The organism is Massilia sp. 01N417, assembly GCF_056399645.1.
On record NZ_JBFTRS010000003.1, the window covers coordinates 280,810 to 330,484 of the forward strand.

62 protein-coding genes and 1 tRNA gene (1 of these 63 cut by a window edge) are annotated in these 49,675 nt (G+C 64.2%); 12 read left to right on the forward strand and 51 right to left on the reverse strand.

Annotated elements, in window-relative coordinates; genetic code table 11:
- The 3 genes in view from AC1DOQ_RS05070 to AC1DOQ_RS05080 are tightly spaced (each overlapping or abutting the next) and all read right to left on the reverse strand, a layout consistent with a single transcriptional unit that may run on beyond the window.
- Positions 1-196, reverse strand: the beginning of a protein-coding gene (locus AC1DOQ_RS05070) for a type IV pilus inner membrane component PilO (protein ID WP_477360892.1). Its footprint begins 467 nt before the window's first position; the window shows 196 of its 663 coding nt (coding positions 1-196); it begins with the start codon at positions 194-196; the stop codon falls past the left edge of the window.
- Positions 193-801 carry a PilN domain-containing protein gene (locus AC1DOQ_RS05075; protein WP_477360894.1) on the reverse strand — a complete coding sequence of 203 codons (609 nt, stop codon included), beginning with the start codon at positions 799-801 and terminating at the stop codon, positions 193-195. Before AC1DOQ_RS05075 ends, AC1DOQ_RS05070 begins: the two co-directional genes overlap by 4 nt.
- Complete coding sequence (locus tag AC1DOQ_RS05080) at positions 801-1,877, reverse strand: pilus assembly protein PilM (RefSeq protein WP_477360896.1); 1,077 nt, start codon at positions 1,875-1,877, stop codon at positions 801-803. Before AC1DOQ_RS05080 ends, AC1DOQ_RS05075 begins: the two co-directional genes overlap by 1 nt.
- 339 nt (positions 1,878-2,216) lie before the next feature.
- Between AC1DOQ_RS05080 and AC1DOQ_RS05085 the strand changes: the two genes are divergently transcribed.
- From AC1DOQ_RS05085 to AC1DOQ_RS05095, 3 genes are all read left to right on the forward strand, one after another.
- Entirely contained in the window at positions 2,217-4,568 is a 2,352-nt protein-coding gene (locus AC1DOQ_RS05085; protein WP_477360898.1) for a penicillin-binding protein 1A, read from the forward strand.
- Positions 4,569-4,666: 98 nt separating this feature from the next.
- Positions 4,667-6,169 (forward strand): ATPase domain-containing protein, encoded by a 1,503-nt coding sequence (locus tag AC1DOQ_RS05090; protein WP_477360900.1) that lies wholly within the window; start codon positions 4,667-4,669, stop codon positions 6,167-6,169.
- Complete coding sequence (locus AC1DOQ_RS05095) at positions 6,169-7,683, forward strand: hybrid sensor histidine kinase/response regulator (RefSeq protein WP_477360902.1); 1,515 nt, start codon at positions 6,169-6,171, stop codon at positions 7,681-7,683. The genes AC1DOQ_RS05090 and AC1DOQ_RS05095 overlap by 1 nt, the downstream gene beginning before the upstream one ends.
- Here the strand turns inward: AC1DOQ_RS05095 and cyaY are convergent.
- Complete coding sequence (cyaY, locus tag AC1DOQ_RS05100) at positions 7,670-7,999, reverse strand: iron donor protein CyaY (RefSeq protein WP_441934870.1); 330 nt, start codon at positions 7,997-7,999, stop codon at positions 7,670-7,672. The genes AC1DOQ_RS05095 and cyaY overlap by 14 nt on opposite strands.
- Before the next feature lie 41 nt (positions 8,000-8,040).
- Between cyaY and lptM the strand changes: the two genes are divergently transcribed.
- Entirely contained in the window at positions 8,041-8,292 is a 252-nt protein-coding gene (lptM, locus tag AC1DOQ_RS05105; protein ID WP_477360904.1) for an LPS translocon maturation chaperone LptM, read from the forward strand.
- Positions 8,293-8,294: 2 nt separating this feature from the next.
- Complete coding sequence (lysA, locus tag AC1DOQ_RS05110; protein ID WP_477360906.1) at positions 8,295-9,569, forward strand: diaminopimelate decarboxylase; 1,275 nt, start codon at positions 8,295-8,297, stop codon at positions 9,567-9,569.
- A gap of 3 nt (positions 9,570-9,572) precedes the next feature.
- Here the strand turns inward: lysA and AC1DOQ_RS05115 are convergent, their stop codons facing one another.
- Positions 9,573-10,523 (reverse strand): helix-turn-helix transcriptional regulator, encoded by a 951-nt coding sequence (locus tag AC1DOQ_RS05115; RefSeq protein WP_477360908.1) that lies wholly within the window; start codon positions 10,521-10,523, stop codon positions 9,573-9,575.
- A gap of 57 nt (positions 10,524-10,580) precedes the next feature.
- On the opposite strand from AC1DOQ_RS05115, the gene AC1DOQ_RS05120 reads away from it, so the two are divergent.
- Complete coding sequence (locus tag AC1DOQ_RS05120; protein ID WP_477360910.1) at positions 10,581-11,204, forward strand: LysE family translocator; 624 nt, start codon at positions 10,581-10,583, stop codon at positions 11,202-11,204.
- Positions 11,201-11,992 (forward strand): NIPSNAP family protein, encoded by a 792-nt coding sequence (locus AC1DOQ_RS05125; protein WP_477360912.1) that lies wholly within the window; start codon positions 11,201-11,203, stop codon positions 11,990-11,992. The genes AC1DOQ_RS05120 and AC1DOQ_RS05125 overlap by 4 nt, the downstream gene beginning before the upstream one ends.
- A gap of 4 nt (positions 11,993-11,996) precedes the next feature.
- Here the strand turns inward: AC1DOQ_RS05125 and AC1DOQ_RS05130 are convergent, their stop codons facing one another.
- The 7 genes from AC1DOQ_RS05130 to AC1DOQ_RS05160 all read right to left on the reverse strand — a co-directional run bounded on the left by AC1DOQ_RS05130 (position 11,997) and on the right by AC1DOQ_RS05160 (position 18,432).
- The gene (locus tag AC1DOQ_RS05130) at positions 11,997-12,302 is read right to left on the reverse strand and encodes a hypothetical protein (RefSeq protein WP_477360914.1); all 306 of its coding nucleotides are present in this window, start codon (positions 12,300-12,302) and stop codon (positions 11,997-11,999) included.
- 70 nt (positions 12,303-12,372) lie between these two features.
- Entirely contained in the window at positions 12,373-12,558 is a 186-nt protein-coding gene (locus AC1DOQ_RS05135) for a hypothetical protein (protein WP_441934863.1), read from the reverse strand.
- Positions 12,559-12,562: 4 nt separating this feature from the next.
- Positions 12,563-13,237 (reverse strand): protein-methionine-sulfoxide reductase heme-binding subunit MsrQ, encoded by a 675-nt coding sequence (locus AC1DOQ_RS05140; RefSeq protein WP_477360915.1) that lies wholly within the window; start codon positions 13,235-13,237, stop codon positions 12,563-12,565.
- A 10-nt stretch (positions 13,238-13,247) separates the two neighbouring features.
- A complete protein-coding gene (msrP, locus tag AC1DOQ_RS05145) occupies positions 13,248-14,228 on the reverse strand; it encodes a protein-methionine-sulfoxide reductase catalytic subunit MsrP (protein ID WP_477360917.1) in 981 nt (326 codons plus the stop codon).
- A gap of 121 nt (positions 14,229-14,349) precedes the next feature.
- Positions 14,350-15,534: a c-type cytochrome biogenesis protein CcsB gene (ccsB, locus tag AC1DOQ_RS05150; protein WP_477360919.1), complete on the reverse strand. Its 1,185-nt coding sequence runs from the start codon at positions 15,532-15,534 to the stop codon at positions 14,350-14,352.
- A 27-nt stretch (positions 15,535-15,561) separates the two neighbouring features.
- Positions 15,562-17,688 carry a cytochrome c biogenesis protein ResB gene (locus AC1DOQ_RS05155; protein WP_477360921.1) on the reverse strand — a complete coding sequence of 709 codons (2,127 nt, stop codon included), beginning with the start codon at positions 17,686-17,688 and terminating at the stop codon, positions 15,562-15,564.
- A 63-nt stretch (positions 17,689-17,751) separates the two neighbouring features.
- Positions 17,752-18,432: a c-type cytochrome gene (locus AC1DOQ_RS05160; protein ID WP_477360923.1), complete on the reverse strand. Its 681-nt coding sequence runs from the start codon at positions 18,430-18,432 to the stop codon at positions 17,752-17,754.
- Positions 18,433-18,619: 187 nt separating this feature from the next.
- On the opposite strand from AC1DOQ_RS05160, the gene yihA reads away from it, so the two are divergent.
- Entirely contained in the window at positions 18,620-19,327 is a 708-nt protein-coding gene (gene yihA / locus AC1DOQ_RS05165; RefSeq protein WP_477360925.1) for a ribosome biogenesis GTP-binding protein YihA/YsxC, read from the forward strand.
- 18 nt (positions 19,328-19,345) lie between these two features.
- Positions 19,346-20,359 (forward strand): porphobilinogen synthase, encoded by a 1,014-nt coding sequence (gene hemB / locus AC1DOQ_RS05170; RefSeq protein ID WP_477360927.1) that lies wholly within the window; start codon positions 19,346-19,348, stop codon positions 20,357-20,359.
- A 57-nt stretch (positions 20,360-20,416) separates the two neighbouring features.
- Here hemB and AC1DOQ_RS05175 read toward each other — a convergent pair whose 3' ends face one another.
- The 5 genes from AC1DOQ_RS05175 to AC1DOQ_RS05195 all read right to left on the reverse strand — a co-directional run bounded on the left by AC1DOQ_RS05175 (position 20,417) and on the right by AC1DOQ_RS05195 (position 28,106).
- A complete protein-coding gene (locus AC1DOQ_RS05175; protein ID WP_477360929.1) occupies positions 20,417-21,247 on the reverse strand; it encodes a hypothetical protein in 831 nt (276 codons plus the stop codon).
- A 297-nt stretch (positions 21,248-21,544) separates the two neighbouring features.
- Complete coding sequence (locus AC1DOQ_RS05180) at positions 21,545-24,673, reverse strand: efflux RND transporter permease subunit (protein WP_477360931.1); 3,129 nt, start codon at positions 24,671-24,673, stop codon at positions 21,545-21,547.
- Positions 24,670-25,878, reverse strand: a complete 1,209-nt coding sequence (locus AC1DOQ_RS05185) for an efflux RND transporter periplasmic adaptor subunit (RefSeq protein WP_477360933.1) — start codon at positions 25,876-25,878, stop codon at positions 24,670-24,672. The genes AC1DOQ_RS05180 and AC1DOQ_RS05185 overlap by 4 nt, the downstream gene beginning before the upstream one ends.
- 120 nt (positions 25,879-25,998) lie before the next feature.
- Positions 25,999-27,381 carry an ATP-binding protein gene (locus AC1DOQ_RS05190; protein ID WP_477360935.1) on the reverse strand — a complete coding sequence of 461 codons (1,383 nt, stop codon included), beginning with the start codon at positions 27,379-27,381 and terminating at the stop codon, positions 25,999-26,001.
- A complete protein-coding gene (locus AC1DOQ_RS05195; protein WP_477360937.1) occupies positions 27,378-28,106 on the reverse strand; it encodes a response regulator in 729 nt (242 codons plus the stop codon). The genes AC1DOQ_RS05190 and AC1DOQ_RS05195 overlap by 4 nt, the downstream gene beginning before the upstream one ends.
- A 249-nt stretch (positions 28,107-28,355) precedes the next feature.
- Between AC1DOQ_RS05195 and AC1DOQ_RS05200 the strand changes: the two genes are divergently transcribed.
- Positions 28,356-28,886, forward strand: coding sequence for a Spy/CpxP family protein refolding chaperone (locus AC1DOQ_RS05200; RefSeq protein ID WP_477360939.1), 531 nt, complete (start codon positions 28,356-28,358; stop codon positions 28,884-28,886).
- Positions 28,887-28,932: 46 nt separating this feature from the next.
- Here the strand turns inward: AC1DOQ_RS05200 and dsbD are convergent, their stop codons facing one another.
- From dsbD to AC1DOQ_RS05350, 30 genes are all read right to left on the reverse strand, one after another.
- Positions 28,933-30,852 (reverse strand): protein-disulfide reductase DsbD, encoded by a 1,920-nt coding sequence (gene dsbD / locus AC1DOQ_RS05205; RefSeq protein WP_477360940.1) that lies wholly within the window; start codon positions 30,850-30,852, stop codon positions 28,933-28,935.
- Positions 30,853-30,963: 111 nt separating this feature from the next.
- A complete protein-coding gene (gene rplQ / locus AC1DOQ_RS05210) occupies positions 30,964-31,359 on the reverse strand; it encodes a 50S ribosomal protein L17 (RefSeq protein WP_047826107.1) in 396 nt (131 codons plus the stop codon).
- Positions 31,360-31,488: 129 nt separating this feature from the next.
- Complete coding sequence (locus tag AC1DOQ_RS05215; protein ID WP_296953178.1) at positions 31,489-32,466, reverse strand: DNA-directed RNA polymerase subunit alpha; 978 nt, start codon at positions 32,464-32,466, stop codon at positions 31,489-31,491.
- Positions 32,467-32,685: 219 nt separating this feature from the next.
- Entirely contained in the window at positions 32,686-33,309 is a 624-nt protein-coding gene (rpsD, locus tag AC1DOQ_RS05220) for a 30S ribosomal protein S4 (protein WP_477360942.1), read from the reverse strand.
- Positions 33,310-33,549: 240 nt separating this feature from the next.
- Positions 33,550-33,954, reverse strand: a complete 405-nt coding sequence (gene rpsK / locus AC1DOQ_RS05225) for a 30S ribosomal protein S11 (protein WP_036172227.1) — start codon at positions 33,952-33,954, stop codon at positions 33,550-33,552.
- Positions 33,955-33,968: 14 nt separating this feature from the next.
- The gene (gene rpsM, locus AC1DOQ_RS05230; RefSeq protein ID WP_047826109.1) at positions 33,969-34,334 is read right to left on the reverse strand and encodes a 30S ribosomal protein S13; all 366 of its coding nucleotides are present in this window, start codon (positions 34,332-34,334) and stop codon (positions 33,969-33,971) included.
- 15 nt (positions 34,335-34,349) lie between these two features.
- Positions 34,350-34,463: a 50S ribosomal protein L36 gene (rpmJ, locus tag AC1DOQ_RS05235; protein WP_005663407.1), complete on the reverse strand. Its 114-nt coding sequence runs from the start codon at positions 34,461-34,463 to the stop codon at positions 34,350-34,352.
- Positions 34,464-34,496: 33 nt separating this feature from the next.
- Positions 34,497-34,715 (reverse strand): translation initiation factor IF-1, encoded by a 219-nt coding sequence (gene infA / locus AC1DOQ_RS05240; protein ID WP_005663428.1) that lies wholly within the window; start codon positions 34,713-34,715, stop codon positions 34,497-34,499.
- A gap of 34 nt (positions 34,716-34,749) precedes the next feature.
- A complete protein-coding gene (secY, locus tag AC1DOQ_RS05245) occupies positions 34,750-36,084 on the reverse strand; it encodes a preprotein translocase subunit SecY (protein WP_477360944.1) in 1,335 nt (444 codons plus the stop codon).
- A 29-nt stretch (positions 36,085-36,113) separates the two neighbouring features.
- A complete protein-coding gene (gene rplO / locus AC1DOQ_RS05250; protein WP_296953170.1) occupies positions 36,114-36,545 on the reverse strand; it encodes a 50S ribosomal protein L15 in 432 nt (143 codons plus the stop codon).
- A 27-nt stretch (positions 36,546-36,572) separates the two neighbouring features.
- Complete coding sequence (rpmD, locus tag AC1DOQ_RS05255; RefSeq protein ID WP_036240361.1) at positions 36,573-36,752, reverse strand: 50S ribosomal protein L30; 180 nt, start codon at positions 36,750-36,752, stop codon at positions 36,573-36,575.
- Between the two features lie 11 nt (positions 36,753-36,763).
- Positions 36,764-37,282 carry a 30S ribosomal protein S5 gene (gene rpsE / locus AC1DOQ_RS05260; protein ID WP_047826112.1) on the reverse strand — a complete coding sequence of 173 codons (519 nt, stop codon included), beginning with the start codon at positions 37,280-37,282 and terminating at the stop codon, positions 36,764-36,766.
- Between the two features lie 12 nt (positions 37,283-37,294).
- Positions 37,295-37,657, reverse strand: coding sequence for a 50S ribosomal protein L18 (rplR, locus tag AC1DOQ_RS05265; RefSeq protein WP_477360946.1), 363 nt, complete (start codon positions 37,655-37,657; stop codon positions 37,295-37,297).
- A gap of 12 nt (positions 37,658-37,669) precedes the next feature.
- Complete coding sequence (gene rplF / locus AC1DOQ_RS05270) at positions 37,670-38,203, reverse strand: 50S ribosomal protein L6 (RefSeq protein ID WP_477360948.1); 534 nt, start codon at positions 38,201-38,203, stop codon at positions 37,670-37,672.
- Between the two features lie 10 nt (positions 38,204-38,213).
- A complete protein-coding gene (rpsH, locus tag AC1DOQ_RS05275; protein ID WP_230023611.1) occupies positions 38,214-38,609 on the reverse strand; it encodes a 30S ribosomal protein S8 in 396 nt (131 codons plus the stop codon).
- Between the two features lie 14 nt (positions 38,610-38,623).
- Entirely contained in the window at positions 38,624-38,929 is a 306-nt protein-coding gene (gene rpsN / locus AC1DOQ_RS05280) for a 30S ribosomal protein S14 (protein WP_036240351.1), read from the reverse strand.
- Between the two features lie 4 nt (positions 38,930-38,933).
- Entirely contained in the window at positions 38,934-39,473 is a 540-nt protein-coding gene (gene rplE / locus AC1DOQ_RS05285) for a 50S ribosomal protein L5 (protein ID WP_047826117.1), read from the reverse strand.
- Between the two features lie 6 nt (positions 39,474-39,479).
- Positions 39,480-39,794 carry a 50S ribosomal protein L24 gene (gene rplX, locus AC1DOQ_RS05290; RefSeq protein WP_047826118.1) on the reverse strand — a complete coding sequence of 105 codons (315 nt, stop codon included), beginning with the start codon at positions 39,792-39,794 and terminating at the stop codon, positions 39,480-39,482.
- 10 nt (positions 39,795-39,804) lie between these two features.
- Complete coding sequence (rplN, locus tag AC1DOQ_RS05295) at positions 39,805-40,173, reverse strand: 50S ribosomal protein L14 (RefSeq protein ID WP_036172202.1); 369 nt, start codon at positions 40,171-40,173, stop codon at positions 39,805-39,807.
- Positions 40,174-40,408: 235 nt separating this feature from the next.
- Positions 40,409-40,681, reverse strand: coding sequence for a 30S ribosomal protein S17 (rpsQ, locus tag AC1DOQ_RS05300; RefSeq protein ID WP_047826119.1), 273 nt, complete (start codon positions 40,679-40,681; stop codon positions 40,409-40,411).
- Positions 40,678-40,869 carry a 50S ribosomal protein L29 gene (rpmC, locus tag AC1DOQ_RS05305; protein ID WP_442124863.1) on the reverse strand — a complete coding sequence of 64 codons (192 nt, stop codon included), beginning with the start codon at positions 40,867-40,869 and terminating at the stop codon, positions 40,678-40,680. Before rpmC ends, rpsQ begins: the two co-directional genes overlap by 4 nt.
- 12 nt (positions 40,870-40,881) lie before the next feature.
- Entirely contained in the window at positions 40,882-41,301 is a 420-nt protein-coding gene (gene rplP, locus AC1DOQ_RS05310) for a 50S ribosomal protein L16 (RefSeq protein ID WP_005663456.1), read from the reverse strand.
- Between the two features lie 2 nt (positions 41,302-41,303).
- Positions 41,304-42,098 carry a 30S ribosomal protein S3 gene (rpsC, locus tag AC1DOQ_RS05315; RefSeq protein WP_036208959.1) on the reverse strand — a complete coding sequence of 265 codons (795 nt, stop codon included), beginning with the start codon at positions 42,096-42,098 and terminating at the stop codon, positions 41,304-41,306.
- Positions 42,099-42,108: 10 nt separating this feature from the next.
- The gene (gene rplV / locus AC1DOQ_RS05320; protein ID WP_170976705.1) at positions 42,109-42,441 is read right to left on the reverse strand and encodes a 50S ribosomal protein L22; all 333 of its coding nucleotides are present in this window, start codon (positions 42,439-42,441) and stop codon (positions 42,109-42,111) included.
- Positions 42,438-42,713 carry a 30S ribosomal protein S19 gene (rpsS, locus tag AC1DOQ_RS05325; protein WP_047826122.1) on the reverse strand — a complete coding sequence of 92 codons (276 nt, stop codon included), beginning with the start codon at positions 42,711-42,713 and terminating at the stop codon, positions 42,438-42,440. Before rpsS ends, rplV begins: the two co-directional genes overlap by 4 nt.
- Positions 42,714-42,723: 10 nt before the next feature.
- Complete coding sequence (gene rplB, locus AC1DOQ_RS05330; RefSeq protein ID WP_442124864.1) at positions 42,724-43,554, reverse strand: 50S ribosomal protein L2; 831 nt, start codon at positions 43,552-43,554, stop codon at positions 42,724-42,726.
- Positions 43,554-43,871 carry a 50S ribosomal protein L23 gene (gene rplW, locus AC1DOQ_RS05335; RefSeq protein WP_442124865.1) on the reverse strand — a complete coding sequence of 106 codons (318 nt, stop codon included), beginning with the start codon at positions 43,869-43,871 and terminating at the stop codon, positions 43,554-43,556. Before rplW ends, rplB begins: the two co-directional genes overlap by 1 nt.
- On the reverse strand, positions 43,868-44,488 hold the full coding sequence (gene rplD / locus AC1DOQ_RS05340) for a 50S ribosomal protein L4 (protein ID WP_477360951.1): 621 nt from the start codon (positions 44,486-44,488) through the stop codon (positions 43,868-43,870). The genes rplW and rplD overlap by 4 nt, the downstream gene beginning before the upstream one ends.
- Before the next feature lie 3 nt (positions 44,489-44,491).
- Positions 44,492-45,148, reverse strand: a complete 657-nt coding sequence (gene rplC / locus AC1DOQ_RS05345) for a 50S ribosomal protein L3 (RefSeq protein WP_477360953.1) — start codon at positions 45,146-45,148, stop codon at positions 44,492-44,494.
- A 265-nt stretch (positions 45,149-45,413) separates the two neighbouring features.
- A tRNA-Val gene (locus AC1DOQ_RS05350) sits at positions 45,414-45,490 on the reverse strand.
- A gap of 62 nt (positions 45,491-45,552) precedes the next feature.
- Here AC1DOQ_RS05350 and AC1DOQ_RS05355 point away from each other — a divergent pair.
- On the forward strand, positions 45,553-45,756 hold the full coding sequence (locus tag AC1DOQ_RS05355; protein ID WP_477360955.1) for a hypothetical protein: 204 nt from the start codon (positions 45,553-45,555) through the stop codon (positions 45,754-45,756).
- Between the two features lie 163 nt (positions 45,757-45,919).
- Positions 45,920-47,050: a mechanosensitive ion channel family protein gene (locus AC1DOQ_RS05360; protein WP_477360957.1), complete on the forward strand. Its 1,131-nt coding sequence runs from the start codon at positions 45,920-45,922 to the stop codon at positions 47,048-47,050.
- Here AC1DOQ_RS05360 and AC1DOQ_RS05365 read toward each other — a convergent pair.
- The 4 genes from AC1DOQ_RS05365 to AC1DOQ_RS05380 form a co-directional block, all read right to left on the reverse strand.
- Positions 47,045-48,037, reverse strand: coding sequence for a LacI family DNA-binding transcriptional regulator (locus AC1DOQ_RS05365; protein ID WP_477360959.1), 993 nt, complete (start codon positions 48,035-48,037; stop codon positions 47,045-47,047). The two genes, AC1DOQ_RS05360 and AC1DOQ_RS05365, sit on opposite strands and share 6 nt — an antisense overlap.
- Positions 48,038-48,246: 209 nt before the next feature.
- Positions 48,247-48,819 (reverse strand): GNAT family N-acetyltransferase, encoded by a 573-nt coding sequence (locus tag AC1DOQ_RS05370; protein ID WP_477360960.1) that lies wholly within the window; start codon positions 48,817-48,819, stop codon positions 48,247-48,249.
- 90 nt (positions 48,820-48,909) lie between these two features.
- Positions 48,910-49,221: a 30S ribosomal protein S10 gene (gene rpsJ, locus AC1DOQ_RS05375; RefSeq protein WP_047826129.1), complete on the reverse strand. Its 312-nt coding sequence runs from the start codon at positions 49,219-49,221 to the stop codon at positions 48,910-48,912.
- Positions 49,222-49,414: 193 nt separating this feature from the next.
- Positions 49,415-49,675, reverse strand: a 261-nt coding sequence (locus AC1DOQ_RS05380; RefSeq protein WP_477360962.1) for an EF-Tu C-terminal domain-related protein, incomplete at its 5' end; no start/stop codon positions are given.

Below are 49,675 nucleotides of genomic sequence, written 5' to 3' on the forward strand. Positions count from 1 at the left end.
CCTGCGCGGCCAGGGCCTGCTGTTCCTCGAACTGGCCGCTCCAGTAGAAGAAGTAGCCGAGGCCGATCGCGGCGGCCATCACGCCGGCCGCGCACAGCAGGCGCGGCGCCAGCGGCCACAGGCCGGGATGGCGGCCCTGCAGGCCTTCGAACTGGGAGGCGATGTCGGCGCCCAGCTGTTTCAGATCGATGTTCATTTTTTCGGTCCCGGCTTCGCGTTCTCTTTGGCGATCTCTTCTTTTTCACGCGCGCGCTTGATCGACACGTTCAGCGTGAATTCGACGACCTTGCGTCCGGTCTTGCTCTGGGCCAGGGTGGCGGCGCGCACCTCGGCCAGGTCCGGGCGTTCCAGCCACGGCGAATTGCCCGACAGGTTGCGCAGCAGTTCGGCGACCCGTTCCTGCGACTGCGCCACGCCCGTCAGCAGCACCTTCTGGCCATCCTGCCTGAAGCTCTTCAGGTAGACCCCTTCCGGCGTCTGGCGCACCAGTTCGTCGAGCAGGTAGACCGGCTGGTTGCGGTCGCCCTGCAGGTCCTCGACCGCCTGCTGGCGCGCCTTCAGCGCCTCGATCTCGGACTTCAGGTTGGCGATCTTCTTGATCTTGACGTCGAGTTCCGCGTTGGCCTGCTTGAGCACCTCGTTGCGCTGGTTCTGGGTGGCGATGACGCTGGCGTTGTAGCCGCCCACCATCAGCACCAGGGCCCCGCCGAGCACGCCGCCAAGGGCCAGCAGCGCGGCAAACGCCGCCTGCTTCTGCTTGCGTTTCGCTTCCCGGTGGGGAAGCAGGTTAATCCGGATCATCAGCCAAACCTCCGCAGTGCCAGGCCGCAGGCGACCAGGTAGGCCGGCGCCTCGTGACGCAGCTGCTGTTCGCGCACCGAAGGCGCCAGCTGCATGCCCTTGAACGGCGAGATCACGCTGCAGCTGATCCTGGTGCGGCTGGCGATGATGTCGGGCAGGCCGGCCACCTGGGCGCAGCCGCCGGCCAGGTAGATCTGGTCGATGCGGGTGTACGGGGTCGAGGTGAAGAAGAACTGGATCGCGCGCGTGACTTCCAGCGCGGCGTTCTCCAGGAAGGGCGTCAGCAGGTCGGCGCCGTAGTTGTCGGGCAGGTCGCCGGCCTTCTTGCGCGCTTCCGCCTCCTCGAAGGACAGGCCGTAGGCACGCACGATGTCCTGGGTCAGCTGGATGCCGCCGAAGGGCTGTTCGCGTTCGTAGATGGTCTCGCCGTTCTGCAGCACCGAGATGTGGGTGGCCTGGGCACCGATCTGGAACAGGGCCACGATCTGCCCTTCCTTCGCGCCGCCTTCTTCTTCGATCGCGCGCTGGGCCGCCGAGCGCGCCGCGTACGATTCGATGTCCATCACGGTGGCAGTGAGGCCGGCCGCCTCGGCGATCGCGACCCGGTCCTCGACCTTTTCGCGGCGCGCCGCCGCCAGCATCACTTCCATGTCTTCCGGCGAGTTCGGCGCCGCGCCGATGACGTCGAAGTCCAGGCTGACCTCGTCCAATGCAAACGGGATATACTGGCTGGCTTCGGACTCCACCTGCACTTCGAGCTGGTCTTCGGCCAGGCCCGCGGGCAGGATGATTTTCTTGGTGATGACGGCGGCCGGCGGCATGCCGAGCGCGACATGCCTGACCCTGCTGCCGCTCTTCTTCCAGACGCGCAGCACCGCTTCCGATACGGCTTCGATATTCTCGATGTTACCGTCGACCACGGTACCGCGCGGCAGCGGCTCGGACGCATAGCGCTCCAGTCGCAGCGCGCCCTTGCCGGCATCCGCCAGCTCCACCAGGCGCACGCCGGACGTACTGATGTCGATCCCGATCAAGGGCGGGTTGGACTGTCCGAACAAGGAACCTAGACTGATCACGAGCGTTGCTCCCTCTTTGCTTCTTTGCGTTCCTGAAGAACGGCTATTGAACGCCCGCGTTGGGGAATTATTTGTTTTGAAAAACCAGCGACTTAGTGCGTCTTATTTATGTGCATACTGAAGGCACTGTGTTAAATCGTAGCAATAAGGATGACCTCAGACAAGATATTTCTACATGGGAACACTTTGGTCCGAAGCAGGAAAACGACAGTTGGTTTTTCCCTGTCGTAGATCAATATTGTCACCGTTTACACAGCTGTTATCGACTTGACCAGTCGCGTTTCGATATCGCCCCTGCCTTATAATGAATCTGATCAACACAGCGAACCATTCATGCGTATGAAAGCATCTTCGAACGGGGCGCCGACCCCGCCCTCCCCGCCTTCCAACAAGCACAGCCCGAAGCGTATCTTGCTGACCCTGCTGGCCGCCCTGTCCGGCCTGGCGGTGTGCGGTGTGCTGGTGGTCGTGTTCGCACTGGCGCTGGCCTACCCCAACCTGCCCGCCCTCGATACCCTGACCGACTACCGGCCGAAGATGCCATTGAGGATCTTCACCGCCGATAACGTCCTGATCGGCGAATTCGGCGAGGAGCGCCGCACCCTGGTGCACTTCAAGGACATCCCGGACGTGATGAAGAAGGCCGTGCTGGCGATCGAGGACGACCGCTTCTACGAGCACGGCGGGGTCGACTACTGGGGCATCCTGCGCGCGGCCCTGCACAACGCCACCGGCGGTGCGCGCCAGGGTGCCTCGACCATCACCCAGCAGGTGGCGCGCAACTTCTTCCTGTCCTCGGAACAGACCCTGAAGCGCAAGGCCTACGAGGCCCTGCTGGCCTGGAAGATCGAGAAGAACCTGAGCAAGGACCAGATCCTCGAGGTCTACATGAACCAGATCTACCTGGGCCAGCGCGCCTTCGGCTTCTCGTCGGCGGCCCAGATCTACTTCGGCAAGGACCTGAAGGACATCACGGTGGCCGAAGCGGCCATGCTGGCCGGCCTGCCGAAGGCACCCTCGGCCTACAACCCGGTGGTGAATCCGAAGCGCGCGCGCCTGCGCCAGCAGTACATCCTGCAGCGCATGCACAACCTCGGCTACATCACCGATGCGCAGTACGAGACCGCGAAGAACGAGGAACTGAAGATCAAGACCGACAGCACGGCCTTCGGCGTGCATGCCGAGTACGTGGCCGAGATGGCGCGCCAGCTGGTCTACGAGCAGTTCAAGGAAGACACCTATACGCGCGGCCTGAACGTGTTCACCACCATCACCAAGGCCGACCAGGACGCCGCCTACCTGGCGCTGCGCCGCGGCGTGATGGACTACGAGCGCCGCCACACCTACCGCGGCCCGGAAAAATACATCGAGATCCCGTCCAGCAAGGCCGAGGCCGACGAAGCCATCGAGGCCGAGCTGGCCGAGCATCCGGATTCCGACGACATCCTCGCCGCCATCGTGCAGCAGGCCTCGCCCACCCAGGTGACGGCGGTGCTGGCCTCCGGCGAGGAAATCAAGATCACCGGACCCGGCCTGGCCTTCGCGCGCGAATGGCTGTCGCCGAAAGCGGCCGAGACCCGCCGCCTGCGCCGCGGCGCCGTGATCCGCGTGACCCAGGACGGCGGCTCGGCCTGGAGCATCACCCAGATGCCGCAGGTGGAATCGGCCTTCGTGGCGGTGAGCCCGGACGACGGCGCGATCCGTGCCCTGATCGGCGGCTTCGACTTCAACCGCAGCAAGTTCAACCACGTCACGCAGGCCTGGCGCCAGCCGGGGTCCTCGTTCAAGCCCTTCATCTATTCGGCCTCGCTGGAGCGCGGCTTCTCGCCGGCGACCCTGATCAACGACGCCCCGATTTCCTTCGATGCCGGCTCGACCGGCGGCCAGGCCTGGGAGCCGAAGAACTACGACGGCAAGTACGAGGGCCCGATGACGATGCGGCGCGGCCTGATGAAGTCGAAGAACATGATCTCGATCCGGATCCTGAACAAGATCGGCGCCCGCTACGGCCAGGAATACGCGACCCGCTTCGGCTTCGACGCCGACAAGAACCCGCCCTACCTGACCCTGGCGCTGGGCGCAGGCGCCACCACGCCGCTGCAGATGGCGGGCGCCTATTCCGTGTTCGCGAACGGCGGCTACCGCGTGATGCCCTACATTATTTCGAAGGTGACGGACGCGGACGGCAAGGTGCTGTCGGAAGCGCGCCCGGAACGCGCCGGCGTCGACGCCAACCGCGTGATCGACGAGCGCAACGCCTACCTGATGGACAGCATGCTGCGCGACGTGGCCCGCTTCGGCACCGCCGCCAAGGCCCAGCAGGTGCTGAAGCGCCCCGACCTGGCGGGCAAGACCGGCACCACCAACGACTCGATCGACGCCTGGTTCGCCGGCTACCAGCCGCACCTGGTGGGCATCGCCTGGATGGGCTACGACCAGCCGCGCAACCTGGGCAACCGCGAAACCGGCGGCGGCCTGGCGCTGCCGATCTGGATCGGCTTCATGCAGAAGGCGCTGAAGGACGTGCCGGTGGCGGAGCGCCAGCTGCCGGCCGGCCTGGTGCAGTACGGCGACGAGTACTACTATGTGGAGAACCCGCCGGGCACCGGCGTGCAGTCGCTGGACGTCGGCAATCAAGCGCCGGCGGACCAGCAGAAGGCCCGCGACGCGGTCCGGAACGAGCTGTTCTGAGGGCTGCCGTACGGTGCCGCGCTTGTTGCCGAAACTGTGTAATCATGTAACTGTTTCAATACAATGCGGCACCGCCGGGACAAGACATCATCATCATCATGAGCCTCCAGAATACTTCCAGTACCGCCTTCATCTCGACCGGCATCCCCGGTCTCGACAATGTCCTCGGCGGCGGCCTCACCAGGGACAGGCTCTACCTGGTCGAAGGCGATCCCGGCGCCGGCAAGACGACGCTGGCGCTGCAGTTCCTGGCGGAAGGCGCGGCGCGCGGCGAGACCGTGCTGTATATCACCCTGGCCGAGACCGAAGTCGAATTGCGGGCGGTCGCCGAGACGCACGGCATGTCGCTGGACGGCATCTCCGTGCAGGAAGTGATACCGGATGAAAGCCTGCTCGACCCAAGCGAGCAGTACACGGTGATGGATCCGTCCGAAGTCGAGCTGGGCGAAACCAACAACATGATCATCAGGCTGGTCGAGAAGCTCAATCCGAGCCGGGTCGTGCTCGATTCGCTGTCCGAACTGCAGCTGCTGTCGGGTACCCCCTTGCGCTACCGGCGCCATGTGCTGGCACTCAAGCAGTACTTCTCGAAGCGTTCCTGCACCGCCCTGCTGCTCGACGACAAGACCTCGCTCAAGGGCGACCAGCAGGTGCGCAGCATCGCCCATTGCGTGATCTCGCTGCAGCACACCGATTCCGAGTACGGCGCCGAACGGCGCCTGGTGCGGGTCCTGAAATACCGCGGGGTCGCCTTCCGGCGCGGCCCGCACGACTATTCGATCGTCACCGGCGGCCTGGTGGTCTATCCGCGCATCGTCGCCGCCGAGTCGCGCCAGATCGTCCGGCGTGGCCAGCTCGGCAGCGGCCTTGCCAAGCTGGACCAGCTGCTGGGCGGCGGGATCGAGGAAGGCTCGAGCACCCTGGTGGCCGGGCCGCCGGGCACCGGCAAGTCCAGCGTGGCCATCCAGTTCGTGAAGGCGGTGACGGACCGCGGCGGGCGCGCCGCCATGTTCCTGTTCGAGGAATCCTTCAATACCCTGCTGAACCGCAGCGAAGGCATCGGGCTCGACCTGCACACGCCTTTCGAGTCCGGCCTGCTGACCGTGAACCAGATCGATCCGGCGGAGATGTCGCCCGGCGAATTCACCCATGCCGTGTGCGGCGCGGCGGACCAGGGCGCCAGCGTGATCGTGATCGACAGCCTGAACGGCTACATGAACGCCATGCCCGAAGCCGGCTTCCTGTCGACCCATCTGCACGAAGTCCTGACCTACCTGGGGCAGCGCGGGGTGGCGACCTTCCTGGTCGGGGTCCAGCAAGGCATCGTCGGCAACAACATGTCGACCGGGATGGACGTCAGCTACATGGCGGACAACGTGCTGATCCTGCGCTACTTCGAAGCCCAGGGCGCGGTCCAGAAAGCGATCTCCGTGTTCAAGAAGCGCGGCAGCGCGCACGAGACCACGCTGCGGCACTTCGACATCACCAAAAACGGCATCGTCGTCGGCGCCGTGCTCAGGAATTTCCAGGGAGTCCTGACGGGCGTACCGACCATCCTGGACATGGACGGCGGACGGCACGATACCGCTTCGGCGAACTGATGCCGGCTAACGATCTCGAAGAGCGCATCCTGATCCATGCACCGGTCGGCAAGGACGCGCGCCTGATCCAGGAGCTGTTCGGACGCGCCGGCATCGCGTGCGGCGTATGCGCCCAGCCCGGCCAGCTGATCGACGAACTGGCACGCGGCGCCGGTGCGCTGCTGGTCGGCGACGAGGCGATCACGCCGGACTTCGTACGCGGCCTCAAGCATTTCATAAACCACCAGCCGGACTGGTCCGACCTGCCGGTGCTGGTCATGAGCCGGCGCGGCGCCACCGCTTCCGGCCTGGAGCACCGCTACCTGGAGCTGGGCAACGTCTCGCTGCTGGAGCGTCCGGCCCAGGGCGTGACCCTGGTGAGCGCCGCGCAGTCGGCCCTGCGCGCCCGGCGCCGCCAGTATGCGATGCGCGAAGTCGACCAGCGCAAGGACGAGTTCCTGGCCATGCTGGGGCATGAACTGCGCAATCCGCTGGCGCCGATCCGCGCGGCGTCCGACCTGCTGCGCATCCCCGACCTCGACCGCGAAAAGATCCGCCAGACCAGCGAGATCATTTCGCGCCAGGTGAAGCACATGACGGGCCTGATCGACGACCTGCTCGACCTGTCGCGGGTCTCGCGGGGCCTGGTCACGCTCGACGAAACCCTGCTCGATGCCCGGCAGATCGTCACCTCCGCCGTCGAGCAGGTGCGCCCGCTGATCGACAGCCGCAGGCACCGCGTGTCGATCCAGTTACCGCACGAGGCCATCTTCGTGCACGGCGACCAGAAGCGCCTGGTGCAGGTGGTCGCGAACATCCTGAACAACGCCGCGAAATACACGCCGGAGGGCGGCGAGATCGCGGTGGCGCTGCACGCCGACGGCGACAGCGTGGCCTATACCGTCACCGACAACGGCATCGGCATCGCCCCCGACATGCTCGACCGGGTATTCGACCTGTTCGCGCAGGCGGAACGCAGCGCCGACCGTTCGCAGGGCGGGCTCGGCATCGGCCTGGCGCTGGTCAGGAACCTGGTGGCGCGTCATGGCGGCAGGGTCTCGGCGTCCAGCGAGGGCGCCGGCAAAGGAAGTTGCTTCACGGTGAAGCTGCCGCGGGTGGCGGCGCCCGGCGCCGGCGCCGCCCCGGCGCAGCACGACGCCGCACCGGCCGATGCCCACGGCCTGCGCCTGCTGGTGGTCGACGACAACGACGATGCGGGCCAGATGCTCGGCCTGTTCCTGGAAACCGCCGGCTACCGGGTCGAGGTGGTGCAGAGCGCCCACGCGGCGCTGGCAGCCGCCGGCGCGGAGCGCTTCGACGCCTGCCTGCTCGACATCGGCTTGCCGGACATGGACGGCAACGAACTGGCGCAGCGCCTGCGCCGCCTGCCGCACACGGCGCAGGCGACCCTGGTCGCCATCACCGGCTATGGACAGGAGGCGGACCGCGCCAGGACCAGCGCCGCCGGCTTCGACCACCATTTCGTCAAGCCGGTGGACATGGACGCCCTGTTGGGCGTCCTCAGCGCAATTTGACCGGCGCCCCGCCCTGCTGGGTGGCGTAGTCGGACAGCGAGGTGAACAGCTCGCTGTCGTCGCGGGTGTTGCGCCATTCGTCGCCGACACGCTTGTAGTGGAAACCGCCGGCACGCGCCGCCACCCACATCTCCTGCAGCGGGGCCTGGCTGTTGACGATGATTTTCGAACCGTTGTCGACGAATTCGATCTCCAGCACATTGCCGCTGCGTTTGCATTCGACGTCGACGACGTCCTGCTCGAACAGGCGATCGAAGGCCAGTTCGATCTCGTTCAGGGTGGACTCGGCGAGGTCCAAAAATTCGGTTTCGGTCATGCTACACTCCAAGGTCTGCTAATCAAACCGTGATTCTAATCGTGAAGTCCCCATTTGCGCTCCCGGCCTTTGTTGCGGCCACTCTGGCCCTGCTGTCCGCCTGCGGCCAGCCCGGCCCGCTCTACATGCCCAAGCCGCCGGGCCGCCCCGCCGCCAAGGCCCCAGCCGCCGTCGTTCCGGCCACCACGGCCACGCCGCCGGCGCCGGCCGCCGGCACGACGCCGCCGAGCGCGGGATCGAACGCCAACAATACCCAAGCCACCAACCCGCCCTCCCCGGCCAGCCAACAGTAACCATGTCGCACTTCTCGTTCCAAGACGGCGTCCTGCACGCCGAAAGCGTCTCCCTGTCCGCAATCGCGCAACGATTCGGCACCCCGACCTACGTGTATTCGAAGGCCCAGCTGCTGCAGAACTTCCGCGGCTATGCGGCGCCGGCCCAGGGCCGCGATGCCCTGGTCTGCTATGCGATGAAGGCGAATTCGAACCTGGCCATCCTCGACATCCTGGCGCGCGAAGGCGCCGGCTTCGACATCGTCTCGGGCGGCGAACTGCTGCGCGTGATCGCGGCCGGCGGCGATCCCGGCAAGGTGATCTTCTCGGGCGTCGGCAAGACCGTGGCCGAGATCGAACTGGCGCTCGACAAGGGCATCCTGTGCTTCAACGTCGAATCGATCCCCGAACTGCACCGCATCAACGAGGTGGCGGGCCGCCGCGGCAAGCGCGCGCCGGTATCGCTGCGCGTGAACCCGAACGTCGATCCCAAGACCCATCCCTATATCGCCACCGGCCTGAAGGCCAGCAAGTTCGGCGTGGCCTTCTCGGACGCGCTCGACACCTACCGTACCGCGGCCTCCCTGCCGCACCTGGAAGTGGTCGGCATCGACTGCCACATCGGTTCGCAGTTGCTGGACGACGCCCCGCTGCTGGAAGCGCTCGATAAGCTGATCGAGCTGATCGACACCCTGGCCGGCGAAGGCATCCACCTGCACCACCTGGACGTCGGCGGCGGCCTCGGCATCGACTACGGCACCGGCGACAACGCCCCGGTGGCGATCGGCGATTACGTGTCGCGCGTGTTCGCGCGCGTGGACGCCTGGCGCGCCGAGAAGTACGAGGGCAAGCCGATCAAGGTGATCTTCGAACCGGGCCGCTCGATCGTCGGCAATACCGGCGTGCTGCTGATGTCGGTGGAATTCCTGAAGCCGGGCGAAGAAAAGAACTTCTGCGTGATCGACGCCGCCATGAACGACATGGCCCGTCCGGCCCTGTACCAGGCCTGGATGGACGTCAAGCCGGTGGTCCCGCGCGCAGGCGGCACCGTGAAGTACGACCTGGTCGGCCCGGTCTGCGAATCCGGCGACTGGCTGGCGCGCGACCGCGAGCTGGCGGTCGAACCGGGCGACGTGCTGGCGATGATGGCGGCCGGCGCCTATGGCTTCACGATGGCCTCGAACTACAACACCCGCGGCCGCGCGGCCGAGGTGCTGGTGGACGGCGACCAGGTCCATTTGATCCGCCGCCGCGAGACGCCGGAAGAGCTGTTTGTGCTGGAAACCATCGTCAAGTAAGCATCACTCCCCGGCGCAGCGCAGCAGGCGCCGGACGCAGTCTCCCACCGCCGCCCTCAGTTCCGGAGGGTGGCGGATCTCGAACTCGAAGGGCATGCCGGCCAGCTGGCGCGCGAACCAGTCCAGTTCGTCGGACTGGGCGCGCACCAGCACGCCCCCGGCCGTTTCCTCCAAGATCCCCGCTTCGGCAAACAGGTGGGCCCGCACCGAGGCCAGGTCGGTCTTCAACAGCACCTCGATCGAGAAGGCGCGCGGCAGGGTCGCGATGGAGCGCACCAGATGGTCCATCGGATCGAAGCCGGGCGGCCGCTCGAAATCTTCCTCCAGCGGCTCCACGCCCGCGATCCGGTCCAGCCTGAAGGTCCGCAACTCCTGCCGCAGATGGCACATGCCGGCCGCGTACCAGCGCCCGTGGCGCAGCGCCACGCCATAGGGATCGAAGCGGCGCGCCGATTCCTTGCCATGATGGTCGCGGTAGCGCAGCAGCACCCGCCGGCAGGCCTGGGCCGCGCCGGTCAGCAGCACCAGCGGCTGGTTGTTGGCCGGCGCCAGCGCGCGCGCCGCATCGAGCCTGACGGTTTCGTCAACGGCGCGCACGCGGCGCCTGAGCTGGTCGGGCATGATGCGCTCCAGCTTGGCCTGGGCGCTGGCCACCGCCGGCGCCGCCTCGGCCAGCCCGAGTCCGCGCGCGGCGAGCAGGCCGAGCGATAGCGCCAGGGTTTCGTCCTCGGTGAACATCATCGGCGGCAGCTTGAAGCCGGGCATCAGCGCATAGCCGCCCGCCCGTCCGCGCTCGGCCGTGATGGGAATGCCGATGTCCTCCAGCTTGCCGACGTAGCGGCGCAGGGTGCGGCGGTCCACGCCCAGACGCGGCGCCAGGTCGGCGCCGCTCATGCGGCCATGGGTCTGCAGCAGCTCCAGCAGGGCGAGAACGCGGGTCGTCGGATGGTACATAGGACCGATTATGACCTATATACCGCTTACGCTCCCATTTTGACCATGGAGGCGAACATGAACGGCAGCGGCACGCTCTGGCTGTATTTTGTCCTTGTATTCGGCATCATCGCCCTGCCCGGGCTCGACATGGCCTATGTGCTGGCCAATGCCCTGACCGGCGGGCGCGGCGCCGGCCTGGCCGCGGTGGGCGGCATCGTCGCCGGTGGCGTCTGCCATATCGCGATGGGCGCGCTCGGCGTGGCCGCCATCGTGCGGCTGTGGCCGGCGCTGTTCAATGCGCTGCTGGTGGCCGGCGCGGCCTATATCGCCTGGATCGGCTGGCACCTGGCGCGTGCCGGCGCCACCAGGCTCGAGGTGCGCGCCGACGCGCCCGCGCAGCCGGCGGCATCCGTGTTCCTGAAGGGGATGGCGACCTGCCTGCTGAACCCGAAGGCCTATGTGTTCATGCTGGCGATCTTCCCGCAATTCCTGAAGCCGGCCCAGGGACCGATCTGGGCCCAGGCCACCGCGCTGGGCCTGATCACGGCCGGCACCCAGGCCGGCGTCTACGGTGGCGTCGCCCTGCTGGCGCAACGGGCCGGCGGCTCGCTCGGCGCCAGCGGGCTGGCCACGCGCGCGGTCGGCATGCTGCTGGTCGGCACCGGCATCGTCACCGTCGTGCAAGGGTGGCAGGCATGAGCCGCCGCCTCCTTGCCGGCGCGGCGCTGGCCTGCGCGCTGTCCTCTTCCGCCGCCATGGCGGCCCGGGATTGCTGTCCGATCGTCGAGCTGCGCCAGTACACCATGCATCCAGGCAAGCGCGACGAGCTCATCTCCCTGTTCGAGGACCGCTTCATCGAAAGCCAGGAAGCCACCGGCATGCGCATCGCCGCCACCTTCCGCGACCTCGCCGACCCCGACCGTTTCGTGTGGGTGCGCGGCTTCCAGGACATGCAAAAGCGCCACGACGCCCTCACCGCCTTCTACTACGGTCCCGTATGGCAGGCCAACCGGGAGCAGGCCAACGCCACCCTGGCCGACAACGACAACGTACTGCTGCTGCACCCGGCCTTCGCCGGCAGCGGCTTCGCCCTCGACGGCCTGGTCCGCCCGGCCAGAGGCGACACGAGCGCCAGCCGCCTGGTGGTCGCGACGATCTATTACTTGCGGGAAGACACGCTGGCGGGATTCGCCGCCGCCTACCGGCGCGAGATGGCGCCGCTGCTGGAGGGCCGCGGCGCGCGCATCCTCGCCCAATATGTGACGGACAGGAGCAAGAATACCTTCGAGCGCCTGCCCGTGCGCGAAAAGGACAATGTGTTCGTCAGCTTTGCCGCCTTCGACGATGCGGATGCCTACGACAGGCATGTAAAGGCGCTGGCGGCGGACCAGCGCTGGCGCGCCATGCTGGCGGATCATGCGGCGCGCATGGAACGGGTGCCGGAAACCCTGCGTCTGGCGCCGACGCCGCGTTCGCTGGTGCGCTAGCCGCTCAGTGCCGTCCGCCCCAGCCGCCGCGGCCGCCCCAGCCGTGTCCGCGCCCGCCGCCCCAGCCGCCGCGATGGCCGCCGCCGTAGCGGTGCTCGTAGAAGCCGAAGCTGAGCGAGAGCGGCGGCCCGACATAGGTCGGATAGCCGTAGCTGTAGGGATAGTAATAAGGATAATCCACCACCGGCGCGGAACCATAGGCGTCGTAGGCGGCATAGGGCGGCGGCGCATACACGCAGCCCGACAGGCTTGCGGCCGCCAGCGAAAGAATCAGGCGTTTCGCCGCGCCTTTCGTACCGGTATCCATCACGACGCCCTCCCATGCTTCCTTACTGAATTCTAGGTCAGGATTCACGGTTTGCAACGCCGATTTGTAACTCTTAATCTCTTCCGCGGGAGCGATCCTCGGGCCAGGCCTGGCGCGCGCAGGCGGCGGCCTGCTCGTTCCAGCGTCCGTCCAGCACCAGGCAGCGGTCGACCGAGGAGCCGGTGCGGAAGCGCGACGCGGCCAGCACCAGCACGAGCACCAGTGCCAGCAGCAGGCCGATGACGGAAGGTCCCTTCATCACGTCAGGAACTCACCGATCGTGAGGGAGCGGGAGTGCGCGTGCGGTTCCAGCTCCAGACCACGCGCAGGCCGAGCAGCACGGCGACGACCAGACCCCAGACGATGGGCTGCTCGAAATTGTGCTTGCCCGCCTTCATCCACCAGTAATGCAGGATCGCCAGCGGCGCGATCAGGTAGATCAGGCGGTGCAGCTGGGCCCAGCGCCGGCCGAGGCGCTTGATCATGGCGTTGGTGCTGGTCGAGGCCAGCGGCAGCAGCAGCACGAAGGCGATGAAGCCGACCGTGATGAAGGGGCGCTTGAGCACGTCCTTCCACATGGCGCCGAAGTCGAAGCGGTGGTCGGCCCACAGGAAGGTGAGGAAGTGCATCAGCGCATAGAAGAAGGTGTACAAGCCCAGCATGCGCCGCAGGCGGATCAGCCAGTTCCATCCCGTGAAGCGGCGCAGCGGCGTGATCGCCAGGGTGGCGCACAGCAGGTAGAGGGCCCAGTCGCCGGTGCCGTGGGTCACGAACTCGACCGGGTCGACCGGCACCTGCCGGAGCGTCAGCCAGACGATGCGCGCGAACGGTAGCAGCGCCAGCACGAACACCACGGCCTTGAGCGCGGCGAGCTGCTTGGGCGTCGGGCCGAGAGACGGCTTTTTGATGGCCGGTCTTTGGGTCGCGTTGGCTGTCATCGTTCCTTGGTCAGAAAAATTTCTTCAAGTCCATCCCACTATACAGGGAAGCCACCTGGTCATAGCCGTTGAACATCAGGGTCTTGCGCTTCGGCGCGAAGAAGCCGCCTTCGCCGATGCGGCGCTCGCTGGCCTGAGACCAGCGCGGGTGGTCGACGTTCGGATTCACGTTCGAATAGAAGCCGTATTCCTCGGGCGCCACCGTGTTCCAGGCGGTGCGCGGCTGGTCGCGCACGAAGCGGATGCGCACGATCGACTTGGCCGACTTGAAGCCGTATTTCCAGGGCACGATCACGCGCACCGGCGCGCCGTTCTGGTTCGGCAGCACCTGGCCGTACATGCCCACCGTAAGCAGGGTCAGCGGATGCATGGCTTCGTCCATGCGCAAGCCTTCCACATAAGGCCATTCCAGCACGCGGCTGCCGACGCCGGGCATCTGGCGCTTGTCGGCCAGGGTGGTGAACTCCACGTATTTCGCATTGCCGTTCGGCTCGACCTGCTTGATCAGGTTGGCCAGCGAATAGCCGACCCAGGGAATCACCATCGACCAGCCTTCGACGCAGCGCAGGCGGTAGATGCGCTCTTCCAGCGGCGCCAGTTTGGCGAGGTGGTCGATGTCGAGGGTGAGCGGCTTCTTGATTTCGCCGTCGATCTGCACCGTCCACGGGCGGGTACGCAAGGTATGGGCGTTCTGGGCCGGGTCGGATTTATCGGTGCCGAATTCGTAGAAGTTGTTGTAGTGGGTCGCATCCTCGAAGGAGGTCTGCTTTTCCGTGGTCGAGAAGGCGGCGTTGCGGGTAGCGGCCAGCTTGGCGGCGGGAGCGCCCTGCGCAAAGGCTTCGCGGTTGGCGAGCTCCCACAGCGAGGAGCCGACCGCGGCGGTGGCGGCGATCTGCGCGATGAACTTGCGCCGGCCTTCATAGACCTCGCGCGGCGTAATTTCGGAGGGGAACGGCAAGTCGATACCGTTCGGGTTTCGTTTGATCAGCATGGCTGGCTCCACTAAGCATGTCCGGCGCACGAAATGCGCCGGACATATCAACCTTACACCATCTGTTCCCGGTTAGCTGTTACCGTAGAGCCTACTGACAGATTTGTAATCGGACTGTCATTCAAAGCTTGCCGTAGGAGTGCAAGCCCGACAGGAACATGTTCACGCCCAGGAAGGCGAAGGTGGTGACCAGCAGGCCGATCAGGGCCCACCAGGCGGCCGCGCGGCCGCGCAGGCCGGACATCAGGCGCATGTGCAGCCAGGCCGCGTAGTTCAGCCAGACGATCAGGGCCCAGGTCTCCTTCGGGTCCCAGGACCAGTACCCGCCCCAGGCCTCGGCCGCCCACAGCGCGCCCAGGATGGTCGCCACCGTGAAGAAGGCGAAGCCGACCGAGATCGACTTGTACATGACGTCGTCCAGCACCTCGAGCGCAGGCAGGCGGTCGGCCAGGATGCCGTGCGACTTGAGCAGGTAGGCGCAGCCGACCATTGCCGCCAGCGCGAAGGTACCGTAGCCGATGAAGTTGGCCGGCACGTGGATCTTCATCCACCAGCTCTGCAGGGCCGGCACCAGCGGCTGGATCTCGGCGGCGTCGCGCGCCACCGTGTACCACAGCAGGAAGCCGACCGCGGCCGAGATCACCAGCAGCACGAACGGGCCCAGCTGGCGAGTGGCGTAGCGCTGTTCGTAGTACAGGTAGAACAGCGCGGTGATCATCGAGAATAGGATGAAGACTTCGTACAGGTTCGATACCGGGATGTGGCCGACGTCGCTGCCGATCAGGTAGGACTCGTACCAGCGCACCATCATGCCGGTGAAGCCCAGCACCACGGCGGCCCAGCACAGGGTCGAGCCGACGCTGGCGCCGAACGGCGACCTGGCGATCAGGCCGCCCCAGTAGAACACGGTCGAGAACACGAACAGGGCGCTCATCCACAGGATCGCGGACTGGCTCGACAGCATGTACTTGAGGAAGAATTTCTGGTTCGCGGCATCCAGCGTCCCGCCGTACAGCGACACGCCCCACAGCGACAGCACGGCGATCAGCGGGATCAGCCAGCGCACCGGCTTCCAGTGCCAGCCCAGCAGGGCGAAGGTGGGCGCCGCCAGCACCAGGATCGCCTGCTCGTAGATGTCCATGAAGCTGCCGTAGCGCTGCAGGGCGAACAGCGAGGCCGCCAGCAGGCCGGCGCCGTAGAGCCAGTCGATGACGGTCAGGCTCTTGAAGAAGCCCGGCGGCTGCGTGTACGCCGTCCGCGAAGAAGCCTGCGAAGGCGTGCTGGGGGGTTGGGTTGCTTGAGACATAGGTCCTCTCTATCTCCGGTGCCAGGTCTAGCTTACGCCGATTTGCTCCGCTTGCGGCAGCCTGTTCTTCAAATCATCGAACTCCCGTTCGAAGTCGAGCGTCTTGCGCTGGGTGCTCATCGCCATCAGCGCATGCGCATCGCCGTCCTCTTCCTTGACCCAGACCCAGATGCGGCGCTCGCGGATGTAGAACATCGCGAAGATGCCCATCACCAGCAGCAGGCAGCCCAGGTAGACCACTTTCTTGCCCGGCGAGCGCGTCACCTGCAGCACCGAGGCCTTCACTTCCGTGAAATCCTCGAGCGAGAGGTAGACCGGCGCACCGTAGAAGAAACTATCGGACAGGGCATTCGTGGCCAGTTGCAGGAAGCGGCCGTGGGCCTCGCTGGGCTCGACCGGCGGCTCGCCCGCATGCACGTGCGCAGCCTGCCACAGCTCCCACATCACGCCGTTGAGCATCTTCATGAAGACATTGGCCGCCTTTTCCTGGTCGGCCGGCGGAATCCGTTCGAGGAATTGCGAGACCGCCACATAGCCGCCGCTGCCGCTCTTGCCGTCGCCGGCGAAGATCGCCAGGGTCTTGGCCGCCGATTCCTGCAACTGGCGCGCCAGGGCGGCGTCGTCGCGCGACTGCGGCATCGCCCGCTCGGCATAGCGGCGCGCGGCTTCTTCGCGCAGCGCCGGATCGGCCAGCGCGGCGCGCAGGCGCATCCACTCGCGCACGCTGTGCTGGTCGTCGGCCGGGATGCGCAGGTAGCTGAACTGGTCGCCCGGGTTGTTGCGCACGCCGGCCAGGTAGACCTGGGCGCCTTCGAGCGTCACCGGCTGCATGTAGTTCATGAATTCGCGCGCCTGGCCGGTGCTGTCGCGCAGCTTGTACTGGACGCTCGGGCCGACGTTCTTGAGGTCCTTGTTGTTGGCGTTCTTGGCGGCCGAGCCCGTATGTTGGGACAGGGTGCGGGCAAACTGCTCGTTGAACGATTCGCCCTTCCTGACGTCGCGCGTGTCCTGGCCTTCCTTCGTGTTCTCGACGTTGAAGGCGCGGAAGCCCGACCATTCGACGGTATAGGCGCCGCCGGCCTGCTGGAGTCCGGCGGGTTTCAGCTCGGTCGCGCCGCCGACTTCGCCCGCGATCTCGAACGGCTTGCTCGAGGCTCCCGTCATCGGGTAGCCGGTCAGTTTCAGCTTGCTGCCGCCATCCTCGATGCCGGACTGGTAGACGGCAACGCCGCGGTAGATCAGCGGCTGGTTGACCTTGATGCTGGCCGGGAAGCTCTTGCCGGTCTCGTGGTCGCGGATCACGACTTCGCTGGCGAACAGCCTGGGCATGCCGGTCGAGTAGAAGTCGACGATGAATTTGTTCAGGTGGATCGTGAACGGCAGCTCCTGCACCAGCACGCCGTTCGCCTGCTGCAGGATGGCAGTGCTGCTGTTCTGCCCTTCCGGGATCATGGTGTTGCCGCGGAAGCTGGGATTGCCCAGGCCCAGCCGGTGCTGGGGCGGGATCTGCGAGATCAGGCCGGCGCCCATATACGGAGTCTTGCCCATGAACCATTGCTGGAAGCGGATGGGCAGGTCGGAATCGAGCAGGCCGCCCAGCAGGATCACGACGATGGCCGAGTGGGCGAAGATATAGCCGAACTTGTTGCCGGCACCCTTCTTGGCCGCCACCAGCACGCCGTTCGGCTTGTCGACCAGTTTCACGCGGTAGCCGGCATTGCCGAGGCGCTGGGCGGTGCGGCTGGCCAGCGCCACCGGGCTGCCGGGGGCCGTCCATTCGGTCTTGTGGTGGAAGTTGCGCAGCGATTCCTCGCGCACGCTTTCGCGCCAGCTGCGCATGTCGCGCAGCATCTTGGGCGCATTGCGCGCGATGCACAGGCTGGTCGAGACGATCAGGATCGCCAGCATCGCCAGGAACCACCAGGCGCTGTAGACGGTGTACAGGCCCAGCTTGCGGAAGATCTCGAACCAGAACGGACCGAACTGGTTCACGTAGTCGGGCGAGGCCTGGTTCTGCTTCATCACGGTGCCGATGATGGCCGCGATCGCCACCATCACCAGCAGGGTGATCGCGAAGCGCATCGACGACACCAGTTCGACCGCCTCGGCCAGGCCGCGGCGGCGGGTCTTCAGTTCAATTCCGGTGGTACTCATCGCTTCCTAAGATAACACGCGGCCGCTGCCGCGGCCGCCCCGTCGCGCTCCCGCGCGGGCGGATTACTTCAGGCCGGCGATATAGTCGGCGACGGCTTTCATTTCCTCGTCCGACATGCGCTTGGCCAGCGTGCCCATCTGCGGGCTGTTGTTGCGGGCGCCGCTCTTGAAGGCCTGCAGCTGGGTGAAGGTATAGTCCTGGTGCTGGCCGGCCAGGCGCGGATACTGGGCCGGGATGCCCGAACCGGTGGCGCCGTGGCAGCTGGCGCAGGCGGCCACGCCGCGGTCGGCGATGCCGCCGCGATAGATCTTGCGGCCCAGTTCGACGGTGTCCTTGTTTTTCGCCGCGCCCGGCTTGGCCTGCTGGGCCGACAGCCAGGCGGCGATATTGCTCTTCTCTTCGTCGCTCAGCATCTTGGCGTAGGTGGTCATCACCGGCTGCTGGCGGTTCGGGGTGGTGAAGTCGACCAGCTGCTTGTGGATGTAGGCCTGGGGCTGGGCGGCCAGCTTGGGATTGGCGACGATGGTGGAGTTGCCGCCCGCGCCATGGCAGGAAGCGCAGGCCGGCAGGCCGCGTGCGTTGTCGCCGGAGTCGTACAGGGAGCCGCCCTTCGCGGGGTCAAGCTTCGGAGCGGAGCCATGCGCCGCATCGGCGGCGGAGGCACTACCGGCAACCATCAAGGTCGCGAGCAGCAAGGACTTTACGATTGCCGCGCCGGCGGCCGGGGAAAACACACGATTCATTCAAGCACCCTGAAAAAATTAAGACAATAATTCTTGCGTACAGTGCAGCGGCCATGCTCGTGTCCTGCCATCGAAGAGCGTCAGGGGCTCTTGGGGCCGACGACAGGTAACTCCCTATTGTACAATAGCTTTGTTTCCGAACCGCCTCTTTTGTTGTCTTTTTCGCTCCAACCAAGCGCCCCCACCCATGTCCAAACTCTGGCAAGCCCGCTTCTTCACGACCGTCAACCAGTTGCGCGACCTCCCGCGCACCCAGGTGCCGGAAATCGCTTTCGCCGGACGCTCCAACGCGGGCAAGTCGACGGCGATCAATATCCTGACCAACCAGAAGGGACTCGCCTTCGCCTCCAAGACGCCGGGCCGCACCCAGCACATCAACTTCTTCTCGATCGGCGGCGCCCACGTGGCCATGCACCGCAAGGACGCGACCAATGTCGACGAGATCCGCGCCCTGCTGGTCGACCTGCCCGGCTACGGCTATGCGGAAGTGTCGGGCGATGCCAAGCTGCACTGGCAACGGCTGCTGGGCGACTACGTGCAGCGCCGCGAGCAGCTGGCGGCCCTGGTCCTGATCATGGATTCGCGCCGCCCGTTCACCGAGCTCGACATCCAGATGCTGGAATGGTTCGCCCCGACCGGCAAGCCGATCCACTGCATCCTGACCAAGGTGGACAAGCTGAACCGCAACGAGTCGACGAATGCGCTGCGCCAGGCGCAACAGGTGCTCGACAGCTACGTCGACGAGGAAGGCAATGGCTTCCCGTTCACGGTGCAGCTGTTCTCGGCCCTCAAGCGCGTGGGCATCGACGAAGCGAACGACAAGATCATCGAACTGCTGGGCCTGGACGATGACGGCAGCGAAGAGGACGAGGCCCCGCAGGACGCTCCGCTCTGAACCTTTCAAGGAAAAGACATGCCGATCATTACCCCTAGCCAGTACCCCGCCGTCCGCATGCGCCGCATGCGCCGCGACCCGTTCTCGCGCGCCCTGATGCGTGAGAATACCGTCACCGCGTCCGACCTGATCTACCCGGTGTTCATCATCGACGGCCAGAACCAGCGCCAGCAGGTCGCCTCGATGCCCGGCGTGGAACGCGTGTCGGTCGACCTGCTGATGAAGGTCGCGGAAGAATGCGTGAGCCTGGGGATCCCGGTACTGGCCCTGTTCCCGATGGTCGACGCCTCGCTGAAGACCTATGACGGCATCGAAGCGACCAATCCGGAAGGCCTGGTGCCGCGCGCCGTCCGTGAGCTCAAGCGCAACTTCCCGCAGCTGGGCATCATGACCGACGTCGCGCTCGACCCCTACACCACCCATGGCCAGGACGGCCTGCCGGACGAGAACGGCTACATCGTCAACGAAAAGACCATCGCCATGCTGACCCGCCAGGCCATGGCCCAGGCCGAGGCCGGCGTCGACATCATCGCCCCCTCGGACATGATGGACGGCCGCATCGGCGCGATCCGCATGGCGCTGGAAGAAAAGGAATTCATCCACACCCGCATCATGGCCTACTCGGCCAAGTACGCCTCCGGCTACTACGGCCCGTTCCGCGACGCGGTGGGATCAAGCGCCAACCTGGGCAAGGCCGACAAGAACACCTACCAGATGGACCCGGCCAACAGCGACGAAGCCCTGCGCGAAGTGGCGCTGGACATCGCCGAAGGCGCCGACATGGTCATGGTCAAGCCCGGCATGCCCTACCTGGACGTGGTGCGCCGCGTGAAGGACGAGTTCAAGGTGCCGACCTTCGCCTACCAGGTCAGCGGCGAGTACGCGATGCTGCAGGCGGCTTTCCAGAACGGCTGGCTGGATCCGGACAAGATCGTCCTCGAGACCATGATGTCCTTCAAGCGCGCCGGCGCCGATGGCGTGCTGACCTATTTCGCGCTGGATGTGGCGCGTCGCTTGAAGGCGATGGCTTGATCGTTTAATTTGCTCGAACAATGAAAAAACCGCGCTTCGGCGCGGTTTTTTTTCACCTCATCTCGGTGGCTTGTACTCCGGGAACATCTCCTTGTACAGGAAGTCCATCAGCTCCTTCGTATCCTGCGGCCGCGCCGACAAGGTCACCACCTTGTTCAAACGGTGCGAATCCCACTCGAAGTCGCCGGTCTTTTCCTTGCGGATCAGCTCGATCATCTTCTTGACGATGGCGGTCTCGATGTCCGGATCGCTGCCGCGCTCCACCGACACCGCGGTCAGCCAGCGCCGCTTGAAGTTCGGGTTCCAGCCGCGGAATTTCAGGTCGGCGTGGCTGAAGGTCTTGTTGGTGACGCTGAACACGCCGCCGGTCTCGTTCGGATCCTGGCCGCCGCGGCCGTTGATGGCGGCGATGTTGGCGAGGGCGTTGCGCATGCCGCGCTGGGCGTCGCTTTCCTCGGCCGGCTGCTCGCTGCGGGCGCCGCGTGCCTGGCGGCGCTTCTCGATATAGGCGGCCATGTCGGTCTCGTCCGGCTGCAGCTTGGTCTCTTCCTTCGGCTGCGGCTTCGCTTGCTCGACCGGCTTTTCGTTCGGCAAAGTAATCGTGTCGGGCAGGCGCTGGACCTGGGTCACGCGCGGCCTCGGCTTCGACGGCGCCGGCTTTGCGCTCTGCTTCGATTCCTGCTGCGGGGTTTTCGGCGCCGGCTTGCTCGGCTTCTCGGGCGGCAGCCAGACGATCGCTTCCTCCCCTTTCGGCGGCGCCGAATGCTGCTCGCGCTGGGGATGGAACAGCCAGATCGCCACCAGCAGCAGGTGCAGGCCGATCGTGATGCCCAGGCCGGTGCGGTTGAGGCGGCGCTCCCCGTACGTCGCTACCTTCCGTCCAGGCAAGGGCTGGCCGCAATGTGCGCACACATCGCTCTCTTCCGATGGAGTATGGGAATGGTCACGCAAGATAGCTGTACAACTTTCCGGGAAGTAGCAAAGAATGATCCGAGGGCCGCAGTCTACCCTGTTTCGGGCGGCCCGCCCACGTTTGTTGGACCTTCGCTAACAGCTTACAAGCTGGTCGGATTAATGGATGTTACAGAGTGTATCAGCGGCGCGACAGACGGTTGCCCGGTCGTGGGCACGGTGTGCCCACCCTACGGTGACGGTAGGGTGGGCTCACCGAGCCCACGTTCGGGATCAGRCAGCCTTGGTCAGGACGACCTTCGGCGCCTCATGGTGAGGCGACTCCAGCTCGGCCAGGTGGTCGTCGGTCATCGGACCCTTGCCGCTGTACTTGTCGAGATAGAGATAGATCACCGGGGTGATGTAGAGCGTGATCACCTGCGAGAAGATCAGGCCGCCGCACACCACCAGGCCCAGCGGCTGGCGCAGCTCGGCGCCGGCGCCCAGGCCGAGGGCGATCGGCAGCGCGCCCATCAGCGCGGCCAGGGTCGTCATCATGATCGGACGGAAGCGCAGGATGCAGGCCTCGCGGATCGCCTGCTGCGGGCTCAATCCCTGGTTGCGCTGGGCGTCCAGGGCGAAGTCGATCATCATGATCGCGTTCTTCTTCACGATACCGATCAGCATCAGGATGCCGATCATGGCGATCATCGTCAGGTCCAGGTTAAACAGGCGCAAGGTGATCAGCGCACCGACGGCCGCCGACGGCAGGCCGGCCAGGATCGTGATCGGGTGGATGAAGCTCTCGTACAGCACGCCCAGCAGCACGTAGATCACGCCCACCGCCGCGATGATCAGGATCAGCTGGCTCGACTGCGAATCCTGGAAGACCGCCGCATCGCCGCCGTATTTCGTGATGACCGAGGCCGGCATCTTCATCTCGCGGCCCATCTGGTCGATCGCCGCGGTGGCGTCGCCCAGCGGGGCGTCCGGCGCCAGGTTGAAGGACAGCGTGATCGCCTGCAGCTGGCCCTGGTGGTTGACGGCGATCGGGCCGACCGTGCGCTTGACGGTGGCCAGGCTGGACAGCTGCACCAGCTGGCCGTTCTTGCTGCGCACCGACAGGCGCGACAGCGCGTCTTCGAACTGGCGGTCTTCGTTGGCCGTTTCCAGGATCACGTAGTAGCTGGCCGCGGTCGAGTAGATGGTCGACACCTGGCGTTCACCGAAGGCGGCATACAGCGCGGTGCGCACGTCGCCCAGCTGCACGCCCAGCAGGTTGGCCTTGTCGCGGTCGATGTCGAGGGTCGCCTGCAGGCCCTTTTCCTGGGTGTCGCTGGTGACGTCGCGGAACAGCGGGTTGTTGCGCATGCGTTCCTGGAACTCGTTGGCCCAGTGGCCGATGTCGCCGCCCGATACGCTCTGCAGGGTGTACTGGTAGCGGCTCTTGCTCTGGCGGCCGCCCAGCTGCAGGTTCTGCACCGGCGACATGTAGACGTTGATGCCGGCGACCTTGCGGGTCGCCTTGCGCAGGCGCTCCATAATCTGCGGCATCTTGTCGCGCTGGTCGCGCGGCTTGAGCACCACGAACATGCGGCCGTTGTTGCCGCCGCCCGAGAACGAGGTCGTGTCCTGCACCGCCGGATCGGCCTGGATGATGGCCGCGATCTGGGTCTGCAGCGCCACCATGGCGGCCGACGAGATGTCTTCGGAGGCTTCGGTGGACACGCGCAGCTGGCCGATGTCTTCTTCGGGGAAGAAGCCTTTCGGGATGGTCGTGTACAGCACCACAGTCAGGGCGAAGGTGCCGAAGGCGATCAGCAGCACCACGAAGCGGAAGCGCAGCGCCAGGTCGAGGGTCTTCTCGTAGCCGTTGCGGACCTTGGTGAAGGCGCGCTCGAAATGGCGGCCGATGAAGCTCTTCTCTTCGCCGTGGTCGTGGCCATGCGCCGGCAGCAAGCGCGAGGACAGCATCGGCACCAGGGTCAGCGAGACGATCGCCGACACCAGGATCGACAGGCCGACGATCACCGCGAATTCGTGGAACAGCAAGCCGATCACGCCCGGCATGAAGAAGATCGGGATGAACACCGCCACCAGCGACACCGAGATCGAGATGATGGTGAAGCCCATCTCGCGCGAGCCTTCGAGCGCCGCGGAGAGCGGCTTCTTGCCCATCTCGATGTGGCGCACGATGTTCTCCAGCACCACGATGGCGTCGTCGACCACCAGGCCCACCGCCAGCGTGATGCCGAGCAGCGAGATGTTGTCGAGACTGTAGCCGAGCGCATACAGCAGGCTCAGGGCGCCCAGCAGCGAGATCGGCATCGTGATCGCCGGGATGAAGGTCGCCGACAGACGGTGCAGGAACAGGAAGATCACCAGCACCACCAGGCCGACCGTCAGCGCCAGCGTGAAGTTGACGTCGTGGATCGCCTCGCGGATCGAGACCGAGCGGTCGTTGACCAGGTTGATCTTGATCGAGGCCGGCAGCTGCGACTGGAAGCGCGGCAGGAGTTTACGCACGTGGTCGACCACGGCGACGGTGTTGGCGTCCGGCTGGCGCTGCACCAGCAGCACGATCGCGCGCTCGCCGTTGTAGGCGCCGTAGGCCTTGGTCGACTGGTAGCTGTCCTCGACGGTGGCAACGTCCTTCAGGCGCACCGGCTGGCCGTCGCGGGTGGCGACGATCAGCTCGGCGAAGTCGGCCGCCTTCATCATCTGCGGCGGGCCCTGGATGGTCAGGGTCTGCTGCGGACCGTCCAGGATACCGAGGGCCGCGTTCGAGTTGGCCGTGCGCAGCGACGCCGCCAGCTCGTCCATCGTCAGGTTACGCGCGTTCATCAGGTCGGTCTTGGCGCGCACGCGCACGGCGAACTTCTTGCCGCCGTTGACCTGCACCTGGGCCACGCCCGGCAGGGTCGAGATCGCCGGCGACACCAGGTTCTCGGCGTAGTCGTTCAGCTCCGACAGGTTCATCGACGGCGAGGTCATGGTCATGAACAGCACCGGCGCGTCGGCCGGATTGACCTTGCGGTAGGACGGCAGGTCCGTCATCTCCTGCGGCAGCTGGCGCTGGGCGCCCAGCAGCGCGGCCTGGACGTCGACGGCCGCCTTGTTGACGTCGATCGAGGAGTCGAATTCCAGCGTCAGCGAGGTATTGCCCTGGGTGCTGGTCGAGGTGATCAGGTTGATGCCGGCGATGGTCGAGAACTGCTTCTCGAGCGGCAGCGCGACCGACGACGCCATGATCTCCGGGCTGGCGCCCGACAGGTTGGCGTTGACGTTGATGACCGGGGTGTTATAGCTGGGCAGCGCCGCGACCGGGATGTGCATGTAGGCCAGCACGCCGACCAGGATCAGGCTGATCGACAGCAGCACGACCATGACCGGCCGGCGGATACATAGTTCGGAGAGGTTCATGCGGCCCCGCCCTTGCTGCCTGCGCCGGCGCCGGCGCCCTTGCCTTCGCCCGCGCCGCTGCCCTTGCCTTCGCCCTTGCCCATTTCGGAAGCCAGGCGCACCTTGCCGCCCGGGCGCACGTTCTGCTTGCCCTCGGTAATGATCTGCTCGTTGCCGCTCAAGCCGCTGACGGCGGCATCGACGCCGGCGCCGTACAGGCGCTGCACCGCCACCTGGCGCGCCGAGTGATCCTTCTCGAGCACGTACACGAAGGTGCCCTGGGCGTTGGTGATGATGGCGTTCTGCGGCACCACCACGGCATCCTTGATGGTCTGCACCGTCACCTTGGTGTTCACGTACTGGCCCGGCCACAGGGTGGTGTCGCGGTTCGCGAATTCGGCCTTCACCTTGATGGTGCCGGCGGCCGGGTCGACGGTGTTGTCGATGAAGCTCAGGGTGCCGGTGACCGGCTCCAGGCCGGCGCCGGGGATGGCCTGCACCTCGATCTTGCCGCGCTTCTGCGCCGCCAGCAGGGACGGCAGGCTCGATTCCGGCAGCGTGAAGGCGATCGTGATCGGATCGAGCTGGGTGATGGTGGTGAGCGAGGTGGACGGCTGCACCAGGCTGCCCGGATAGACGCCGATGCCGCCGACGCGGCCGGACATCGGCGCGCGGATCGCGGTGTAGCTGGTGGAGACGCCGGCCGCGCGCGCGGCCGCGATGTCCGATTGCAGGGTCGCGCGCGCCTGGTCGACCTGGGCCTTCAGGGTGTCGACCGCGCTCTGGGCGATGAATTTCTGGGCGAACAGGTCCTGGCTGCGCTTGTACTGGCGCTCGAGATCGGCCAGCTGGGCGCGGTCGCGTTCGACCTGGGCCTGGGCCTTGTCCTGGTTGGCGCGGTCGGCGCGGTCGTCGAGCGAGAACAGCAGCTCGCCGGCCTTCACGAACTGGCCTTCCTTGATGTGGACCTGGCGGATGGTCGCGGTGGTCTGCGGATGCAGGTCGACGGTGCGGATCGGGGTGACCGTGCCGCTGGCCTGCTGGACCACCGGCACGTCGCGGCGCTGCGGCGCCACCACGTTGACGACCGCGGGCGGCTGGCCGCCCTTCCCTTTGGCGCCGCCGGCGCCGGCATTGGCGCCTTCCTTCTCCTGGCTGCAGCCACCGACGCCGGCGCCGGCGATGATGACGGCGGCGGCGATGAGTCCGAGGTGATTCCTTTTCATTCCACTCCCTATGCCGCCAGTGCCGGCGGCTTCATTTTTATGATTATCGATGAGGATGAGATACACGCAAACAACACGTGGTCCCCGCGGCGATTTTCGCACATCGGGATGACCGCGTCGTTACTTCCCTGGGTAATACTCCGGCAGCATGAGCGTCACTTCGAGCCCGCCTTCCGAGTGGTTGGCCAGCACGATGCTGCCGCCATGCTGTTCGGCGATGTTGCGCGCGATCGTCAGGCCCAGGCCGGTGCCGCCCGACTCGCGCGAGCGCGAACCTTCGACCCGGTAGAAGGGATCGAACACGCGCGCCAGCTCGGCGCCCGGGATGCCGGGACCGCCGTCGCGGATGCGGATCCGCGCCGCGCCGTTGATGCGGTCCACCGACACCTTGGCCGAGTGGCCGTACTTGACCGCGTTGTCGATCAGGTTGACCAGGCAGCGGCGCAGGTCCATCGGACGGCCCAGCAGCGCCATGTTGGCGGTGCCGCTCAGGGTCACGCGCTGCCTGGCGTCGGCGGCGTCGGCGCACACCGAATCGAGCAGCGAATCGAGGTCCATCATCTGCATGGTCTCGGTGGTGTCCATGCTGCGCGCCAGGTCCAGGCCTTCCTTCACCATCGCCTGCATCGCCGACAGGTCGCCGATCAGGCGCTGCTGCAGTTCTTCCTCGCTGACCTTCTCCAGCCGCAGGCGCATGCGCGTGAGCGGGGTCTGCAGGTCATGGGTGATCGCGGCCAGCATCTGGGTGCGCTGGAAGATGTACTGGCGGATCCGCGCCTGCATCGCGTTGAAGGCGGCGCTGGCCTGGCGGATCTCGTCGGCGCCGGTCAGGTCCAGCGGTGGGTGGTTGATGTCGTTGCCGAGGTCTTTCGCCGCCTGGGCCAGCTGCTTGAGCGGACGGGTGGTCATGCGCGCCACCAGGTAGGCCAGGAAGGCGATGCTGACCAGGAACAGCGAAATCGTGCCGCGGTAGTCGGTACGCTCCGGCGAGGTGGCCGAGCGCGGCGGCAGCACCGACAGGATCAGCGGGGTACCGTCGCGCAGGTGGACCATGATGCTCTCGCAGGTGCCGCGCCACTTCATGCGCAGCAGGCCGAACACCACCGGCTGCTCGCGCGCCAGCTCGCAGGACGCCGGCCGCACCGCCAGCGACTGCAGGCGATAGGGCTTGTTGTCGTGGGATTTGTTCATGCGCGTGGAGAGGTCTGCGACGAACTCGCTCGGCGTCGGCGACAGCGCCGGCGGGGTCAAGCCCACTGCCTCCAGGCGCATGCCGGGGCGGTTCGCCACCTGCAGGTAGGCGCTGCGCGCGGACTCGGGGACGGTCTCGGTGGCGACGATCAGCTGTTCGGCGCGGTCGAGCGAATGCAGGTCGCGGAACTCGTCGAGCACGCGCTGGCGCTCCGCATCGGCCAGCAACTGGGTCAGCGCGGCGGTCAGCAGGATCCCCAGCAGCAGGGTGATGAACACACGGCCCGTCATCGAGCCGAAGAATGCCTTCACGCGCCGGGCTCCACGCTCACCTGGCCGGCCAGCACGTAGCCGCCGTTACGGACCGTCTTGATAATCTGGGGCATGCGCGCGTCCTCGCCCAGCTTCTGGCGCAGGCGGCTGATCTGGATGTCGATCGAACGGTCGAAGGGATCGGCATCGCGGCCCTGGGTCAGGTTCAGCAGCTGGTCGCGGTTCAGGACGCGGTTCGGATGCTCCAGGAACACGCGCAGCAGGCGGAACTCCGCGCCCGACAGCATGATGACCACGCCCTGCGGGTTGACCAGGTGGCGCGCGGTCAGGTCCAGGGTCCAGCCCGAGAACTTCATCTGCTGCACGTTCTCGGTCTGGGAATTGGGCGGCATCGCGTGGCTGCGGCGCAGCACGCTGCGGATACGGGCCAGCAGTTCGCGCGGCTCGAAGGGCTTCGGCAGGTAGTCGTCGGCGCCCATCTCGAGGCCGAGGATGCGGTCCAGCGGCTCGTTGCGGGCGGTGAGCATGATGACCGGCAGGGTCGAGGTGGCGCGCAGCTTGCGGCACAGGGTCAGGCCGTCGTCGCCCGGCAGGTTCAGGTCGAGCACGATCAGGTCGGGACGCGACTCATCCAGCGTCTTCCACATCGCCGTGCCGTCGGCGGCAGCCAGCGCGCGGTAGCCGTTCGCTTCCAGGTAATCGGCCAGCAGCGAGCGGATGTCACGGTCGTCGTCGACGATCAGAATGGTAGATGGTGTATCCATGTCACCATTATCGCGACTTAGCGTACCCCTGAACAGCGACTTTGTATCGGCATGTATATGGATGGCATAGGGAAACAAATTGATACAAAGGGCGAGACAGCGGACACGCTGCGCTTACATCTTTCACCGATGATGGACTCACCGTGCAAGAGATGTTCTCCGAAGTTCCCGGAAGTTAACCGAAGTCGGAAGCACGCCGCCGTGGCAGCCGCCACATTCAACGCTACTAGTGGATAAGGAAAAAAAGAGATGAACACCTTACGCAAAATCCTCCTCACCGGACTGGCCGCCCTGTCGCTGGGCGGCGCAATGATCGGCGCCCAGGCGCAAACCCAGGCGCCCGACGCGCACCCGAAAGCGCAGCTGAGCAAGGAAGCGCGCCAGGCCAAACGCGCCGAGTTCGCCGCCAAGCATGAACAAATGCGCGCCGAGCGCATCGCCAGGCTGCACGACGAGCTCAAGATCACGCCGGCCCAGGAAAGCGCCTGGAACAGCTTCGTCGCCTCGATGAAACCGGCGCAGCGCCCCGGCCAGCATGACCGCGCCGCCTGGGCCGGCCTGACGGCGCCGCAGCGCGCCCAGAAGATGATCGAACTGCAGAAGCAGCGCACCGCCTTCATGGAGCAGCGCCTGGGTGCCCTGAACAGCTTCTATTCGGTGCTGTCGCCGGACCAGAAGAAGGTCTTCGACGAGAAAGCGGCGCAGATGCAGTCGCGCTTCGGCCGCCATGGCGGTCACGGCGGCTGGCAGCACCGTGGCGGAGAGACCGCGCGCGGCTGACCGGTCCGCACCATGAACAAGGAGCGCCGCGGCGCTCCTTTTTTTGTTACTGCAGCCGGTCCAGCGAGGCCAGGAATTTGGCGCTGTCCTGGTAGCCGATCACCCGTCCGTCGGGAATCTCCTTCCCCGCCGGGTCGAACAGGATGATGCCCGGCGGCCCGAACAGGCCGAAACGCTTCAGCATCGCGCGGTCGGCGGCATCGTTGGCGGTCACGTCCACCTGCAGCAGCACGGTGTTCGCCAGGCGCGACTTGACCTTGGGGTCGATGAAGGTCAGCTTTTCCATCTCCTTGCAGGACACGCACCAGTCGGCATAGAAATCGAGCATGGCGGTCTTGCCGTTGGTGGCGGCCAGCGCGGCGTCGAGCTGCTCGACGGTCTTGATGCGGGTGAAGGCCAGGCCCTCGGCCGCGGCGCCGCCGGTGAAGCGCGACAGCGGCGCGAGCGGATCGCGCGCCCCGCTGGCCAGGCCCACCAGCTGGGTCGCGCCGAGCACGGCCAACGCCGCGCCGAAGGCCATCCCGGCCCAGTGGCGCGGCTTGCCGGTGCCGCGCAGCAGGTAGAAGCCGTAGCCCAGCAGCAGCGCGGCCCACAGCAGCATCTGCGCCAGGCCAGGCAGCACCGGCGCCACCATCCACAGGGCCATCGCCAGCATCAGCACGCCGAAGAAGCGCTTGACCGACTCCATCCACAAACCGGCACGCGGCAGCAGCGAGCCGGCCGAGACGCCGACCAGCAACAGCGGGACGCTCATGCCGATGGCCATCGCGAACAGCGCGGCGCCGCCGATCAGCACGTCGCGGGTCTGGCTGATGTAGACCAGGGCGCCGGCCAGCGGCGCCGCCACGCAGGGACCGACGATCAGGGCCGAGATCGCGCCCATCACGAACACCCCGGCCAGCTTGCCGGAGGCCTGGCGCCCGGAGGCGTCGGCGAGGCGGGTCTGCAGCGCGGCCGGCACCTGCAGCTGGAACATGCCGAACATCGACAGCGACATCGCCGCGATCAGGAGGGCGAAGGCCCCCAGCACCCAGGGATTCTGCAAAGCCGCGGCAAGACCTTCGCCGAGCAGGCCGGCAGCCACGCCCAGCAGGGTGTAGACGATCGCCATCCCCAGCGAATACGAGAGCGACAGCACGAAGCCGCGCCCGCGCCCGGTGTGCCGGCCTTCGCCGACGATGATCGAGGACAGGATCGGCACCATCGGCAGTACGCAGGGCGTGAACGCCAGGCCGAGGCCGAGCAGGATGAAGGCGGGGATGATGGCGAGCAGGCGGCCGCCCTGCAGCAGGGCGGCGATGCCGGAGAGTTCGGACGGGGCGGTGCTGGCGGCCGGCGCGGCCGGCGCCGCGACTGCGGGCGCGGCCGTGCTGGCCGGCGCCGTTTCGGTGGCGCCTGCCTGGGCGGCAGGCGGCTGGGATGCCGCCGGCGGCGCGGACTGGCCCGGCAGCGCGAAGCCGTTTGCGCCCTCGGCGGCGGGCGCCGAACCGAGCGGACCGGCAGCTTGCCGGCCGGCAGGCAGGCTCATCTGCGGTTGGGCCTGCCCTGCCCCGCCGCCGGCGGCCACCAGGCGGATGCTGGCGTCCTGCGGCGGATAGCACAGGCCCTTGTCGGCGCAGCCCTGGCCGGTGGCGGTCAGGGTGAAGGGGCCGTCCCCCTGCACCGGAATGCGGATCGCCACGCTGTGATGGTAGGTCTCGACGTCCTTGTTGAAGGTTTCGTCGAACTTGACCTTGCCCGGCGGGATCTGCGCCTCGCCCAGCCTGGCGCCGCTGGCCGTGAACTTGAAGCGCTCGCGGTACATGTAGTAGCCGTCGGCGATCGCATAGCTGACCTCGGCCGTGTGCGGATCGACCATGCGGGCCGAGAACTTGAAGGCTTGTTCGGGCGGCAGGAAGTCGTCGTCGGCGTGCGCGGGCGCGAGCAGGAAGCTGCAGGCGATCAGGGAAAGCAGGAATCGGAGCATGGGCACAGGGGTTGGTTTAGCCAGCAGCATGGTACACCGGGTGTGCCGGCGATGCACGGGCGAAAAAAAACCAGGCACGAAGCCTGGTTCTTTTTCATACTGACTTACCGATTACTCGGCGGTCGGTGCGTTTTCGTCGACGCCGACTTCCGGACGGTCGGTCAGCTCGACGTAGGCCATCGGTGCATTGTCGCCAACGCGGAAGCCCATCTTCAGGATACGGGTGTAGCCGCCGTTGCGGTTCGCGAAGCGCGGGCCGATGTCGGCGAACAGCTTCTGAACGATTTCACGGTCGCGCAGGCGGGCGAATGCCAGACGCTTGTTTGCCAGGGTGTCTTTCTTGCCCAGGGTGATGATCGGCTCGACGACTTTGCGCAGTTCCTTGGCTTTCGGAACGGTGGTCTTGATCGCTTCGTGACGCAGCAGCGAAACGGTCATGTTGCGCAGCATGGCCAGGCGGTGGGACGAAGTACGGTTCAGCTTACGGAGGCCGTGACGGTGACGCATGGTAAATCCTTTCGAGTTTTATATTCCAGTTCTTCGATCGTTCAGGCAGATTGCAGGAACGCGGACCGGTTCAAAGTTTGAATAAAACGCCCGCGCCGAATTGCGCGGGCGGGTACCGCAAATTACTTCTTATTTCTCGAGGCCAGCCGGCGGCCAGTTCTCGAGTTTCATGCCGAGGGTCAGACCGCGGGAAGCCAGGACTTCCTTGATCTCGTTCAGCGACTTGCGGCCCAGGTTCGGGGTCTTCAGCAGTTCGTTTTCCGAACGCTGGATCAGGTCGCCGATGTAGTAGATGTTCTCGGCCTTCAGGCAGTTTGCCGAACGGACGGTCAGTTCCAGGTCGTCCACCGGACGCAGCAGGATCGGATCGACCAGCGGAGCGCGCGACGGGGCTTCCGCAGCGGCTTCGGTGCCTTCCAGGGCGGCGAACACGTTCAGCTGGTCGACCAGCACGCGTGCCGACTGGCGGATCGCTTCTTCCGGGGTGATCACGCCGTTGGTCTCGATGTTGATGATCAGCTTGTCCAGGTCGGTACGCTGTTCGACGCGAGCGGATTCCACGGCGTAGGACACGCGACGGACCGGCGAGAACGACGCGTCCAGGATGATGCGGCCGATGGTCTTGTTGGTGTCTTCCGACAGGCGGCGCACGTTACCCGGCACATAGCCGCGGCCTTTCTCGACCTTGATCTGCATGTCCAGCTTGCCGCCGGCGGTCAGGTGAGCGATCACGTGTTCCGGGTTGATCAGTTCGACGTCGTGCGGCAGGTCGATGTCCGATGCCAGGACGGGGCCTTCGCCTTCCTTCTTCAGGGTCAGCGTCACGGAGTCGCGGTTGTGGACCTTGAACACGACACCCTTCAGGTTCAGCAGCAGGTCGACCACGTCTTCCTGCACGCCGTCCAGCGACGAGTACTCGTGCACGACGCCGGCGATCGTCACTTCGGTCGGCGCGTAGCCGATCATCGACGACAGCAGCACGCGGCGCAGCGCGTTGCCGAGCGTATGGCCATAACCACGTTCGAACGGCTCCATCACGACTTTGGCGTGACCGGCGCCGAGCGCTTCGACATCGATGATACGTGGCTTCAACAGACTATTTTGCATGAAAGGTCCTTTATCAATACCCTCGGCTCGTTACACCGATAAGGCTGATGGCATCAGTAGAAACGCCCGCTGCGATGGCGGGCGGGTACAACGAATTCTTATCCACGTCGTCCCCGCGGAGGCGGGGACCCAAGTTCGTTGCTGACACGACGCGGCCAAACTTGGATCCCCGCCTTCGCGGGGATGACAAATCGGGCGGCGTGCCGCCCGATTTGTCAATTAACGCGAGTACAGTTCGACGATCAGTGCTTCGTTGACGTCGGCAGCGATCTCGTTACGCTCCGGGAAGGCGCGGAAGGTGCCTTCCATCTTCTTGGCGTCGACCGAGACCCAGCTCGGCATGCCGACTTGTTCAGCCAGCGACAGCGCTTCGACGATACGGGTCTGCTTCTTGGCCTTTTCGCGGACAGCGACGACGTCGCCGGTCTTGACCTGGTAGGAAGCGATGTTCACGACCTGGCCGTTGACGGTGAAGGCTTTGTGGCTGACCAGCTGGCGCGCTTCGGCGCGGGTCGAGCCGAAGCCCATGCGGTAAGCGACGTTGTCGAGACGGGCTTCCAGCAGCTTCAGCAGGGTTTCGCCGGTGTTGCCCTTGCGGCGCGACGCTTCGGCGAAGTAGCGGCGGAACTGGCGCTCCAGGATGCCGTACATGCGCTTGACCTTCTGCTTTTCACGCAGCTGGTTGCCGTAGTCCGAGGTACGGGCGCCCGACTTGACGCCGTGCTGGCCCGGCTTGACGTCCAGTTTGCACTTGGAGTCGAGCGAGCGGCGTGCGCTCTTCAGGAACAGGTCGGTGCCTTCACGGCGCGACAGTTTTGCTTTTGGTCCGATATAACGTGCCACGTTAAACTTCCTTTATTTGAATGATCACGCCCCGGATGCGGTACGAATGAATGCGGCCGCAACAGGCGCTAGTCCAGTTCTGCATGAGACCGGACGTGGCTTACAAAAACCCTGCATCGAGACGACGCAAGGCGACAATAGCCGGGCAGTATAACCCATTTCTGGATTCACTGCTCCGGCGATTCTTTGACGACGATCTCGTCGCGTATCAACAACAGGCGGGCGAACCCGCCAGTCGAATTAGATACGACGGCGCTTCGGCGGACGGCAGCCGTTGTGCGGCACCGGCGTCACGTCCTGGATCTCGGTGATCTTGATACCCAGGTTGTTCAGCGCGCGCACAGCCGATTCACGGCCCGGGCCCGGGCCCTTGATGCGCACTTCCAGGTTCTTCACGCCGTATTCCTGAGCGACCTTGCCGGCTGCTTCGGCTGCGACCTGAGCCGCGAACGGGGTCGATTTACGCGAACCCTTGAAGCCAGCACCGCCGGAAGTTGCCCACGACAGAGCGTTACCCTGACGATCGGTGATCGTGATGATGGTGTTGTTGAACGACGCGTGGACGTGTGCGATGCCTTCGGCGACGTTCTTCTTGACCTTCTTGCGGATGCGTGCTGCTGCCGCGCTGCTTTGTTGCTTAGCCATTGTCGGTTCCTAGATTATTTCTTCAGCGATTGAGCGGCCTTGCGCGGGCCCTTGCGGGTACGAGCATTGGTACGGGTGCGCTGACCGCGGACCGGCAGGCCCTTACGGTGACGCATGCCGCGGTAGCAGCCCAGGTCCATCAGACGCTTGATGTTCATGGACAGTTCGCGACGCAGATCGCCTTCGACCACGAACTTGCCAACCTGCTCACGCAGCTTTTCCAGTTCGTTGTCGTCCAGGTCCTTGACCTTCTTGTTGGTAGCAACGCCAGTCGCTGCGCAGATCTGCTGCGAACGGGTACGGCCGATGCCGTAGATCGCCGTCAGGCCGATGACGGTGTGCTGATGATTGGGGACGTTGACCCCTGCAATACGTGCCATTCGTTATTCCTCGTATTAACCTTGACGCTGCTTGTGACGCGGCTCGACGCAGATCACACGGACCACGCCTTTACGCTTGATGATCTTGCAGTTGCGGCAGATCCGCTTGACTGAAGCGTTAACTTTCATTTTTGCACTCTCTTATCAATTCGAAATCAGTTTTTACTTGGTGCGGAACACGATGCGGGCCCGGGACAAGTCGTAAGGGGTCAATTCTACCGTTACCTTGTCGCCAGGTAAAATGCGAATGTAGTTCATCCGCATCTTGCCCGAGATATGTCCTAACACCACGTGCCCGTTTTCCAGCTTTACGCGAAAGGTCGCGTTCGGGAGATTCTCGAGAATCTCCCCTTGCATTTGGATGACGTCGTCTTTTGCCATTCGGTCTATTCCACTTCTGGGTATCACACGCCGCTTAACGCGACGGGATCCCGCCCTTGAAATTCGCCTTGCGCAGCAGCGATTCGTATTGCTGCGACATGACGTAGTTCTGCACTTGTGCCATGAAGTCCATGGTCACCACCACTACGATCAGCAGTGAGGTGCCGCCGAAATACACTGGAACTTTCCAGTACGACGTCATGAACTCCGGCAGCAGGCACACCAGGGTGATGTAGACCGCACCGGCGAGGGTCAGGCGCATCAGGATCTTGTCGATGTAGCGCGCAGTTTGCTCGCCCGGACGGATGCCCGGAACGAATGCACCGCTCTTCTTCAAGTTGTCCGCCGTTTCCTTGCTGTTGAATACCAGCGCCGTATAGAAGAAGCAGAAGAACACGATCGCCACCGCATACAGCAACGCATGGATCGGTTCGCCCGGGCTCAGCGAGGCAGCCAGGTCCTTCAGGAACCCGACGAACGGGCTCGAGGAGTCCTTGCCACGCGTGAGCCAGTCGACGATCGTGGCCGGGAACAGGATGATCGACGAAGCGAAGATCGGCGGAATCACACCGGCCATGTTCAGCTTCAGCGGCAGGTGGCTGGTTTGGCCACCGTAGATCTTGTTACCGACCTGGCGTTTCGCGTAATTCACCAGGATCTTGCGCTGGCCGCGTTCCACGAACACGACTGCGTAGGTCACCAGGGCTACCAGGATCACGATGAAGATTGCGGAAATGCTGCTGATCGAACCTTGCGACACCAGGGTGAACAGGTTACCTAGTGCGCTCGGCAGACCGGCTGCGATACCGGCAAAAATGATGATCGAGATACCGTTGCCAAGACCACGTTCCGTGATCTGCTCACCCAGCCACATGAGGAACATGGTGCCGGTCAGCAGGGTCACGACGGTCACGAAGCGGAAGCCCATACCCGGATCGAGCACGAGGCCTTGCTGGGACTCCAGCCAGACCGCGATGCCGAACGCCTGGAACAACGCCAGCCCAACCGTGAAGTAACGGGTGTACTGGGTGATCTTGCGGCGGCCGGCTTCGCCCTCCTTCTTCAGCGCCTCCAACTGCGGCGAGACGATCGATGCCAGCTGCATGATGATCGAAGCCGAAATGTAAGGCGTGATACCGAGAGCGAACACGGCAAAGCGGGACAGCGCGCCGCCCGAGAACATGTTGAACATGCCCAGGATGCCGCGCTCGTTCTGCTTGAACAGGTTGGCCATAGCGGCGGGATCAATCCCGGGGACCGGGATGTGAGCGCCGATACGGTACACGACCAATGCCCCAAGCAGGAACCACAACCGGCCCCAGGGGAAACCGGATGCGGCACTTTTACCAAGTTGTGAATTAGTCGCCAATTTTTGCTCCGATCAGGCAGCGGCCGCGTTTAGGCGACCGAACCGCCAGCTGCTTCGATCGCTGCCTTCGCGCCAGCGGTGGCTTTGATGCCTTTCAGGTTCACCGCTTTGGTGATTTCACCCGACAGGATCACGCGCACATCGCGAGCGACGACCGGCAGCACACCGGCTTGCTTCAGCACCAGGATGTCGACATCGCCGACGGCCAGGTTGTTCAGGTCCGACAGACGGACTTCAGCCTTGAACGTAGCGTTCAGGGACTTGAAGCCGCGCTTCGGCAGACGACGCTGCAGAGGCATCTGGCCGCCTTCGAAGCCGACTTTGTGGAAGCCGCCCGAACGCGATTTCTGACCTTTGTGACCACGGCCGGCAGTCTTGCCCAGGCCCGAGCCGATACCGCGACCGACGCGACGCTTCGCGTGCTTGGCGCCGTCAGCAGGTTGAATGGTATTGAGTTGCATTGTTTTCTCCGTTAACCAAGCCGCGGCTTAGTCGACAATTTTCACGAGGTAGTTGACCTTGTTGATCATGCCGCGGATCGCCGGGGTGTCCTGCAGCTCGGAAACCGAGTTGACACGACGCAGACCCAGACCGCGCACGGTGGCGCGGTGATCCTGACGGGTACCGATCAGGCCTTTGACCAGCTTGACTTTGATGGTGTTTGCCATGGTAATTCCCCTTAACCCAGGATCTCTTCGACCGACTTGCCGCGCTTGGCAGCGATGTCAGCCGGAGTGCTCATCTTCGCCAGACCGTCGAGGGTTGCGCGAACCAGGTTGTACGGGTTCGACGAACCGGTCGACTTGGCGACCACGTCGGTCACGCCCATCACCTCGAAGATTGCGCGCATTGCGCCGCCGGCGATCACGCCGGTACCCGGCTTGGCCGGAGCCATCAGGACGCGCGAGGCGCCGTGACGACCGGTAACGGTGTGCTGCAGGGTACCGTTCTTGAGGGGCACCTTGATCAGGTTGCGGCGGGCTTCTTCCATTGCCTTCTGCACGCCGACCGGAACTTCCTTCGACTTGCCTTTACCCATGCCGATGCGGCCATCGCCGTCACCGACAACGGTCAGCGCTGCAAAACCCATGATACGACCACCCTTGACCACTTTGGTCACGCGGTTGATCGCGATCATTTTCTCGCGCATGCCATCATCCGGCTTGTCGCTTGCCATTTTCGCTTGCATTTTTGCCATGACGATTCTTCCTTAGAACTTCAGACCGGCTTCACGCGCGGCTTCTGCCAGCGCCTTCACACGGCCGTGGTAACGGAAACCCGAACGGTCGAATGCGACTTCGGTGATCCCTGCTTTCAGTGCTTTCTCTGCGACGCGCTTGCCAACCAGTGCGGCTGCAGCAGCGTTGCCGCCGGCACCCGACTTGCCGCCCAGCTCGGCGCGCACTTCTGCTTCCAGCGTCGAAGCCGAAACCAGGACTTTCGCATCCGGGCTGATCAGGTTCGCATAGATGTGCAGGTTGGTGCGATGCACCGCCAGGCGGTTCACGCCCAGCTGCGCGATCTTGATGCGGGTTTGGCGTCCACGACGCAGACGCGATTCTTTCTTGTCCATCGTCAGCTCCGATTATTTCTTCTTGGTTTCTTTAAGCTTCACCACTTCGTCCGCATAGCGGACACCCTTGCCCTTGTAAGGCTCAGGCGAGCGGTAAGCGCGCACTTCTGCGGCAACCTGGCCGACCTTTTGACGATCGATACCCTTGATCAGGATTTCGGTCGGGGTCGGGGTGGTTGCGGTGACGCCTTCCGGCATCGGGTGCAGAACCGGGTGCGAGAAACCCAGCGACAGGTTCAGGGCGTTGCCCTGCACGGCTGCCTTGTAACCCACGCCGACCAGGGTCAGCTTGCGCTCGAAGCCCTTGGTCACGCCGGTCACCATGTTGTTGACCAGAGCACGCAGGGTGCCCGACATTGCGTTCGATTCGCGGGAATCGTCGACGACGTCGAACGACAGCGAGCCGTTGTTGTTTTCCACTTTGACCAGGCCGTTCAGCGGCTGGGTCAGGGTGCCCAGCGGGCCCTTGACAGTGATCGACGACGCGTTGATCGCGACATCGGTACCGGCCGGGACGGCGATTGGCATCTTAGCTACTCGAGACATCGTCTACTCCTTAAGCCACGTAGCAAAGCACTTCGCCACCGACACCGGTTGCACGTGCTTTACGGTCGGTCATCACACCCTTCGGGGTCGAGACGATTGCCACGCCCAGGCCGTTCATGACCTGCGGGATTTCGTCCTTGCCCTTGTAGATGCGCAGGCCAGGACGGGAGACGCGCTCGATGCGCTCGATAACCGGACGGCCAACGTAATATTTCAAACCGATGTTCAGTTCCGACTTGCCACCTTCGGTGGACACGGCGAAATCTTCGATGTAACCCTCGTCCTTCAGGACGTTGGCGATCGCAACTTTCACTTTCGACGACGGCATCGACACGTTGGTCTTTTGCACGCCTTGTGCGTTGCGGATGCGGGTCAGCATATCGGCGATAGGATCGCTCATACTCATTGCTTATTCTCCTATTACCAGCTAGCTTTGGTCATACCCGGGATTTCGCCTTTCATGGCGAATTCGCGGAGTTTGGTACGGGCCAGACCGAATTTACGGAAAGTGCCACGCGGACGGCCGGTCATGGCGCAGCGGTTACGCTGGCGGGTCGGGGCCGAGTTACGCGGCAGGGCCTGCAGTTTCAGGCGTGCTTCGTAACGCTCTTCTTCGGTCTTCGACTGGTCGTCGATGATTGCTTTCAGAGCGGCACGCTTTGCGGCGAATTTCTCCACCAGGTCTGCACGCTTCTGTTCGCGGTTGATCAGTGCAAGTTTTGCCATGCTCTTAGTTCCTGAACGGGAATTTGAAGGCGGCGAGCAGCGCTTTGGCTTCTTCGTCGGTCTTAGCGGTCGTGGTGATCGAGATGTTCATGCCACGCAGCGCATCGATCTTGTCGTAATCGATTTCCGGGAAGATGATCTGCTCTTTGACGCCGATGTTGTAGTTACCGCGACCGTCGAAGGACTTGCCGCTCACGCCGCGGAAGTCACGCACGCGCGGCAGGGCCACGGTGATGAAACGGTCCAGGAATTCGTACATGCGGGCGCCGCGCAGGGTCACCATCGTACCGATCGGGTAGCCTTCGCGGATCTTGAAACCTGCGATTGCCTTGCGAGCCTTGGTCACGACCGGCTTCTGGCCGGCGATCTTGGTCAGGTCGCCGGTAGCGTGCTCGATGATCTTCTTGTCGGCGACAGCTTCCGACAGACCCATGTTCAGGGTGATCTTGGTCAGGCGCGGCACTTCCATCACCGACTTGTAACCGAATTTCTCGGTCAGCTCGGAGACGACTTTGTCTTTATACAGTTGTTGCAGACGGGCCATTTCTTATTACCCCTTCACTACTTCGCCGTTCGACTTGAAGACGCGGACTTTTTTGCCATCCACTTCTTTGAAGCCAACGCGATCAGCCTTGCCGGACGCTGCATTGAACAGCGCGACATTCGACACGTGAATCGGCATGGTCTTGTCGACGATACCACCAGTTACGCCGGTCATCGGGTTCGGCTTGACGGCCTTCTTGGCCACGTTCACGCCTTCAACGATGACGTGCTCAGCATCTACACGCTGCTGAACGACACCGCGCTTGCCCTTGTCTTTACCGGCCAGAACGATGACTTCGTCGTTTTTACGAATCTTATCCATTACGACTCCCTTACAGAACTTCAGGTGCCAGGGACACGATCTTCATGAACTTTTCGGTACGCAGTTCGCGCGTCACCGGTCCGAAGATACGGGTGCCGATCGGCTCCAGCTTGGCGTTCAGCAGGACGGCAGCGTTGCCGTCGAACTTCACCAGGGAACCGTCCTGACGGCGCACGCCCTTGGCGGTACGCACGACCACGGCATTGTAGATTTCACCTTTCTTGACGCGGCCGCGCGGAGCAGCCTGCTTCACGGTGACCTTGATCACGTCGCCAATGCTGGCGTAACGGCGCTTGGAGCCGCCCAATACCTTGATGCACAGAACTTCTTTTGCACCGGTATTGTCGGCCACTTCGAGCCGGCTTTCGGTTTGAATCATGATATTTTCTTTCCCAACTTAAGCCGTAGAAAACCCCACGGATATACCGTAGGCCTGCGGTCAGTCTTGGTCCCGCCGGCACCGCCCCTGCTGGAGCGTTACGATTGGGTGATTGGACTTTCCAATGTACTTCATTGCAGGCCGCAGACATCGCGGGGACAACTGCGGCAACACATGAACGAAGCCCGCTAGTATCCCAGATACCAGCGGGCCACGCAAGACAAATTTTCAGGCCTTACAGAACCTGTGCGACCTGTACAACTTTGGTCAGGGTCCAGGCTTTCGTCTTCGAGATCGGGCGACCTTCCTGGATCTCGACCGTGTCGCCGGTCTTGGCCTGGTTGGTCTCGTCGTGCGCGTGATACTTGTTCGAGCGCACGATGATCTTGCCGTACAGCGGGTGCTTGACGTGACGCTCGACCAGCACGGTTACCGTCTTGTCCATCTTGTCGGACACGACCTTGCCGACCAGCGTACGCTTCAGCGCCGTTTTAGTGGTGTCGTTCATTTGGCTTCCTTCTGGGTCATCACGGTTTTGACGCGGGCGATATCGCGGCGCACCTTCTTGAGCTGAGCGGTGTTGGTCAGCTGCTGCGTTGCGAGTTGCATGCGCAGGCCGAACTGTGCCTTCAGCAGCTCATTCAGCTCTTGCTGCAGAGCTGCCTGGTCTTTGCCGCGGAGTTCCGTTGCTTTCATTCTTAACTCCTGTTATTGGCCGACTTGGCGCACCACGAAAGTGGTTGCCAGCGGCAGTTTGGCAGCGGCCAGGCGGAATGCTTCGCGCGCCAGTTCTTCTGCGACGCCGTCCATCTCATACAGGACCTTGCCCGGCTGGATTTCAGCGACGTAGTACTCCGGGTTACCCTTACCGTTACCCATACGGACTTCGGCCGGCTTGTTCGAGATCGGCTTGTCCGGGAAGATACGGATCCAGATACGGCCGCCACGTTTGATGTGACGGGTCATGGCACGACGTGCCGCTTCGATCTGGCGAGCCGTGATACGGCCGCGGGCAACGGCCTTCAGGCCGAACTCACCGAACGACACAGCGGTGCCGCGGGTGTGCGAAATGCCGGTGTTACGGCCTTTCTGCTCTTTACGATACTTTCTGCGGGATGGCTGCAGCATGCTTATTCTCCTGCTTTCTCAGCAGCCGGCTTGGCAGCACGGCGGCCTGCTGGTGCGGTACCTGGCTTGGCGCCCGGGCGGCCACGGCCAGCCGGTTTGCCGTCGTCACGACGCGGACCGCGCGGCTTTTTCTCGTCGGCCGGCACGTCGATCACCGGAGCTTCGCCGGTTGCCGAACGATCGCCCTTGTAGACCCAGACCTTGACACCGATGATGCCGTAGGTGGTCGAGGCTTCGCTGGTGCCGTAGTCGATATCGGCGCGCAGGGTGTGCAGGGGCACACGGCCTTCGCGGTACCATTCGGTACGTGCGATCTCGATGCCGTTCAGGCGGCCCGACGACATGATCTTGATGCCGACGGCGCCCAGGCGCATTGCGTTCTGCATTGCGCGCTTCATGGCGCGGCGGAACATGATGCGCTTTTCGAGCTGCTGGGCGATCGAATCGGCGATCAGCTGCGAGTCGATTTCCGGCTTGCGGATCTCTTCGATATTGACGTGCACCGGCACGCCCATGATCTTGGTCAGCGACGACTTCAGGACTTCGATGTCTTCGCCTTTCTTACCGATGACCACGCCCGGACGCGACGAGTAGATCGTGAAGCGTGCGTTCTTGGCCGGACGCTCGATGACGATGCGGCCGACGGAAGCGTTCTTCAGCTTCTTCTTCAGGAAAGCGCGTGCTTCCAGGTCTTCCTTCAGCATCTCGGCGAAGTTGCCGTTGCCCGCGTACCAGCGCGATGCCCAGTTACGGGTGACCGCCAGGCGGAAGCCGGTTGGGTGGATTTTCTGACCCATCGTATGCTCCTTAGTTACCGACAGTCACGTAGACGTGACAGGATTGTTTCGAAATGCGATCACCGCGGCCTTTGGCGCGAGCCGTAAAGCGCTTCAGGATCGGGCCCTTTTCGACGTAGATCTGAACGACCTTCAGTTCGTCGATGTCGGCACCATCGTTGTGCTCGGCGTTGGCGATTGCCGACTCCAGCACTTTCTTGATGATGGTGGCGCCTTTTTTCGGGCTGAACTGCAGGATGTTCAGCGCAGCGTCGACCTTCTTGCCGCGGATCAGGTCCGCAACCAGGCGGCCCTTCTGCTCGGACAGGCGAACGCCTTTGAGGATTGCTTTAGTTTCCATTATCGTTTCGCCTTCTTGTCAGCAGCGTGGCCCTTGAACGTACGGGTCAGCGCGAATTCGCCGAGCTTGTGGCCGACCATGTTCTCCGACACGTACACCGGCACGTGCACCTTGCCGTTGTGCACGGCAATGGTCAGACCGATGAAGTCCGGGGTGATCGTCGAGCGGCGCGACCAGGTTTTGACTGGCTTCTTGTCTTTGGCGGCTTGCGCAGCTTCGACTTTCTTCACCAGGTGGGCGTCGATGAACGGCCCTTTTTTCAATGAACGAGTCATGTTTTATCCCTTATTTCTTGCCGCGGCGCGAGACGATCATCGACGAAGTGCGCTTGTTCGAACGCGTCTTCTTGCCCTTGGTCTGCTGGCCCCATGGCGACACCGGATGACGACCGGCAGCCGTACGACCTTCACCACCACCGTGCGGGTGGTCGATCGGGTTCATGACGACACCGCGGACGGTCGGGCGGACACCGCGCCAACGCATCGCACCGGCTTTACCGATCTTGCGCAGGCTGTGCTCGGCGTTGCCGACTTCACCCACGGTGGCGCGGCACTCGATGTGCACGCGGCGCACTTCACCCGAGCGCAGGCGAACCTGGGCGTAGGTGCCTTCACGGGCCATCAGCACGACAGCGGCGCCGGCGGTGCGGGCCATCTGTGCGCCTTTACCCGGCAGCATTTCGACGCAGTGCATCACGGTACCAACCGGGATGTTGCGGATCGGCAGGCAGTTACCGGCCTTGATCGGGGCTTCCGCGCCGTTCATCAGCGTGTCGCCGACAGCAACGCCCTTCGGGGCGATGATGTAGGCACGTGCGCCGTCGGCGTAGCACAGCAGGGCGATGTGGGCGGTACGGTTCGGGTCGTATTCGATACGCTCGACCTTTGCCGGGATGCCATCCTTGCTGTTGCGCTTGAAGTCCACGACACGGTAGTGGTGCTTGTGACCACCGCCGATGTGACGGGTCGTGATGTGACCGTTGTTGTTACGGCCAGCGGTCTTCGATTTCTTCTCAACCAGGGCTGCGAACGGACGACCTTTGTACAGGTCGCTGTTCACAACCTTCACCATGCCGCGGCGGCCTGGGGAGGTTGGCTTCATCTTAACGAGTGCCATTATTTAGCCTCCTCGACAAAATTGATTTCCTGACCCGGCTTCAGGGCCACGAAAGCACGCTTGGTGTGGTTGCGGCGACCGATGAAACGGCCCGAGCGCTTCTGCTTGCCTTCGCGGTTCACGGTCTGCACCGATTCCACTTCGACTTTGAACAGCAGCTCGACGGCAGCCTTGATTTCCGGCTTGGTTGCGTCCGGCAGAACCTTGAACACGATCTGTTCGTTCTTTTCAGCGACGAAGGTCGCCTTTTCGGAAATGACCGGAGCCAGCAGCACCTTCATCAGGCGCTCTTCGCTGAATTTGATTGCGGCGCTCATGCGTACATCTCCTCGATCTTGGCCAGAGCAGCTTTGGTGACCAGGACTTTCTTGTAGAACACCAGCGACATCGGGTCAGCGTGCTTCGGCTCGACAACCAGCACGTTCGGCAGGTTGCGCGATGCCAGCAGCAGGTTTTCGTCGATGGTGTCGGTGATCACCAGGACCGATTCCAGACCCATGCCCTGCAGCTTTTGCGACAGCAGCTTGGTCTTCGGAGCTTCGATGGTCAGGTTCTCGACGACGTTCAGACGCTCTTCGCGGGCCAGTTGCGACAGGATCGAGCACATACCGGCGCGATACATCTTCTTGTTGACCTTGTGCGAGAAGTTCTCGTCCGGCGAGTTCGGGAAGATACGACCACCACCACGCCACAGCGGCGAGGACGACATACCGGCACGAGCGCGGCCCGTACCTTTTTGACGCCACGGCTTCTTGGTGGTGTGGCTGACTTCTTCACGATCCTTCTGCTTGCGGTTGCCCGAGCGCGCGTTGGCGGCGTAGGCGACCACGATCTGGTGGATCAGTGCTTCGTTGTAATCGCGACCGAAGACTTCGTCGGTGGCGTTCACGTTCGAGCCGGCTTGGCCTTGCTCATTCAGGAGCTTCAGTTCCATCGTTTAAGCTCCCTTCTTTGCTTTGACTTTGACAGCCGGCTTGACAACGACTTGGCCGTTCTTGGCGCCAGGAACGGCACCCTTCACCAGCAGCAGTTGACGATCGGCGTCGATACGGGCGATTTCCAGGTTCTGGGTGGTGACAGTGACATCACCCATGTGACCGGTCATGCGCTTACCCGGGAACACGCGACCCGGATCCTGTGCCATACCGATGGAACCCGGCACGTTGTGCGAACGCGAGTTACCGTGGGTAGCACGACCCGAGGAGAAGTTGTAACGCTTGATGGTACCGGCGTAGCCCTTACCGATCGAGGTGCCTTGCACGTCGATTTTCTGGCCCACTTCGAACATCGAGACATTGACGGCGTCGCCAGCTTTGAAATCAGCGGCTTGAGCGGCGTCGATGCGGAATTCCTTCAGCAGCGTACCGGCTTCGACACCAGCTTTGGCGTAGTGACCCGCACTGGCCTTGTTCACGCGCGAGGCGCGACGTTGACCGAATACGACCTGAACAGCGGAGTAACCGTCAGTTTCAGGAGTTTTTACTTGCGCAACACGGTTGTTCGACACGTCCAGCACGGTGACGGGAATCGAATCGCCGTCGTCCGTGAAGATGCGCATCATGCCAACCTTGCGACCGAGGAGGCCCAGGCTCATTTTTTCTCCATTCCCACCTACGATTGGGCGGGGCTAATTGAACTACAAAAACGTATGAGCAAAAAAAGACTAGCCCATACCGAAGCCGGCTAGTATAGCGCGCGCGTCGAGTAGGCGCAACAGGAGAATGCGAGGAGTAACGCGCTCTGTTGCGTTTTACGCTTTTGTCATGGAGAAGAAAGGAATCCGTTCTTGTCGAACGGCACAGAAAAGGCTTGCTTCACCTTTTCTCTGCAGGCTCGGGGCCTGCGATATGGAGGAATTCTGGTGGGCGGTGCAGGATTCGAACCTGCGACCCCTTGGATGTCGACCAAGTATTCTAACCAGCTGAACTAACCGCCCGGGGAGGCCGCATTATAAGGTGGTCTTTTGGAAAAGCGCAATACCCATCCGTGAAAACTTTTATGCGGACGACATGCCCTGACCGTGACACGGGCTGTCGATGCCGGTTCAGCAAGCTGGTCCTCGCCACCGACCTCGACGGCACGCTGCTGGCCGGATCGGGCGAAGCCCGGCGCCAGGTGCGCGAGCTGTTCAGCGGCAGCCTGGCGGGTGCGACCCTGGTATTCGTGACCGGTGTGCCGCGCCATTACAATGGGAGAGGATGAGGCCGCGTATCGCACGGAACGCATGGCGGCCATCGTTGCCGAGCACGACGTGGCGCGCTGGGGCGAAGATTTCCTGGCCGCCGTCGAGCGCGCCGTCCGCGAGGGCGGCACCCTCGCGCAGGCGGCGTGAGCAAGCCCGTAAACGATCTGGAAAGGATGTTGAATGGAAGTGATGTTCCTGAATAACTCGGTACTGACCTGGCTGACGGCGCTCGGCGTCGCCATCGGGGTGGCGCTGGCCCTGCAGCTGACGAAGACCGTGGTGGTGCACCGGCTGGGCATCATCGCGGCGCGTACCGATACCAAGCTCGACGATATTGCCGTGGCCGCGCTGCAGGCGACCAGGACGCTGGCGATCCTGATCATGGGCCTGTATGCGGGCAGCACGGTGCTGCTGCTGCCGGCATCGGTGGACCAGTTCGCCACGCGCTTCGCTATCGTGGTCGGCCTGATTCAGGCGGCGATCTGGGGCAATACCGCCCTGCGCGCCTGGCTGGCAGAGTACTACGGCAACAGCAACGCCGACCCGGCGCGCGCTACCTCCGCCGCGGCGGTCGGCTTCATCGCCCGCATGGTGCTGTGGATCGTGATCCTCCTGATGATCCTGGATAACCTCGGCGTGAACATCACAACCCTGGTGGCCTCGCTGGGCATCGGCGGTATCGCGGTGGCCCTCGCGGTGCAGAACATCCTCGGCGACCTGTTCGCCTCGCTCTCCATCGTGCTCGACAAGCCCTTCGTGATCGGCGACTTCGTCATCGTCGACAAATACCTGGGCACGATCGAGCACGTGGGCCTGAAGACGACCAGGATCCGCAGCCTGGGCGGCGAGCAGCTGGTGTTCTCGAATGCCGACCTGCTCAAGAGCCGGCTGCAGAACATGACGCGGATGAGCCGGCGCCGGGTGGTGTTCGGCGTCAGCGTCACCTTCGACACGCCGACCGCCAAGCTGCGCGAGATTCCGCCGCTGCTGACCGAGCTGGTCAAGGCGCGCGAGCCGGTCACCTTCGACCGCGCCCACTTCAGCGGGATCGGACCGTCCTCGTATAACTTCGAGGTCGTGTACTGGGTCGAGGTGCCGGATTACGTGCGTTTCATGGACATCCAGCAAGAGATCTACCTGCAACTGCTGGACCGCTTCGAGGAGATGGGCGTCGAACTGGCCCGTCCGGCGCAGACCCTGCACGTGCACGATGCGCGGGATGTCGCCGCGCAGGAGAAAGAGGGACTGGTGGCGGTCGAACGCGGTCCGGCGCCGCTGCCGCCGGCAGCGGGCCGAGGTCCCGTGTCATAGAGGGGCGGTAGAGGCGCGCACCACCAGCGCGCTGTCGAGGGCAATTCTGCGCAGCGCGTCGCCACCGCCGCGGATGCGCTCGATCAGCCGGGCGACCGCCAGCCGCGCCATCTCGCGCTTGGGCGGCGCGATGGTGGTCAGCGGCGGCGAGGCGTAGCAGGCCGCGCAGATGTCGTCGTAGCCCACTACCGACAGCTCGGCCGGCACCCGCACGCCGGCACTGCTGGCGGCGCACAGCCCGCCGATCGCCATCAGGTCGCTGGTCACGAACACCGCCGTCGGCCGCCTCGGCCGTGCCAGCAGGCTGGCGAAGGCGGCAAGACCGCCGGCGCTGTTGAATTCGCCGCGGATGATATCGTCGTCCGGCACCACGATGCCCGCCTCGTCCATGGCGCGCAGGAAACCGCCAACCCGTTCGCGGCTGCGCGGCAGGTCGGCCGGCCCCGACACGCAGGCAATGGCGCGGTGGCCGAGCTCGATCAGGTGGCGCGTGGCCCGGTAGGCGCCCTCTTCCTGCCCGGCCAGCACGAGGTCGGTATCCAGCCCCGGCAGGGCGCGGTCGAGCTGGATGATGGGCACGTATTCATGGCTGCGCAACAGCAGCTCGTGCTCTTCGTCGGCGCCGCTCGCCACCAGCACCAGGCCGTCGATGCGCTTTTCCATCAGCAGGCGCAGGTAGGCGGTCTGCTTCTGCGCGCCGCCGTGGGCGTTGCAGAGAATGATGTGGTAGCCGAGCTCGAAAGCGGCGTCCTCGATCCAGCGGATCAACTCGGCAAAATAGGGATTCGAACTGTTCGGCACCAGCACGCCGATGGTGTTGGTCTTGTCGTTCTTGAGACTGCGGGCGACGGCGCTGGGCACGTAGCGCATCTCGTCGATGATATCCAGCACCCGCTTGCGCACATCGTCGCTGACGGGGCGCGTATTGTTGATCACATGCGACACCGTCGAGATCGAGACCCCGGCGCGCTCCGCTACCTGCTTCATTGTCGCCATCGCGTTCCCCCTGAGGCGCGATTATCGCCGATGTGTTTCAACAATTACAACGCATATCAGTGCACGGCGAGCGTCTGGACCGGGTCTTGCGGCTTGTCTAGGTACAAAAAGATACTGAACAGTTCGCCACGCTCGATGCCGTGGCGGCGCAGCCAGGCCTCGAGGGGCTTCGGCCAAGCGCTCGCAGGCGGCGATGGCGATCAGCGGGCGCCGCCTTGCGCCTTCCAGTCCTCGCGACGCATGCGGTACAGGCAGTGCGGGCGCAGGCGATGGCCCGGCGCGACGTTCGGATGCTCGAAGATCTCACCGTCGTGGCGCATGCCGATGCGCCGCATGACGGCCTGCGAGCGCAGATTCGGCAGGGCCGTGAAGGAGACGATTTCGTCCAGGCCGAGTAGCTCGAAGCCGTGAGCGAGGACGGCGCTCGCCGCTTCCGAGGCATAGCCTTTTCCCCAGTGCGAGGAGGCCAGGCGCCAGCCGATCTCGACGCAGGGTCCGAAGGGCAGCTGCACCACCGGCACGCGCAGGCCGGTAAAGCCGGCGAAACACCCCTCTCCTTCACGCAGCTCGAGCGCCCAGAAGCTCCAGCCGCGCTCCGCGATCTCGGCGCGCAGGCGCTCGGCGAAGGCATCGCTGGCGCTGCGGTCGAGCGGGGCCGGGAAATGCTCCATGACGCGCGGGTCGGCGTTCATGGCGGCGAAGTGCGGGTAATCGCTGTCGCGCCACTGGCGCAGGCGCAGGCGGGGCGTATCGATGACGACGGATTCGTTCATGGGGCCTCCGGAAAAGAAAACGGGGCCGGCCCACCGAAGTGATGCCAGCCCCGTCTTCACCGGCAGACGAATCCGCCGGGTGACACGTGATTATTGCAGCTTGATTTCGACGTCGACGCCAGCCGGCAGGTCCAGCTTCATCAGTGCGTCAACGGTCTTGTCGGTCGGGTCCACGATGTCCATCAGACGCTGGTGCGTACGGATTTCGAACTGGTCGCGCGAGGTCTTGTTCACGTGCGGGGAACGCAGCACGTCGAAACGCTGGATGCGGGTCGGCAGCGGGACCGGGCCCTTGACGACGGCGCCGGTGCGCTTGGCGGTGTCGACGATTTCCAGAGCGGACTGGTCGATCAGTTTGTAGTCAAACGCTTTCAGGCGGATGCGGATTTTCTGATTGGACATGCTAATTCCTTTAAAAGAACGTTCCGGCTTTGCGCCGGCAATGTGTAAAAGGTGCTTCGGGTAATTCGGTGCTGCTCAAGAGGCGGGAGTATATCACCGTTCTCACTTAAACAGATGGGGACAGACCGAAAAGTCTGTCCCCATCCGTTGTGCCGGCGGGACAGTGCCCTCCGGCGAATCACGCTAAGCGAAATTAGGCGATGATTTTCGCCACGACGCCGGCGCCGACGGTACGGCCGCCTTCGCGGATTGCGAAGCGCAGACCTTCTTCCATCGCGATCGGGGCGATCAGCTTGACGGTGATCGACACGTTATCGCCCGGCATCACCATTTCTTTGTCGGCCGGCAGAACGATCGAGCCGGTCACGTCGGTGGTGCGGAAGTAGAACTGCGGACGGTAGTTGTTGAAGAACGGGGTGTGACGACCACCTTCGTCCTTCGACAGCACGTACAC

Coding starts and splice junctions, on each gene's coding strand:
- yihA (WP_477360925.1), top strand. CDS start 18,620: ATGTCCAAACTCTGGCAAGCCCGCTTCTTCACGACCGTCAACCAGTTG.
- dsbD (WP_477360940.1), bottom strand. CDS start 30,852: ATGCTCCGATTCCTGCTTTCCCTGATCGCCTGCAGCTTCCTGCTCGCG.
- rplC (WP_477360953.1), bottom strand. CDS start 45,148: ATGAGCCTGGGCCTCCTCGGTCGCAAGGTTGGCATGATGCGCATCTTC.
- AC1DOQ_RS05370 (WP_477360960.1), bottom strand. CDS start 48,819: ATGAACGAATCCGTCGTCATCGATACGCCCCGCCTGCGCCTGCGCCAG.
- rplE (WP_047826117.1), bottom strand. CDS start 39,473: ATGGCCCGTCTGCAACAACTGTATAAAGACAAAGTCGTCTCCGAGCTG.
- AC1DOQ_RS05140 (WP_477360915.1), bottom strand. CDS start 13,237: ATGACAGCCAACGCGACCCAAAGACCGGCCATCAAAAAGCCGTCTCTC.
- rpsC (WP_036208959.1), bottom strand. CDS start 42,098: ATGGGTCAGAAAATCCACCCAACCGGCTTCCGCCTGGCGGTCACCCGT.
- rpmC (WP_442124863.1), bottom strand. CDS start 40,869: ATGAAAGCAACGGAACTCCGCGGCAAAGACCAGGCAGCTCTGCAGCAA.
- AC1DOQ_RS05215 (WP_296953178.1), bottom strand. CDS start 32,466: ATGCAAAATAGTCTGTTGAAGCCACGTATCATCGATGTCGAAGCGCTC.
- AC1DOQ_RS05365 (WP_477360959.1), bottom strand. CDS start 48,037: ATGAAGCAGGTAGCGGAGCGCGCCGGGGTCTCGATCTCGACGGTGTCG.
- rplW (WP_442124865.1), bottom strand. CDS start 43,871: ATGAGCGCCGCAATCAAATTCAGCGAAGAGCGCCTGATGAAGGTGCTG.
- cyaY (WP_441934870.1), bottom strand. CDS start 7,999: ATGACCGAAACCGAATTTTTGGACCTCGCCGAGTCCACCCTGAACGAG.
- rplF (WP_477360948.1), bottom strand. CDS start 38,203: ATGTCTCGAGTAGCTAAGATGCCAATCGCCGTCCCGGCCGGTACCGAT.
- AC1DOQ_RS05095 (WP_477360902.1), top strand. CDS start 6,169: ATGCCGGCTAACGATCTCGAAGAGCGCATCCTGATCCATGCACCGGTC.
- AC1DOQ_RS05160 (WP_477360923.1), bottom strand. CDS start 18,432: ATGAATCGTGTGTTTTCCCCGGCCGCCGGCGCGGCAATCGTAAAGTCC.
- rplB (WP_442124864.1), bottom strand. CDS start 43,554: ATGGCACTCGTTAAGATGAAGCCAACCTCCCCAGGCCGCCGCGGCATG.
- rplQ (WP_047826107.1), bottom strand. CDS start 31,359: ATGCGTCACCGTCACGGCCTCCGTAAGCTGAACCGTACTTCGTCCCAC.
- lysA (WP_477360906.1), top strand. CDS start 8,295: ATGTCGCACTTCTCGTTCCAAGACGGCGTCCTGCACGCCGAAAGCGTC.
- rplR (WP_477360946.1), bottom strand. CDS start 37,657: ATGGACAAGAAAGAATCGCGTCTGCGTCGTGGACGCCAAACCCGCATC.
- rpmD (WP_036240361.1), bottom strand. CDS start 36,752: ATGGCAAACACCATCAAAGTCAAGCTGGTCAAAGGCCTGATCGGTACC.
- rplO (WP_296953170.1), bottom strand. CDS start 36,545: ATGCAACTCAATACCATTCAACCTGCTGACGGCGCCAAGCACGCGAAG.
- rpsH (WP_230023611.1), bottom strand. CDS start 38,609: ATGAGTATGAGCGATCCTATCGCCGATATGCTGACCCGCATCCGCAAC.
- rplN (WP_036172202.1), bottom strand. CDS start 40,173: ATGATTCAAACCGAAAGCCGGCTCGAAGTGGCCGACAATACCGGTGCA.
- rpsJ (WP_047826129.1), bottom strand. CDS start 49,221: ATGTCCAATCAGAAAATCCGCATCCGCCTGAAAGCGTTTGACTACAAA.
- AC1DOQ_RS05115 (WP_477360908.1), bottom strand. CDS start 10,523: ATGTACCATCCGACGACCCGCGTTCTCGCCCTGCTGGAGCTGCTGCAG.
- ccsB (WP_477360919.1), bottom strand. CDS start 15,534: ATGTCTCAAGCAACCCAACCCCCCAGCACGCCTTCGCAGGCTTCTTCG.
- AC1DOQ_RS05185 (WP_477360933.1), bottom strand. CDS start 25,878: ATGAAAAGGAATCACCTCGGACTCATCGCCGCCGCCGTCATCATCGCC.
- rplD (WP_477360951.1), bottom strand. CDS start 44,488: ATGGAACTGAAGCTCCTGAATGAGCAAGGCCAAGCCGGCTCGAACGTG.
- AC1DOQ_RS05200 (WP_477360939.1), top strand. CDS start 28,356: ATGAACACCTTACGCAAAATCCTCCTCACCGGACTGGCCGCCCTGTCG.
- AC1DOQ_RS05125 (WP_477360912.1), top strand. CDS start 11,201: ATGAGCCGCCGCCTCCTTGCCGGCGCGGCGCTGGCCTGCGCGCTGTCC.
- AC1DOQ_RS05360 (WP_477360957.1), top strand. CDS start 45,920: ATGGAAGTGATGTTCCTGAATAACTCGGTACTGACCTGGCTGACGGCG.
- rpsN (WP_036240351.1), bottom strand. CDS start 38,929: ATGGCAAAACTTGCACTGATCAACCGCGAACAGAAGCGTGCAGACCTG.
- rpsS (WP_047826122.1), bottom strand. CDS start 42,713: ATGACTCGTTCATTGAAAAAAGGGCCGTTCATCGACGCCCACCTGGTG.
- AC1DOQ_RS05090 (WP_477360900.1), top strand. CDS start 4,667: ATGAGCCTCCAGAATACTTCCAGTACCGCCTTCATCTCGACCGGCATC.
- rpsQ (WP_047826119.1), bottom strand. CDS start 40,681: ATGAACGACACCACTAAAACGGCGCTGAAGCGTACGCTGGTCGGCAAG.
- AC1DOQ_RS05120 (WP_477360910.1), top strand. CDS start 10,581: ATGAACGGCAGCGGCACGCTCTGGCTGTATTTTGTCCTTGTATTCGGC.
- AC1DOQ_RS05195 (WP_477360937.1), bottom strand. CDS start 28,106: ATGGATACACCATCTACCATTCTGATCGTCGACGACGACCGTGACATC.
- AC1DOQ_RS05075 (WP_477360894.1), bottom strand. CDS start 801: ATGATCCGGATTAACCTGCTTCCCCACCGGGAAGCGAAACGCAAGCAG.
- rplX (WP_047826118.1), bottom strand. CDS start 39,794: ATGGATAAGATTCGTAAAAACGACGAAGTCATCGTTCTGGCCGGTAAA.
- hemB (WP_477360927.1), top strand. CDS start 19,346: ATGCCGATCATTACCCCTAGCCAGTACCCCGCCGTCCGCATGCGCCGC.
- rplP (WP_005663456.1), bottom strand. CDS start 41,301: ATGCTGCAGCCATCCCGCAGAAAGTATCGTAAAGAGCAGAAAGGCCGT.
- rpsK (WP_036172227.1), bottom strand. CDS start 33,954: ATGGCTAAGCAACAAAGCAGCGCGGCAGCAGCACGCATCCGCAAGAAG.
- infA (WP_005663428.1), bottom strand. CDS start 34,715: ATGGCAAAAGACGACGTCATCCAAATGCAAGGGGAGATTCTCGAGAAT.
- msrP (WP_477360917.1), bottom strand. CDS start 14,228: ATGCTGATCAAACGAAACCCGAACGGTATCGACTTGCCGTTCCCCTCC.
- AC1DOQ_RS05085 (WP_477360898.1), top strand. CDS start 2,217: ATGAAAGCATCTTCGAACGGGGCGCCGACCCCGCCCTCCCCGCCTTCC.
- rpmJ (WP_005663407.1), bottom strand. CDS start 34,463: ATGAAAGTTAACGCTTCAGTCAAGCGGATCTGCCGCAACTGCAAGATC.
- AC1DOQ_RS05355 (WP_477360955.1), top strand. CDS start 45,553: ATGCGGACGACATGCCCTGACCGTGACACGGGCTGTCGATGCCGGTTC.
- AC1DOQ_RS05135 (WP_441934863.1), bottom strand. CDS start 12,558: ATGAAGGGACCTTCCGTCATCGGCCTGCTGCTGGCACTGGTGCTCGTG.
- AC1DOQ_RS05155 (WP_477360921.1), bottom strand. CDS start 17,688: ATGAGTACCACCGGAATTGAACTGAAGACCCGCCGCCGCGGCCTGGCC.
- rpsE (WP_047826112.1), bottom strand. CDS start 37,282: ATGGCAAAAATGCAAGCGAAAATGGCAAGCGACAAGCCGGATGATGGC.
- rpsM (WP_047826109.1), bottom strand. CDS start 34,334: ATGGCACGTATTGCAGGGGTCAACGTCCCCAATCATCAGCACACCGTC.